Annotated in this window: 48 protein-coding genes (1 of these 48 only partly in view); 15 read left to right on the top strand and 33 right to left on the bottom strand. The window is 71.6% G+C overall.

All coding sequences use genetic code 11. The features are described from left to right. Positions 1–119: 119 nt before the first annotated feature. The 14 genes from dapF to FS825_RS04295 form a co-directional block, all read right to left on the bottom strand. Complete coding sequence (gene dapF, locus FS825_RS04360; protein ID WP_144711157.1) at positions 120–1,010, bottom strand: diaminopimelate epimerase; 891 nt, start codon at positions 1,008–1,010, stop codon at positions 120–122. Next, positions 1,007–1,972 (bottom strand): tRNA (adenosine(37)-N6)-dimethylallyltransferase MiaA, encoded by a 966-nt coding sequence (miaA, locus tag FS825_RS04355; RefSeq protein ID WP_144711155.1) that lies wholly within the window; start codon positions 1,970–1,972, stop codon positions 1,007–1,009. Before miaA ends, dapF begins: the two co-directional genes overlap by 4 nt. Then, positions 1,959–3,458 carry a tRNA (N6-isopentenyl adenosine(37)-C2)-methylthiotransferase MiaB gene (gene miaB, locus FS825_RS04350; RefSeq protein ID WP_144711153.1) on the bottom strand — a complete coding sequence of 500 codons (1,500 nt, stop codon included), beginning with the start codon at positions 3,456–3,458 and terminating at the stop codon, positions 1,959–1,961. The genes miaA and miaB overlap by 14 nt, the downstream gene beginning before the upstream one ends. 29 nt (positions 3,459–3,487) lie before the next feature. Continuing rightward, a complete protein-coding gene (locus tag FS825_RS04345) occupies positions 3,488–4,387 on the bottom strand; it encodes a regulatory protein RecX (protein ID WP_144711151.1) in 900 nt (299 codons plus the stop codon). Further along, entirely contained in the window at positions 4,384–5,451 is a 1,068-nt protein-coding gene (gene recA, locus FS825_RS04340) for a recombinase RecA (RefSeq protein ID WP_144711150.1), read from the bottom strand. The genes FS825_RS04345 and recA overlap by 4 nt, the downstream gene beginning before the upstream one ends. A 272-nt stretch (positions 5,452–5,723) precedes the next feature. Continuing rightward, positions 5,724–5,948, bottom strand: a complete 225-nt coding sequence (locus FS825_RS04335) for a DUF3046 domain-containing protein (protein ID WP_144711148.1) — start codon at positions 5,946–5,948, stop codon at positions 5,724–5,726. 85 nt (positions 5,949–6,033) lie between these two features. Further along, complete coding sequence (locus FS825_RS04330; RefSeq protein ID WP_144711146.1) at positions 6,034–6,342, bottom strand: helix-turn-helix domain-containing protein; 309 nt, start codon at positions 6,340–6,342, stop codon at positions 6,034–6,036. 154 nt (positions 6,343–6,496) lie between these two features. Further along, the gene (locus tag FS825_RS04325) at positions 6,497–7,009 is read right to left on the bottom strand and encodes a CinA family protein (protein ID WP_144711144.1); all 513 of its coding nucleotides are present in this window, start codon (positions 7,007–7,009) and stop codon (positions 6,497–6,499) included. After that, a complete protein-coding gene (gene pgsA, locus FS825_RS04320; RefSeq protein ID WP_144711142.1) occupies positions 6,982–7,635 on the bottom strand; it encodes a CDP-diacylglycerol--glycerol-3-phosphate 3-phosphatidyltransferase in 654 nt (217 codons plus the stop codon). Before pgsA ends, FS825_RS04325 begins: the two co-directional genes overlap by 28 nt. Beyond that, positions 7,632–10,595: an FtsK/SpoIIIE family DNA translocase gene (locus FS825_RS04315; RefSeq protein ID WP_144711140.1), complete on the bottom strand. Its 2,964-nt coding sequence runs from the start codon at positions 10,593–10,595 to the stop codon at positions 7,632–7,634. Before FS825_RS04315 ends, pgsA begins: the two co-directional genes overlap by 4 nt. Before the next feature lie 150 nt (positions 10,596–10,745). Beyond that, a complete protein-coding gene (locus FS825_RS04310; protein ID WP_144711138.1) occupies positions 10,746–12,422 on the bottom strand; it encodes a ribonuclease J in 1,677 nt (558 codons plus the stop codon). A gap of 47 nt (positions 12,423–12,469) precedes the next feature. Next, positions 12,470–13,447, bottom strand: a complete 978-nt coding sequence (dapA, locus tag FS825_RS04305; RefSeq protein ID WP_144711136.1) for a 4-hydroxy-tetrahydrodipicolinate synthase — start codon at positions 13,445–13,447, stop codon at positions 12,470–12,472. A 63-nt stretch (positions 13,448–13,510) separates the two neighbouring features. Continuing rightward, positions 13,511–14,020, bottom strand: coding sequence for a dihydrofolate reductase (locus FS825_RS04300; protein ID WP_144711134.1), 510 nt, complete (start codon positions 14,018–14,020; stop codon positions 13,511–13,513). After that, positions 14,020–14,850: a thymidylate synthase gene (locus FS825_RS04295; RefSeq protein ID WP_186377064.1), complete on the bottom strand. Its 831-nt coding sequence runs from the start codon at positions 14,848–14,850 to the stop codon at positions 14,020–14,022. The genes FS825_RS04300 and FS825_RS04295 overlap by 1 nt, the downstream gene beginning before the upstream one ends. A gap of 58 nt (positions 14,851–14,908) precedes the next feature. Between FS825_RS04295 and FS825_RS04290 the strand changes: the two genes are divergently transcribed. Then, a complete protein-coding gene (locus tag FS825_RS04290) occupies positions 14,909–15,829 on the top strand; it encodes a TIGR01777 family oxidoreductase (protein ID WP_144711132.1) in 921 nt (306 codons plus the stop codon). Between the two features lie 56 nt (positions 15,830–15,885). Here FS825_RS04290 and FS825_RS04285 read toward each other — a convergent pair whose 3' ends face one another. Together FS825_RS04285 and FS825_RS04280 are read right to left on the bottom strand one after the other, a co-directional pair. Then, positions 15,886–16,344: a tetratricopeptide repeat protein gene (locus FS825_RS04285; RefSeq protein WP_395885498.1), complete on the bottom strand. Its 459-nt coding sequence runs from the start codon at positions 16,342–16,344 to the stop codon at positions 15,886–15,888. A 5-nt stretch (positions 16,345–16,349) separates the two neighbouring features. Continuing rightward, positions 16,350–17,096: a 4-hydroxy-tetrahydrodipicolinate reductase gene (locus FS825_RS04280; RefSeq protein WP_260981004.1), complete on the bottom strand. Its 747-nt coding sequence runs from the start codon at positions 17,094–17,096 to the stop codon at positions 16,350–16,352. A gap of 23 nt (positions 17,097–17,119) precedes the next feature. On the opposite strand from FS825_RS04280, the gene FS825_RS04275 reads away from it, so the two are divergent. Then, positions 17,120–17,629 (top strand): GNAT family N-acetyltransferase, encoded by a 510-nt coding sequence (locus tag FS825_RS04275; protein ID WP_144711128.1) that lies wholly within the window; start codon positions 17,120–17,122, stop codon positions 17,627–17,629. Here the strand turns inward: FS825_RS04275 and FS825_RS04270 are convergent. Both FS825_RS04270 and FS825_RS04265 read right to left on the bottom strand, forming a co-directional pair. Further along, a complete protein-coding gene (locus FS825_RS04270) occupies positions 17,626–18,228 on the bottom strand; it encodes a histidine phosphatase family protein (RefSeq protein ID WP_144711278.1) in 603 nt (200 codons plus the stop codon). The two genes, FS825_RS04275 and FS825_RS04270, sit on opposite strands and share 4 nt — an antisense overlap. An 8-nt stretch (positions 18,229–18,236) precedes the next feature. Further along, positions 18,237–19,571, bottom strand: coding sequence for a M16 family metallopeptidase (locus tag FS825_RS04265; protein WP_144711126.1), 1,335 nt, complete (start codon positions 19,569–19,571; stop codon positions 18,237–18,239). A 250-nt stretch (positions 19,572–19,821) separates the two neighbouring features. Between FS825_RS04265 and FS825_RS04260 the strand changes: the two genes are divergently transcribed. Together FS825_RS04260 and FS825_RS04255 are read left to right on the top strand one after the other, a co-directional pair. Further along, entirely contained in the window at positions 19,822–20,469 is a 648-nt protein-coding gene (locus FS825_RS04260) for a TetR/AcrR family transcriptional regulator (protein ID WP_144711124.1), read from the top strand. A gap of 159 nt (positions 20,470–20,628) precedes the next feature. Continuing rightward, positions 20,629–21,156, top strand: a complete 528-nt coding sequence (locus tag FS825_RS04255) for a YbhB/YbcL family Raf kinase inhibitor-like protein (RefSeq protein ID WP_144711122.1) — start codon at positions 20,629–20,631, stop codon at positions 21,154–21,156. A gap of 167 nt (positions 21,157–21,323) precedes the next feature. On the opposite strand, the gene FS825_RS04250 is transcribed toward FS825_RS04255, so the two are convergent. Continuing rightward, on the bottom strand, positions 21,324–23,597 hold the full coding sequence (locus tag FS825_RS04250; protein ID WP_144711120.1) for a polyribonucleotide nucleotidyltransferase: 2,274 nt from the start codon (positions 23,595–23,597) through the stop codon (positions 21,324–21,326). 279 nt (positions 23,598–23,876) lie between these two features. Between FS825_RS04250 and FS825_RS04245 the strand changes: the two genes are divergently transcribed. Continuing rightward, positions 23,877–25,058 carry a coiled-coil domain-containing protein gene (locus tag FS825_RS04245; RefSeq protein WP_144711118.1) on the top strand — a complete coding sequence of 394 codons (1,182 nt, stop codon included), beginning with the start codon at positions 23,877–23,879 and terminating at the stop codon, positions 25,056–25,058. Here the strand turns inward: FS825_RS04245 and FS825_RS04240 are convergent. From FS825_RS04240 to FS825_RS04220, 5 genes are all read right to left on the bottom strand, one after another. Further along, positions 25,039–26,007: an FAD:protein FMN transferase gene (locus tag FS825_RS04240; protein WP_144711116.1), complete on the bottom strand. Its 969-nt coding sequence runs from the start codon at positions 26,005–26,007 to the stop codon at positions 25,039–25,041. The two genes, FS825_RS04245 and FS825_RS04240, sit on opposite strands and share 20 nt — an antisense overlap. Further along, positions 26,004–26,255, bottom strand: a complete 252-nt coding sequence (locus tag FS825_RS04235; RefSeq protein WP_144711114.1) for a hypothetical protein — start codon at positions 26,253–26,255, stop codon at positions 26,004–26,006. Before FS825_RS04235 ends, FS825_RS04240 begins: the two co-directional genes overlap by 4 nt. 107 nt (positions 26,256–26,362) lie before the next feature. Beyond that, positions 26,363–26,998: a CE1759 family FMN reductase gene (locus tag FS825_RS04230; RefSeq protein ID WP_144711112.1), complete on the bottom strand. Its 636-nt coding sequence runs from the start codon at positions 26,996–26,998 to the stop codon at positions 26,363–26,365. 138 nt (positions 26,999–27,136) lie between these two features. Continuing rightward, the gene (rpsO, locus tag FS825_RS04225) at positions 27,137–27,406 is read right to left on the bottom strand and encodes a 30S ribosomal protein S15 (protein WP_058742593.1); all 270 of its coding nucleotides are present in this window, start codon (positions 27,404–27,406) and stop codon (positions 27,137–27,139) included. A 101-nt stretch (positions 27,407–27,507) separates the two neighbouring features. Then, positions 27,508–27,954: a VanZ family protein gene (locus FS825_RS04220; RefSeq protein ID WP_186377063.1), complete on the bottom strand. Its 447-nt coding sequence runs from the start codon at positions 27,952–27,954 to the stop codon at positions 27,508–27,510. 144 nt (positions 27,955–28,098) lie between these two features. Here FS825_RS04220 and FS825_RS04215 point away from each other — a divergent pair, with 144 nt between their 5' ends. The 3 genes from FS825_RS04215 to FS825_RS04205 are packed head-to-tail and all read left to right on the top strand — an operon-like array spanning position 28,099 to position 30,538. Further along, on the top strand, positions 28,099–29,142 hold the full coding sequence (locus tag FS825_RS04215; RefSeq protein WP_144711109.1) for a glycoside hydrolase family 6 protein: 1,044 nt from the start codon (positions 28,099–28,101) through the stop codon (positions 29,140–29,142). Positions 29,143–29,177: 35 nt separating this feature from the next. Then, on the top strand, positions 29,178–30,227 hold the full coding sequence (locus FS825_RS04210; RefSeq protein ID WP_144711107.1) for a M4 family metallopeptidase: 1,050 nt from the start codon (positions 29,178–29,180) through the stop codon (positions 30,225–30,227). A gap of 38 nt (positions 30,228–30,265) precedes the next feature. Then, the gene (locus FS825_RS04205; RefSeq protein ID WP_144711105.1) at positions 30,266–30,538 is read left to right on the top strand and encodes a protealysin inhibitor emfourin; all 273 of its coding nucleotides are present in this window, start codon (positions 30,266–30,268) and stop codon (positions 30,536–30,538) included. 245 nt (positions 30,539–30,783) lie between these two features. Here the strand turns inward: FS825_RS04205 and FS825_RS04200 are convergent, their stop codons facing one another. The 3 genes from FS825_RS04200 to FS825_RS04190 form a co-directional block, all read right to left on the bottom strand. Beyond that, positions 30,784–33,027 carry a HelD family protein gene (locus FS825_RS04200; RefSeq protein WP_186377062.1) on the bottom strand — a complete coding sequence of 748 codons (2,244 nt, stop codon included), beginning with the start codon at positions 33,025–33,027 and terminating at the stop codon, positions 30,784–30,786. Positions 33,028–33,147: 120 nt separating this feature from the next. Beyond that, a complete protein-coding gene (locus FS825_RS04195; protein ID WP_144711101.1) occupies positions 33,148–33,984 on the bottom strand; it encodes an aldo/keto reductase in 837 nt (278 codons plus the stop codon). After that, entirely contained in the window at positions 33,984–34,355 is a 372-nt protein-coding gene (locus FS825_RS04190) for an FKBP-type peptidyl-prolyl cis-trans isomerase (RefSeq protein WP_022908613.1), read from the bottom strand. The genes FS825_RS04195 and FS825_RS04190 overlap by 1 nt, the downstream gene beginning before the upstream one ends. Positions 34,356–34,404: 49 nt before the next feature. On the opposite strand from FS825_RS04190, the gene FS825_RS04185 reads away from it, so the two are divergent. Next, positions 34,405–35,715, top strand: coding sequence for an MFS transporter (locus tag FS825_RS04185; protein WP_144711099.1), 1,311 nt, complete (start codon positions 34,405–34,407; stop codon positions 35,713–35,715). Between the two features lie 110 nt (positions 35,716–35,825). After that, entirely contained in the window at positions 35,826–36,905 is a 1,080-nt protein-coding gene (locus FS825_RS04180; RefSeq protein ID WP_144711097.1) for a YihY/virulence factor BrkB family protein, read from the top strand. 7 nt (positions 36,906–36,912) lie between these two features. On the opposite strand, the gene FS825_RS04175 is transcribed toward FS825_RS04180, so the two are convergent. From FS825_RS04175 to FS825_RS04165, 3 genes are all read right to left on the bottom strand, one after another. After that, positions 36,913–38,385, bottom strand: coding sequence for an aspartate ammonia-lyase (locus FS825_RS04175; protein WP_144711095.1), 1,473 nt, complete (start codon positions 38,383–38,385; stop codon positions 36,913–36,915). Between the two features lie 125 nt (positions 38,386–38,510). Further along, positions 38,511–38,807 carry a hypothetical protein gene (locus tag FS825_RS04170; protein WP_260981003.1) on the bottom strand — a complete coding sequence of 99 codons (297 nt, stop codon included), beginning with the start codon at positions 38,805–38,807 and terminating at the stop codon, positions 38,511–38,513. After that, positions 38,807–40,063 (bottom strand): inorganic phosphate transporter, encoded by a 1,257-nt coding sequence (locus FS825_RS04165; RefSeq protein WP_260981002.1) that lies wholly within the window; start codon positions 40,061–40,063, stop codon positions 38,807–38,809. The genes FS825_RS04170 and FS825_RS04165 overlap by 1 nt, the downstream gene beginning before the upstream one ends. Positions 40,064–40,178: 115 nt before the next feature. On the opposite strand from FS825_RS04165, the gene FS825_RS04160 reads away from it, so the two are divergent. The 3 genes from FS825_RS04160 to FS825_RS04150 all read left to right on the top strand — a co-directional run bounded on the left by FS825_RS04160 (position 40,179) and on the right by FS825_RS04150 (position 44,156). Continuing rightward, positions 40,179–41,867 carry a cation:proton antiporter gene (locus tag FS825_RS04160; RefSeq protein ID WP_144711093.1) on the top strand — a complete coding sequence of 563 codons (1,689 nt, stop codon included), beginning with the start codon at positions 40,179–40,181 and terminating at the stop codon, positions 41,865–41,867. Between the two features lie 103 nt (positions 41,868–41,970). Continuing rightward, on the top strand, positions 41,971–43,584 hold the full coding sequence (locus tag FS825_RS04155) for an ABC transporter permease (protein WP_144711091.1): 1,614 nt from the start codon (positions 41,971–41,973) through the stop codon (positions 43,582–43,584). Positions 43,585–43,871: 287 nt separating this feature from the next. After that, the gene (locus FS825_RS04150; RefSeq protein WP_144711089.1) at positions 43,872–44,156 is read left to right on the top strand and encodes a hypothetical protein; all 285 of its coding nucleotides are present in this window, start codon (positions 43,872–43,874) and stop codon (positions 44,154–44,156) included. A 71-nt stretch (positions 44,157–44,227) separates the two neighbouring features. On the opposite strand, the gene FS825_RS04145 is transcribed toward FS825_RS04150, so the two are convergent. Both FS825_RS04145 and FS825_RS04140 read right to left on the bottom strand, forming a co-directional pair. Further along, positions 44,228–44,797 (bottom strand): YbhB/YbcL family Raf kinase inhibitor-like protein, encoded by a 570-nt coding sequence (locus tag FS825_RS04145; RefSeq protein ID WP_144711087.1) that lies wholly within the window; start codon positions 44,795–44,797, stop codon positions 44,228–44,230. A gap of 16 nt (positions 44,798–44,813) precedes the next feature. Then, the gene (locus tag FS825_RS04140) at positions 44,814–45,338 is read right to left on the bottom strand and encodes an 8-oxo-dGTP diphosphatase (RefSeq protein ID WP_186377061.1); all 525 of its coding nucleotides are present in this window, start codon (positions 45,336–45,338) and stop codon (positions 44,814–44,816) included. A 64-nt stretch (positions 45,339–45,402) separates the two neighbouring features. Here FS825_RS04140 and FS825_RS04135 point away from each other — a divergent pair, with 64 nt between their 5' ends. Together FS825_RS04135 and FS825_RS04130 are read left to right on the top strand one after the other, a co-directional pair. Next, on the top strand, positions 45,403–45,753 hold the full coding sequence (locus FS825_RS04135; protein ID WP_144711083.1) for a tryptophan synthase subunit alpha: 351 nt from the start codon (positions 45,403–45,405) through the stop codon (positions 45,751–45,753). Between the two features lie 52 nt (positions 45,754–45,805). After that, positions 45,806–46,696, top strand: a complete 891-nt coding sequence (locus FS825_RS04130; protein ID WP_144711081.1) for an aminodeoxychorismate lyase — start codon at positions 45,806–45,808, stop codon at positions 46,694–46,696. A 257-nt stretch (positions 46,697–46,953) separates the two neighbouring features. Here FS825_RS04130 and FS825_RS04125 read toward each other — a convergent pair whose 3' ends face one another. Beyond that, positions 46,954–47,156, bottom strand: the 3' end of a protein-coding gene (locus FS825_RS04125) for an amidohydrolase (RefSeq protein ID WP_144711079.1). 997 nt of this gene lie beyond the right edge of the window; only the last 203 of its 1,200 coding nucleotides appear in the window; its start codon lies beyond the right edge, outside the window; it ends in the stop codon at positions 46,954–46,956.

The raw sequence follows: 47,156 nt of genomic DNA, 5'->3' as shown, positions 1-47,156 counted from the left end.
GGCACCGCCGCCGCGCCCGACGCCCCGGCGCACGCGCCCCGCGCGCGACGCACGCGCCCACCGGCCCGCCGCGCCGCCGCCCGGGCCGCACCGCGCCTCCAGGCCGGAGCCGCGCCCCGTCAGACCGTGAGGTCCCCCGAGAACACGAGCTCCGCCGGACCGGACAGCGCGACGTGCTCGCCGTCCTCCGCCGCGAAGATCCGCACCGTGACGACCCCGCCCGGCACTCGCACCCGCCAGGTGTCCGGCGCACCGTTGCCCGCCCAGTACCGGGTCGCGAGCGCAGCGGCCACCGCGCCCGTCCCGCACGACAGCGTCTCGCCGCTGCCACGCTCGTGCACGCGCATCGTGATCTGACCGACGCCGTCCTGCACCAGCGGGTCGCCGGGCAGGACGAACTCGACGTTCGCGCCGTTGGCGGGCGCGGGGTCGAGGACGGGCACGTAGGTGAGGTCGACCTCGGCGAGTTCGTCCTCGGTCGCGAGGGCGACCACGACGTGGGGGTTCCCGACGTCGATCCCGAGGCCGGGCCGTGCGTTGTCGAGGTTCTTGGCGCGCACGAGCACGTCGGACGCCCCGCCACCCTCGATGCCGAGGCCCCAACGACCGAGGTCGGCCGAGAACCCGTTCGTCGTGCGCTGGATGTCGACGAGCCCCTTGCGGCTGCCCACCGTCAGTGTCTCCCCCGGTGCGAGGTCGACCAGCCCGGACTCGGTGAGGTACCGGGCGAACACGCGGATGCCGTTGCCGCACATCTCGGCGATGGTGCCGTCGGCGTTGTGGTAGTCCATGAACCACGTCGCTGCGGGCTCGACGGCGACGAGCGGACGCCCTTCCGGCAGCGCCTCCGAGCGCACGGCGCGGATCACCCCGTCGCCGCCGACACCGAACCGCCGGTCGGCGATCGCGCGGATGCGGTCGGGGGTCAGGTCGACCGTGGCGTCGGGGTCGGCGAACAGGACGAAGTCGTTGCCGGTCCCCTGGCCCTTGGTGAAGTGCAGCTCGGTCACGGGACGATTCTACGGGCAGCCTCCGTCAGCGCTTCCCGGTCGGCCCCGGTCACGTCGACGAGTTCGGCGTCGCCGTACCGGCGGAACCAGGACACCTGACGACGCGCGTACTTGCGCGTCGCGATCGCCGTGGCCTCGACGGCCTGCTCGACGGTCGCCTCGCCACGGAGGACCTCGAGCGCCTGCGAGTAGCCGATCGCTGCGCGTGCGGTCTTCCCCTGCTCGAGTCCCTGTTCGCGGAGCGCGCGGACCTCGTCCACCAGCCCCGCGTCGAACATGCGCGCGGCCCGCTCGTGCAGGCCGGCGACGAGTGCTGCGCGTTCCCGGTGCAGGTGCAGGATCCGAGCGGGTCGCCACGCGCGGGGCGCGGACGGGAGGCTCGGGGTGACGACCTCGGATCGGCTCGCGATCTCGAGTGCCCGGATCAACCGCCGCGGGTTGCGTGCGTCGATGGTCACGGCCGCGGCCGGGTCGAGCGATCGGAGCCGCTCGAGCAGGATGCCGGGACCGAGCTCCTCGTGCTCGCGTTCGAGCCGGGCACGCAGTTCGGGATCGGTGCCGGGGAACGCCAGGTCGAACAGGACGGCGGACACGTACAACCCGCTGCCACCGACGAGCACGGCGACGCCACCACGATCGTGGATCGCCTCGATGTCGGCTCGGGCGTCCCGCTGGTACGCGGCGACGCTGGCCTCGTCGGTGACGTCGAGGACGTCGAGCTGGTGGTGCGGGACGCCACGGCGCTCGTCGACGCTGAGCTTCGCTGTGCCGATGTCCATGCCCCGGTAGAGCTGCATCGCGTCAGAGTTGACGATCTCGGCGTCATGGCCGGACCGGCGCAGCCGTTCGGCGATCGCGATCCCGAGGTCGGACTTGCCCGTGCCGGTGGCACCGACGACCGCGATCAGGTCGGTGTCGGCGTTCCCGGCGCTCGGGACGCCCGCGGGGTCAGCGACCGACACGGAGGGTCGGCAGCCCGAGCGACACCGGTCGCGGCCCCTCGGCCGGCGCAGCCGCACTCGGGGTCGGGACACCGCAGCTCTCCGCCTGCGCGCGGTCCCAGGCGTCTCCTGCGCGGGTCCGACGGATGCGGAGCGGGCCGTCGTTGTCGGCGATGAGGAAGTGCGGCGCCGAGCGGGTCACCTCGACCGTGACGACGTCGCCGGTGCGCGGCACGGCGGAGCCGTCGGGCACGGCGAAGTGCACGAGCCGGGAGTCCTCGGCACGGCCGGACAGCCGCCGGGTCGAGTCGTCCTTCCGACCTTCGCCGGTCGCGACGAGCACCTCGACGCTGCGGCCCACCTGCTTCGCGTTCTCTTCCGCGGTGATCCGCTCCTGCAGCGCGACGAGCCGCTCGTAGCGTTCCTGCACGACGTGCTTCGGGAGCTGTTCGTCCATCGTCGCCGCCGGCGTGCCGGGACGGATCGAGTACTGGAAGGTGAACGCCGACGCGAAGCGGGACTGTTCGACCACGCGCAGGGTGTCCTCGAAGTCGGCGTCGGTCTCGCCGGGGAACCCGACGATGATGTCCGTGGAGATCGCCGCGTGCGGGATCTTCGCGCGCACCCGGTCGAGGATGCCGAGGAAGCGCTCGCTCCGGTAGCTGCGGCGCATCGCCTTGAGGACCCGGTCGGACCCGGACTGCAGCGGCATGTGCAGCTGGGGCATGACGTTCGGCGTCTCGGCCATGGCGTCGATGACGTCGTCGGTGAACGCTGCGGGGTGCGGGCTCGTGAAGCGCACGCGCTCGAGACCGTCGATCTGTCCGGCGGCGCGCAGCAGCTTGCCGAAGGCCTGGCGGTCGCCGAACTCCACGCCGTAGGAGTTGACGTTCTGCCCGAGCAGCGTGACCTCGATCGCGCCGTCGTCGACGAGTGCCTGGATCTCGGCGAGGACGTCACCGGGGCGGCGGTCCTTCTCCTTGCCGCGGAGCGACGGGACGATGCAGAACGTGCAGGTGTTGTTGCACCCGACGGAGATCGACACCCAGCCGCTGTGGGTCGAGTCGCGCTTGGTCGGGAGGGTGGACGGGAAGACGTCGAGCGCTTCGAGGATCTCGATCTGCGCCTCGTCGTTGTGCCGTGCCCGTTCGAGCAGGGTGGGCAGCGACCCCATGTTGTGCGTCCCGAACACCACGTCGACCCACGGCGCCTTCTCGAGGATGACGTTCTTGTCCTTCTGCGCCAGGCACCCGCCGACGGCGATCTGCATGCCGGGGTGCTCGCGCTTGATGCCCGCGAGCTGCCCGAGGTTGCCGTACAGCCGGTTGTCCGCGTTCTCGCGCACGGCGCACGTGTTGATGACGACGACGTCGGCTTCGGTACCGTCGGCAGCGACGTAGCCGGCCGCCTGCAGCGAACCGCTGAGCCGCTCGGAGTCGTGCACGTTCATCTGGCACCCGTAGGTGCGGACTTCGTAGGTGCGGGGGCGCGCTTCGACGGTGGCCATGGTCGTCCCAGTCTAAAACGGCAGGGACGTCACTCGAAGCGCACGGAACCGCGCGAGCCGCCCGGCCCGCGCGGCGGTCGCCCGCCGTCGAGCGCACGCTCCACCGCGATCCGGACGATGCCGCCGTTGTAGCCCTTGCGCATCAGGAAGCCCGACAGCCGCCGTTCGGCCGTGGCCCGGTCGAGCCCGCGGAGCTGCCCCGCACGCTTCTGGGCGAGCTCGACGGCGCGGAGGAACTCGTCGTCATCGTCGTCGGCTGCCGCGTCGAGGGCGGCGTCGATCGCGGTCTGGTCTATCCCGCGGCGACGCAGCTCGGCCACCACGCCCTGACGACCGAGACTCTTGCGGTCGTGCAGGCGATCGACGAGGTCGGTCGCGAGCGCCACGTCGTCGAGGAGCCCGACGCGGGTGAGCCGGTCGATCTCGTGCTCGACGACGTCGGGGTCGAGGTCGTTCTTCCCGAGCATCGTCCGGAGTTCGGACTCGCTCACACCCCGGCGACCGAGGGCGCGCATGCTCAACCGTTCGGCGTCGGCGCGCTGTTCCTCGACCGGTCGCGGAGCGTCCGCGGGGTCGATCTCGTCGCCGGAGTGGATCGCGAACACCGACGCGGTGGACGCGTCGGCGGTCGAGTCGTCGTCGTAGGCGTCCTGCTCGGCGCGGATGCTCGCCCCGGTGCCGTCGCCGACCACCGGCGAGAGCCAGTCGGCCTGCGCTCGCGCACCGGCGATCGGCAGTGGGACCGGTGCGTCCGCGTCCGCGGCTGCGCCGGTGCCGGCGCCTGTGCCTGTGCCTGCGCCGATCTCCGGACCGGGACCGGCGTCCGGCTCGGGCTCACGCGCGGGCGAGGCCCCGGCGCGACGACGGGACCGCGCACCGAACAGGTCCGTGACCGGTGCGAGGCCCTCGCCGTCGTGGTCGCTCGTCACGCGCCCTTGCGCTCCGCGAGCTTCGGCGCGATCGAGTCGACCGGCGCATCCGCCGCGTCGGCCTTCGTCCCGCCGACGCCGAGCTTCGCGAGGATCTTGCCCTCGATCTCAGCCGCGATCTCGGGGTTCTGGATCAGGAACGAACGCGAGTTCTCCTTGCCCTGACCGAGCTGGTCGCCGTCGTAGGTGTACCAGGCGCCGGACTTCTTGACGATGCCGTGGTCGACACCGAAGTCGAGCAGCGATCCTTCGCGCGAGATGCCCACGCCGTAGAGGATGTCGAACTCGGCCTGCTTGAAGGGCGGGGCCATCTTGTTCTTGACGACCTTGACGCGCGTGCGGTTGCCCACGGCGTCGGTGCCGCTCTTGAGCGTCTCGATGCGGCGGATGTCGAGTCGGACGGACGCGTAGAACTTCAGCGCCTTACCACCCGAGGTCGTCTCCGGCGAACCGAAGAACACGCCGATCTTCTCGCGCAGCTGGTTGATGAAGATCATCGTGGTCTGGGTTTGGTTGAGCCCACCGGCGAGCTTCCGGAGCGCCTGCGACATGAGGCGGGCCTGGAGACCCACGTGCGAGTCACCCATCTCGCCCTCGATCTCGGCGCGGGGCACGAGCGCGGCCACCGAGTCGATCACGATGAGGTCGATCGAGCCGGACCGGACGAGCATGTCCGCGATCTCGAGCGCCTGCTCGGCGGTGTCCGGCTGGGAGACCAGGAGCGCGTCGATGTCGACACCGAGCTTCTTCGCGTACTCGGGGTCGAGCGCGTGCTCGGCGTCGATGAAGGCCGCGATGCCACCAGCGCGCTGCGCGTTGGCGATGGCGTGGATCGTGAGGGTCGTCTTGCCGGAGGACTCCGGGCCGTAGATCTCGACGATGCGGCCGCGCGGGAGTCCGCCGATCCCGAGCGCGACGTCGAGCGCGACCGAACCGGTCTGGATGACGTTGACCGGGGCTCGTTCGTCCGAACCGAGGCGCATGATCGCACCCTTGCCGAACTGCCGGTCGATCTGGGCGAGTGCGGTCTCGAGGGCCTTCTCGCGGTCTGCGGGTGATGGCATGAGGGGTGCTCCTTGGTGCTCGATGTCGGCCGCCTGTAGGCTGTCGCGTCCACTCCCGCCGATGGTGCAAGGCCGGTGTTTCTGCCACAAGGCTCCGGGCTGTTTCCCGTTGACTCCGAACCTAGAACGGGCCACCGACATCCCTGCCTGCGGCCACGCGATCTGTGGACGAACCCATCGGACAGCTCCGATGTGGAGGAAAGTACCACCGATCGAACACGCGTTCGAGCAACACGCCGAACACGTGTTCGGATCGGGGCGCGCGGTGGCGCTCAGTCCCGCGGTTCCGCCAGGCCCTTGCCGTGCCGCTTGTCGAGCGGGACGTCCTGGGAGTCGCAGAGCGCGTCCCACACCCGGCGCGCGTCGATCCCGGCGGCGAGGGCGTCGAACGCCGACCGCCCGCCGAGCTCCTCGAGCACGACGTCACGCGTGACGACCGCGCCGTACGCCTCGCCGAAGACCTGGTCGACGGCACGCCAGAACTCACTCACCCGCATCGTCCCAGCGTAACCACGACGACGGTCTCGCAACGACGAACGCCCCCGCCGGCGGACCGGCGGGGGCGTTCGTGGAGCGGCGGTGTCAGCGCACCGCGAGGTCGTTGTCGAACTCGGCGACGAGGTCGTCCGGGAGGGTGTCCGGGACAGCGGTGAGGCCTTCGACGACCGCGAGACGGTCACCGACCTCACGCATGATGGTCGAGATCGGGGTGTCGAGCGCGTCCGCGACGGACGCGAGGATCTCCGAGCTGGCTTCCTTCTGCCCACGCTCGACCTCACTGAGGTACCCGAGCGCGACGCTGGCCTTGGACGCGACCTGACGGAGGGTCCGGCCCTTCTGCAAGCGGAAGTCCCGCAGAACATCGCCGATTTCCTGACGAACGAGAACCATGAGAACTCCTCCTTCCTGTCGTCTCCGCGCCCGCTCGATCCGGTTGGACGAGTTCGGGTTGAGCAACGTTACCGTTGCCGGTTGCAGCATGCTAGCGAGGCCGGCTGCTGTACCGCTGGAGATTGCGTGAGATGTAACCCAGTGGAAACGGGAGCTATTCCCGTGCCCGGACCGTGGACGACATCCGTGCCAGGAGTTCGGAGACGGTCGCCCAGCGGATTGCATCCCGGTCGCCGTCGAGGTGCAACTCGTACGCGGTGGCCCCGTCGGCGTCGGCGATCCCGACGAACACGGTGCCGACCGGCTGCCCGTCCTGCGGGTCCGGGCCGGCGACCCCGGTGGTGCTGATCCCCCAGGTCGCGGGGTCTCCGTCGACCGCGAGGGCCCGCCGCACCCCGGATGCCATCTGTCGCGCGACCTCCGGGTCGACGGCCCCGTTCGACGCCAGCAGGTCGGCGGACACCCCGAGCAGCTCGTGCTTGATCGGCGTCGCGTACGCCACAACCCCGCCGCGGACCACGGCACTGGCTCCCGGCACCCCGACGAGCGTCGCGACCACGAGTCCGCCGGTGAGCGACTCGGCGACCGCGACGGTCTCGCCCCTGGCGGTGAGCGCGGCGACCAGCTCCGACGCGCCGGTCACGCTGCGCTGCGGTTGTGCTTCCATGCCTGCCAGAGGTAGTCGATCCCGCTGAGGATCGTCGCCAGGAACGCCGCGGTCATGAGGATCCCGTTGACCCAGTGCGCCCAGTCCCCGACGAGGTTCCACCAGGGGAACAGGGCAGCGGTGAGCGCGAGTGCCTGGAGCACCGTCTTGATCTTGCCGCCGCGACTGGCCGGGATGACCCGGTCCGAGAGCACCGCGAAGCGGAACACCGTGATGCCGATCTCACGGACCATGATGAGCACGGTCACGTACCAGGGCAGCTCGGCGAGGATCGACAGCGCCACGAGCGCGCCGCCGATGAGCACCTTGTCGGCGATGGGGTCGACGAGCTTGCCGAAGTCGGTGACGAGGTTCTGCCGTCGGGCGATGATGCCGTCCGCGCTGTCCGTCACGATCGCGACCACGAACACGATCGCCGCCCAGATCCGCAACGGGCCGTCGTGTCCCGCGTCCGCCAGCAGCAGGACGAAGAACAGCGGCGCCATGAGGATGCGCACGACCGTGATGATGTTCGCCACGTTGCCGGTCGACGCCGGCCCCGGACCCTTGCGGAGGAGGCGCCCACGCCACGGGAACCGTGCTCCGTGTGCGGTGTCCGTGCTGTCCGAGGCGGTCATCGCACTCACTCCCTGCCCGTCAGTCCCCACGCGTCCTCATCGGGCTCGTCATCGGCTTCATCGTACCCGCGCGTCATGTCCCCGACCGGGTCGGCCCCGTAGCGGTCGTCGTCGTCGGACGCCGCGGACGCCGGCACTGCGGCGGCGCCGGAGGCACCGGGGCCGCTCGGCAGGCTGGGACCGCCCGGCGCGCCCGACCCGGCGGCCGCGGGCGGCTCCTCGCCGCGCAGCTTCGCGAGCACCGCGGGCAGCTGGTCCGTCGTGACGAGCACGTCACGCGCCTTCGACCCCTCGGACGGCCCGACGATGTCGCGTGACTCCATGAGGTCCATGAGCCGGCCGGCCTTGGCGAAGCCGACGCGCAGCTTGCGCTGGAGCATCGAGGTCGATCCGAACTGCGTGGAGACCACCTGTTCGACGGCGGCGAGCAGCAGTTCGAGGTCGTCGCCGATGTCGGCGTCGATCTCCTTGCGCTCGACCACGGCCTGGACGTCCTGGCGGTACTCCGGGCGGGCCTGACGGGTGACGTGCTGGACGACCTCCGCCACCTCGCTCTCCTGCACCCAGGCACCCTGCACGCGGAGGGACTTCGACGACCCCATCGGCAGGAAGAGCGCGTCGCCCTGCCCGATGAGCTTGTCGGCACCCGGCTGGTCGAGGATGACCCGGGAGTCCGTGACGCTCGTCACCGCGAAGGCGATCCGCGACGGCACGTTCGCCTTGATGAGGCCGGTGATGACGTCCACCGACGGCCGCTGCGTGGCGAGGACAAGGTGGATGCCGGCCGCTCGGGCGAGCTGGGTGATGCGGACGATCGACTCCTCGACGTCACGCGGGGCGACGAGCATGAGGTCCGCGAGCTCGTCGACGACGACGAGCAGGTACGGGTACGGCTTGAGCTTCCGCTCGCTGCCCGCCGGCAGGATGATCTCGTTGTTCTCGATCGCCTTGTTGAAGTCGTCGACGTGCCGGAACCCGAACGACGCGAGGTCGTCGTACCGCATGTCCATCTCCTTCACGACCCACTGCAGCGCTTCGGCCGCCTTCTTCGGGTTCGTGATGATGGGCGTGATGAGGTGCGGGACGCCGGCGTAGATCGACAGCTCGACCCGCTTCGGGTCGACGAGGACCATGCGGACCTCGGACGGCTTCGCCCGCATGAGGAGCGAGGTGATCATCGAGTTGATGAACACCGACTTGCCGGACCCGGTGGAGCCGGCGACGAGCAGGTGCGGCATCTTCGCGAGGTTCGCCACGACGAAGCCGCCCTCGACGTCCTTGCCGACGCCGATCGTCATCGGGTGCTTCGACTTCCGGGCCGCGTTCGACCGGAGGACGTCGCCGAGCGACACGGTCTCGCGGTCGGTGTTCGGGATCTCGACGCCGATCGCGCTCTTGCCGGGGATCGGCGAGAGGATGCGGACCTCGTTCGAGGCGACGGCGTAGGACAGGTTCTTCGAGAGCGCCGTGACGCGCTCGACCTTCACGCCCGGGCCGAGCTCGATCTCGTACCGGGTGACCGTCGGGCCGCGGGAGAACCCGGTGACCTTCGCGTCCACCTTGAACTCGGTGAGGACACCGGTGATCGCCGCGACGATGTCGTCGTTCGCCTGGCTGCGCGCGACCGAGGGCGTGCCGGCGCTCAGCGTGGTGGCGGCGGGCAGCCGGTAGGGCGCGGACGGGTCCTCGTCGGACTCCGTCGTGGACGGCAGACCGTCGGCCGCGGCCGCCCCGTCGGTCACGTCGTCCGCAACGACCTCATCGACCGGGAGGGACGGGGAGACCACCGGGGACACGCCCGCGTCCGGACGGATCGCCTCCGGCACGGCGGAACGGTCCGGCACGTCCGTCCCGAAGTCGCGGAGCGCCTGCTCGGCGACCTCGAGGTCGTGTTCGACGGAGTCGTTGAGGTTGACCGACGCCGGCTCGGCCGGCGTGTGGTCGATGAGTCCCGCCGCGGCACCCGCGTTCGGTCCGCCGGACGGCACGGCTGCGGTCGCACCGCTGATGACGGGGGTGTCGTACGCCGGGTCCTCTTCACGACCCGACTTGTTCCGACGCCACCACGGGATCGTGCCACCGTCCGCTTCGTCGTCGCCGTCGGCGGAGGCCGCCCGGTCGTCCGCGAAGCCGAGGTCGTCGAACAGCTGGAAGTCGGTGTCGCCCTTCTTCGTGCGCTTCGAGGGCTTCGCCCGCGGCGCCGCGGGCTCGTCGACGTCGGGGTCGACCTCGGCCGCGGGGGCCGGCGCACCGAACAGGTAGGCGTACAGCTCGTGCAGCCGACGTCCGAGCTTGTTCGGCGGCGTCTTCGTGATGATGAAGAGCGAGAGCACGAGCAGGACGATCGCGACCGGCACGGCCACCCACGCGGTGGCGATCGTGACGAGCCAGCCGATGACGACCCAGCCGATCACGCCGCCCGCAGCGGCCAGCGCCGGCATGCCGTCGGCGGCGCTCGGTCGGCCGCCGAAGACGTGGCAGAGCGAGGCGATCGACACGAGCAGCAGCCCGAGGCCGATCCCGATCCGGGTGTTGTCGTGCACGGAGGCCGGGTGCCGGAACAACCATCCGGCGAAGACGACCATGATCACCGGGAGCGCGAACGCCAGCCGACCGAACAGGCCGCCGAACGTGTACGCGTCGAGCGCGACGGAGACCGCGTTCGTCGGGTTGAGCCACTCGACGACGGCACCGGCGATCGCGAGGACGAACAGCAGGAACGGGAAACCGTCGCGCCGCTGGTCCTTCTCGAGGGTCTCCTTGCCGAGCAGGCGGAACATCGCCCCGACACCGTGCGCCATCGCGAGCCAGAAGGTCACGAACGGGCTCTGCTCGCGGAACACCGGCGTCGGCGCTGCCTGCGGGAGCTTCTTCGTCGTGGCCTGGGTGCGCGACGGACCGCGCGTCCCGCTTCCACGGGACGACGAGGACGCGCGCGAGCGCGTGGTCGACTTGGTGCCTCCGGCCATGGCCAGAACCCTAATCCCCTCCCAGGACAAACCAAGGGAGCCCCGCCGCGTCCGTGACGGACGCGCCACGGGCCCGGAACGCGACTGGAGGCCCGGTGCACGTCCGTCAGGAACGTGCACCGGGCCTCCCGTCAGGCTGGGCGCGGCGCGCTACGCCTCGATGACCACCGGGACGATCATCGGCCGACGGCGGTGCTTCGTGTTCACCCACCGCCCCACGGTCCGGCGGACGACCTGCTGGAACGCGTGCGCGTCCCGCGTGCCGTTCGCAGCCGCTTCGGAGAGCGCCTTGGCGATCTGCGGACGGACGTCGTCGAAGACGGACTCGTCCTCGGCGAAGCCGCGCGACTGGATCTCCGGGCCGACGACGCACTGCCCGGTCGTGAAGTCCACGGCGCAGAAGACCGAGATGAAGCCCTCCTCGGCGAGGACCCGGCGGTCCTTGAGGTCGGCGTCGGTGATCTCCCCGACGGTCGAGCCGTCGACGTACACGTAGCCGATGTCGAGCTGCCCGGCGACCGTCGCGACGCCGTCCTTCAGGTCGACGACGATGCCGTCCTGCCCGAGGATCACGTTGCGCGGCGGGACACCCGTCTGGATCGCCAGGTCGGCGCTCGCGTACAGGTGGCGGTGCTCGCCGTGGACCGGCAGGACGTTCCGCGGCCGGAGGATGTTGTAGCAGTAGAGGAGCTCGCCGGCGGACGCGTGCCCGGAGACGTGCACCTTCGCGTTGCCCTTGTGCACGACCTTCGCGCCGAGCTTCGTCAGCCCGTCGATCACGCGGTAGACGGCGTTCTCGTTGCCGGGGATGAGCGACGACGCGAGGATGACGGTGTCGCCCTCGCCGATCTCGATCTGGTGCTCGAGGTTCGCCATGCGGGCGAGGACGGCCATCGGCTCACCCTGCGACCCGGTCGACATGTAGACGATCTGGTCGTCGGGGACGTTCTTCGCCTTCTTCGTGTCGATGAGGACGTTCTCCGGCACGCGGAGGTAGCCGAGCTCGGCGGCGATCGTCATGTTGCGGATCATCGAGCGGCCCATGAACGCGACCTTGCGGTCCGCTGCGGCGGCGGCGTCGAGGACCTGCTGCACGCGGTGCACGTGCGACGAGAAGCTCGCGACGACGACCTTCTTGCGGGCGCGCGTGATGATGTTCTCGAGCACCGGGCCGATGTCGCGCTCGGGCGCGGTGAACCCGGGCACGTCGGCGTTCGTCGAGTCCGGCAGGAACAGGTCGACGCCCTGCTCGCCGAGCCGGGCGAAGGCACGGAGGTCGGTGATGCGGTCGTCGAGCGGGAGCTGGTCCATCTTGAAGTCGCCCGTGTGCAGGACACGACCGGCGGGGGTCGTGATCGCGACGGCGAGGGCGTCCGGGATGGAGTGGTTCACGGCCACGAACTCGAGGTGGAACGGGCCGAGCTGCTCGGTCTGGTCCTCGGCCACGACGAGCGTGTAGGGCTTGATCCGGTGTTCCTTGAGCTTCGCCTCGACGAGGGCCAGCGTCAGCGTGGAGCCGATCAGCGGGATGTCCGCGCGGAGCTTGAGCAGGTACGGGACGGCACCGATGTGGTCTTCGTGGCCGTGGGTGAGCACGACCCCGAGGACGTCGTCGAGGCGGTCCCGGATCGGCGCGAAGTCGGGCAGGATCAGGTCGACGCCGGGCTGGTGCTCCTCGGGGAAGAGCACGCCGGCGTCGACGACGAGCAGCTTGCCCTCGTACTCGTAGACGGTCATGTTGCGACCGATCTCGCCGAGTCCCCCGACGGGGACGACGCGGAGGGTGCCGGCTTCGAGCGGCTGTGGTTCGGAGATCTGGGTGGGCATTCGGTCCTGACTGTCGTGCGGAGCGCTTCCCGCGCGCCGCGGTCTTCCTAACGTGTGGTGCCTGGCACCTTCGGCAGAGCGCCACCGGCCGCAGCATTGCGGTCGGGGCGGAAGTTCGAGAAGTCGGCGCCGGGGATGTCCCGGACCGCTTCGAGCGAGGTCTCGATGGCGTACGCCTCGGAGTCCTCGGGGCCGACGAGCGGCAGACGGACGCGGGGGCTGCCGATGCGGCCGAGCCCGTGCAGCACGTACTTCGCCGCGACGGTGCCGGGTACGTGGGTCATCACGGCGCGGACGAGGGGCTCGACGCGCTTGTGCTCGGCGGTCGCCGTGGCGAGGTCGCCCCGGTTCACCGCGTCGACGATGGTGCGGTACGGCGTGCTCGTGATGTTCGCGGTGACGCCGATGAGCCCGGTCGCGCCGATCGACAGGTGCGGGAGCACGTTCGTGTCGTCCCCGGAGAAGTACATGAGGTCGGTGTTGTTGAGGACCCGGGACACCTCGGCGAAGTCGCCCTTGGCGTCCTTCACGGCGAGGATGTTCGGGTGGTGCGACGCCCGCACGATCGTCTCGTACGTGATCGGGATGCCCGTGCGGCCCGGGATGTCGTACAGGATGACCGGCAGGTCGGTGGCGTCGGCGATCATCCGGAAGTGCGTGAGCACACCCGACTGGGTCGGCTTGTTGTAGTACGGCGTGACGATCATCACGCCGTCCGCGCCGGCCTTCTCGCTCTGCTTGTAGAGGTGGATCGCGTGGGCGGTCTCGTTCGAGCCGCCACCGGTGATGATCTTCGCGCGACCAGCGGCCACGGACTTGCCGACCTCGACCAGCCGGAGCTTCTCCGGGTCGGTGAGGGTCGACGTCTCGCCGGTGGTCCCGGTCACGACGATGCCGTCCGCACCGGCGGTGATGCAGTCGTCGATGTGCTGCTCGACACCGGGCCAGTCGACCTCGCCGTCGGCCGTGAACGGGGTCACGAGGGCGACGAGGACCTGACCGAAGGGATTCTCACGCGTGGACACGGGCACCAGCGTACCGGGGATGCGCGGCGGTGCGGGCGTCCGCCCGGACGGTCGGCACGCCCGTCACGACCGGCGGCGCCACTCGAGGAAGCGGAAGCGCGTGCCGTCGACGCGCGACTCCTGCCACGGCCCGTCGTCCGCGAGCTCCCAGTCGTCACCGAGCGTCGGCGCCACAGTGTCCCCCGGGACGTCCACGTCGACGACGGTCTCGGACACCCGGTCCGCGAACGGCACGGCATCGGCGTACACCGCACCGCCGCCGATCACCCACACCGGCTCGTCGGTGTCGAGCGCCGTCGCGAGGTCGTGCACCACCTCGGCACCGTCGGCGGACCAGGAGTCGTCGCGGGTGAGCACCACGTTCCGCCGCCCGGGCAGTGGCCGGAAGCGCTCCGGCAGGGACTCCCACGTCCGACGGCCCATCACCACGGTCGCAGACCCGGTGACCTGCCGGAAGTGCGCGAGGTCCTCCGGGACGTGCCACGGGATCCCGCCGTCGGCGCCGATCACGCCCGCGGTCGACCGCGCCCAGACGAGGCCGACGCCCCCCACCGGCTCGGACCAGTCCCCCATCAGACGGCGACCGCGGCCTTGATCGACGGGTGGTGGTGGTACCCGACGACGGTGAAGTCCTCGTACTCGTAGTCGTCGATCGAGTCCCGCGGCGCGAGCTCGAGCGTGGGCAGCGCGTACGCCGTGCGGGACAGCTGTTCCTCGACCTGCTCGACGTGGTTGTCGTAGATGTGGCAGTCGCCGCCGGTCCACACGAAGTCGCCGACACCGAGCCCGGTCTGCGCCGCGATCATGTGGGTGAGCAGGGCGTACGAGGCGATGTTGAACGGGACGCCGAGGAACATGTCCGCGCTCCGCTGGTAGAGCTGGCACGACAGCTTGCCGTCCCGCACGTAGAACTGGAAGAACGCGTGGCACGGCGCGAGTGCCATGTCCGGCACGTCGGCGACGTTCCACGCCGAGACGATCAGCCGGCGCGAGTCCGGGTTGGTCCGGATCTGCTCGATCACCTGGGCGATCTGGTCGATGTGCTCGCCGGTCGGGGTCGGCCACGAGCGCCACTGCACGCCGTACACGGGGCCGAGGTCGCCGTCGTCCTTCGCCCACTCGTTCCAGATCCGGACGCCGTGCTCCTGCAACCAGGTGGCGTTGCCGTCGCCGCGGAGGAACCAGAGGAGTTCGTAGGCGACGGACTTGAAGTGCACGCGCTTGGTGGTGACGAGCGGGAAGCCCTCGGACAGGTCGTACCGCAGCTGCGCGCCGAAGATGCTGCGGGTCCCGGTGCCGGTGCGGTCGCCCTTCGGAGCGCCTTCGTCGAGGACGCGCCGGAGCAGGTCTTCGTAGGGGGTCGCGACGGTCGGGTCGGGCTGCACGGTCTCGCTGTCGGTCACGACCACGAGCCTACGACGCGCCAGCGACATCCACAGGCCGATGAGTAGCGTGGGGAGCATGGCCCAACTGGCGGAACAGCCGCTCTCGATCCTGGTGGCCGGCGCGTCCGGCTTCATCGGCACGCCCCTCGTCCGCGCCCTGCGCGACGCCGGGCACCACGTCACCACCCTCGTCCGGAGCGAACCGCACACGGCGACCGAGTTCCGCTGGTCGCCGAGCAGCCGGAAGCTCGACCCCGCGATCCTCGACGGCGCCGACGTCGTGATCAACCTCGCGGGTGCGAACATCGGCAAGCTCCCGTGGACCGAGACCTACAAGCAGGAGATCCTCCGCTCCCGGGTGAGCGCCACCGAGACCCTCGTGGAGGCGATGCGACACGCCACCATCCCGCCCGCCCTGTTCCTGTCCGGCTCGGCGTCCGGCGTGTACGGCGACCGCCCGGCCGACGTCCTCCCGGACGACGCCGACGCCGGCACGGGCTTCCTCGCCGAGGTCTGCACCGCGTGGGAAGCGGCCGCGAACGCTGCCCCGGACGGCGTCCGCGTCGTCACGCTCCGCACCGGGATCGTCGTCGGCACGGGTGGCGGCGCCCTCGCCCCGCTCGTCCCGCTGACGAAGGCCGGACTCGGCGGTCGGCTGGGCACCGGTGGGCAGCACTGGCCGTGGATCGCCCTCGACGACGAGGTCGGCGCCATCGTGCACCTCGCGACGAGCCCCGACGCCGCGGGGATCAGCGGCCCGGTGAACCTCGCCGGACCGGAGCCCGCCGTGGCCGACCGGATCACGAGGCGCGTCGCCGAGGACCTGCACCGGCCCTACCTGTTCCGGATCCCGGAGTTCGCGCTCCGACTCGTCCTGCAGCAGGCGGCGGACGAGATGCTCCTGTCGAGCCAGCAGATGGTCCCGACGAAGCTCCTCGAGTCCGGCTACACGTTCCGCTACACGCGCGCCGAGGACGCGGTCGACGCCGCTTTCTGACGCGACCGGCGTCGGACTGGAGGCGCGGTGCGGGCCCGCACCGCGCCTCCCGTCCCTCAGACGCGCGATCTGGTGAGCGCTTCGCGCATCGCTGCCCGCGCGCGCTTGCGGTCACCGGCGGCGTCGTAGACGACGCCGAGGCGGTACCACCCGCGCCAGTCGGAGGGGTCGGACTCGACCGCGGCCTTGTACGTGGGGAACAGCTCGTCGGCGGCCTCGCGCGTGGGGCGGCCGGAAGGGCGCACCGGGACGACGTCCTCGGGGGCGCCGCCCTCGCGTTCGAGCCGTGCTCCGAGCCGGGTGATGCGGAGGCCGAACCGGAACTCGAGGACGAGCAGCAGCGCGCCGATCGCCGCGACGACGAACAGGGCCACCCCGATCGCGATGCCGATCGGGATCCCGGTCGCGATGAACGCCACCGCCCGCTGCCCGACCAGCACGATGTACAGCGCGAGGAGCACCGTCATGAGGGCGGCGCCCCAGAACGGCGACCGGAGCGATCGAGCGAGCCGCACGGCGGTCAGCCGATGCCGAGGACGCTGCCGAGCCCGACCGTGAGGCCGCGCATCGAACCGACCGCGCTCAGGGCGGCCCGGATCCCCGCGACGTACGCGACGTCGTCGTTCGTGTCGTGCCGGATCGTCAGGGTCTCGCCGGGGCCGCTCAGCACGACGTCCTGCACGGCCTTGACCCCGGGGAGCCGCAGCGAGTGGATCGGGACGCTCGCGACCTGCTGCCCGCGGGCGCGCTGGTCGACGTGCGGGGCGTCGACCGGGCCGACCTCGCGCCGCGCCTCGGCGATGAGCTCGGCGGTGCGGACGGCCGTGCCCGACGGCGAGTCGATCTTGCCGGCGTGGTGCGTCTCGACGATCTCGGCGGCGGGGAACCACGGTGCCGCGATCGTCGCGAGGTGCGTGCCGAGCACCGACCCGATCGAGAAGTTCGGCACCACGAACACGCCCTGGTCGGGTCGGTCCTCGAGCCCGGCGCGCAGGGTCGCCAGACGACCGCCGGACCATCCCGAGGTGCCGACGAGCACGTTCGCGCCGCTCGCGAGGGCGTTGTCGACGATCGCGGGGCTCAGCGCCGGGACCGTCACGTCCACCACGACGGCTGCGCCGCCGAAGACCGCGGGACCGGCTTCGTGCGCGCCGTCCTTCGACGACAGACTGGCGACGAGCTCGAAGTCCGGGAGTTCCTCGACCACGGCGGCCACGAGGCCCCCGAGACGACCGGTGGCGCCGACGACGGCGACGGGAGTGACCATGCTCCCCATCCTAGGATCGACGCATGACGCTCGAGGTCAGGACCGTGCCGGCAGACATCCCCGAGGTCGACGCGCTGCTCGACGCGTACCTCGACGAGCGCGAGGCGACGTTCCCGAGCGCCCAGGGCACGTACTCCCGGAAGCGCACGCCGGCGGCGGAGTTCACGCCGCCGAACGGCGTCTTCGTGGTGGCGTACGAAGCCGACGGCGACGTCCGCCACGCGGTCGGTTGCGGCGGGCTCCGGCGGATCCCGGACGGCCATGGTGAGGACGGCGCGGTCGACGTCCGGTTCGAGGTGAAGCACGTCTTCGTCACGCCCGAGGGCCGCGGGCGAGGTGTGGCGACCGCGGTGATGGACGCGCTCGAAGCGGCGGCGGCCGGGCTCGGCGCGACCGCGATCGTGCTCGACACCAACGACTCGCTCGTCGCCGCGGGAGCGATGTACCGCGGTCGCGGGTACACCCGCGTGCCGGCGTTCAACGACAACCCGAACGCGACCGCCTGGTACCGCAAGCCGGTGCGCGTCGGCTAGACGGGCTGCTCGACGGGCAGGCCGGTCCGGAGTTCGACCGGCAGGTGCGCGAGGTCGTTGAGCGCGACGACCTCGGCCGGCTTGGCGGACCGGATCCGGATGATCGTCAGCGCGGTGTGCGCGACGTTCGTCCCCATCCAGCGCCACTCGGGAGCCTGGAACGCCTCTCGCACGAACCAGCCGATCACGGCGTTGTGGGTGATGAGGAGGTCGTGCCGGTCGTCGCGTGCCGGGGTGAACCACTCGGCGACGGCGTCGCCCATCTGGGCCTGCCCGGCGACGATCTCCTCTTCCGTGATCCCGCCGTACCAGCCCTGGTAGGCGTGCGGCATGTCCGGCGTTGGTCCGGAGGGGATGCAGTCGAAGAGGAGCGTCGACGGCTCGGGCTGGATCGCCGGCAGCCGCTGGGCGAGGAACGAGGCGGTCTCGCTCGGGGCTTCGAGCGGCGAGTGGTACACGCCGTCGAACGGCACACCGCCGAGGCGGTCGGCGACCAGCATCGCCTGGCGCTTGCCGCGCTCCGAGAGCTTGCCGTCGCGCAGTCCGTGCTCGGCGTCCTGGTGTTCGCCGTGGCGGACGAGGTAGAGGTAGTGCGACACGTCCGTGCTCACCCGCCGATCCCGATCGCGGCCGCGAGCTCGTCCCGCTGGACAGCACCGACCACCGAGGTGATCGACGGGCGGGTGAGGAGGTCGCGTGCCAGGTCCAGGACGTCGTCGGTGGTGACCCGGTCCACGCGCTCGAGGGCGGTGGCGAGGTCGGTGAACTCCCCCGTGCCGAGCTCGGAGCGGCCGAGTCGGGTCATGCGGGCGTCGGAGTCCTCGAGCGAGAGCGTGAGCGCCCCCTCGATCTGGCCCTTCGCGCGCCGGAGTTCGTCCGGGGTGATGCCGTCGTCGACCATGCGGCGGAACTCGGCGTCGACGATCTCGACGACCCCGGCGACGTTGTCGGGAGCGCACCCGGCGTAGACGCCGAACGCGCCGTTGTCGAGGTACGCGGGGGCGAACGAGCTCACCGCGTAGGCGAGGCCGCGGCGCTCGCGGACCTCCTGGAAGAGTCGGGAGCTCATGCCGCCACCGAGGACGGCGTTGAGCACGCTGAGGACCGGCCGCCGCTCGTCGCGGAGGTCGAGGCCCTGCGACCCGCGCAGCATGCTCACCTGTTCGGTGGGACGGTGCACGACCGAGAGCTTCGGCACCGCCGGGTCGGCCACGCGCTGCGCCGTGCGGCGGGCCAGCGGGGCGGCCTTCGGCGCGTCCTGGAACACCGCAGCGACCAGGTCGCAGAAGCGGTCGTGGTCGACGGCGCCGGCGGCCGTGACGACGATGCCGTTGGGCGCGTAGTGCTCGCGGTAGTGGGCAAGGACCTCGTCGCGGTGCACCGCCCGGATGCTCTCCGGCGTGCCGCCGATCGGTCGACCCAGGGCGTGCCCGTCGAAGACCGCGGCGAAGAAGGCTTCCCCGGCGACGTCGGCGGGGTCGTCGGCGGCCATCGCGAGTTCTTCGAGGATGACGCCCCGCTCGACGTCGAACGCCGCTGCCTCGAGCACGGAGCCGGTGACCATGTCGCCGATCACCTCGACCGCCATCGGGACGTCAGCGTCCCGCACGCGGGAGTAGTAGCAGGTGTACTCCTTGGCGGTCGCGGCGTTGTGCTCGCCGCCCACGGAGTCGAACGAGATCGCGATGTCGAGTGCGGAACGGGTCGCGGTGCCCTTGAAGAGCAGGTGCTCGAGGAAGTGCGTGGAGCCGAACTGCCCCGCACGCTCGTCGCGGGAGCCGACCCCGACCCAGAAGCCGAGGCTCGTCGAACTCGTTCCTGGCATGGACTCGGTCAGGACCCGCACGCCCGAGGGCAGGACGGTTCGGCGGACGAAGGCGCCCCCGGACGTCAGGAACGACGTGTCCGGGGCCTCGAGCGGCAACGGCACTGGGTGGTTCATCGCAGACGAGCCTACTGATGCCGGAGGGCGCACCGCCCAGTTTCCACAGCCTCGACGAGTGTCACTCGAAGTGGGGTACACCAGAGGAGGATAGAAAGACTCGTCTGTCTGTCCTCCTTGTGGTACAGTTTCGTTACCGGATCGGAAGCCCCCCTAGATTCCGATCCGGTGGCTCGGGACATCAGTCCTGCGCGGCACACGAGTCCCCCCACTCCGCCGCGGAGCCGATGAGCCCAAGGAGAGCCACGCTGTGACGGTCGATTCCCCCCAACCGGCCGTCCAGCGTCTCCCTGGCCCGAGCACGAACCTCGCGTCGCCGGACGGGTCGAGCGTCCCCCCGGCTCCCCGCTCCGGCGGCGCGAAGGTCCGTGTCCTCGAGACCGCCACGCGGCTCTTCTACGAAGAGGGCATCCACAGCGTCGGCGTCGACCGCCTCATCTCCGAGGCGAGCGTCACGAAGGCGACGTTCTACAAGCACTACGGGTCGAAGGACAACCTGATCCTCGCCTACATCCGCGCGCAGCACGAGCACGTGCAGGCACGGATGGAACAGCTCATCACCGACGCCGGCTCCCCGGAAGCGGCCGTCCGCGCCTGGGTCGCCGCCCTCGCGGACGAGGTCAACGACCCCGACTTCCGCGGCTGCGCGTTCCTCAACGCTGCGGCCGAGTACCACGACCCGCGCGACCCCGTGCGCGAGGTCGTCGCCATGCACCGCGACTGGTACACCGAGCGGCTGGCCGACCTCCTGCAGGACTCCGGCCACGCGCTGCCCGGCGACGGCGCCGACGAACTCATGCTGGCGCGCGACGGCGCCATGTCCGGCGCCTACGCCGGTGACGCCATCGCCGCGACTGCGGCCCTCGGCCGCGTCGTCGAGCGCGTCCTCGCCGCCTGACGCCGCCCGCCCGCGGCCGGCTGCCGAGACCTGTCGCTTCGGCGCGCGCCTGCCGGACGGGAGGCGCGGATCCCGCCCGCACCGCGCCTCCAGTCCGGCACCTGCCGCCGTCCACCGCACGTCGAGCAGCAGCCGAGGGAACGGGTGTTGGCTGGCAGCATGGCCAACCACCCCAACTGGAACCTCCCCGAGGTCCCGACCTTCACGCTCACCAGCCCCGACTTCACCGACGGCGGAGCGTTGCCCGACTGGGCGCGCGGCACCGACGCCGGTGGTGAGGACCGCTCCCCCGCGCTCGAGTGGTCCGACGCTCCCGAGGGGACGCAGAGCTACGTCCTCACCGTGTACGACCCCGATGCCCCGACGGGTTCGGGGTTCTGGCACTGGAGCCTCACGGACATCCCCGGGTCGACGACCTCGCTGCCCGCCGGAGCCGGGACCGACGACGCGCTGCTGCCCGCCGAGGCGCTCCGCCGCCGCAACGAGTTCGGCACCGACACGTACCTCGGCGCCGCTCCGCCCGCGGGGCACGGGGAGCACCGCTACTTCTTCACGCTGAGCGCGCTCGACGTGCCGGTGCTCGAGGCGCCGGCGGATGCGACCCCGGCGGTCGTGGGGTTCCTGCTCCGCGAGCACCTGCTCGGCCGCGCCCAGCTCGTCGGCACGCAGGAGACCCCCGCGGCCTGACGCGCGCTCCGGCGCCGAGACTTGGTGCCAGCGACAGTTCTCGGGCCTCGGAGCCCGAGAACTGTCGCCCGGCCCGAGTCTCGGCACAGCGCCCGCCCCGCGAACGGCGAACGGCCGCCGCCCCGAGAGGGACGGCGGCCGTTCGTGCGTCAGGACGCGGGGAGGGATCAGCCCTCGGCCGGGTCCTCGGCGTGGGCGCGGACGGTCTCCACCGGAGCGGAGTCGGCCTCGTCGGCGACGACCGGCGCGAGCGAGAGCTTGCCGCGGTCGTCCACCTTGGTGACCTCGACCAGGATCTTCTGGCCGACGCCGAGGACGTCCTCGACGTTCTCCACACGCTTGCCACCGGCGAGCTTGCGCACCTCGGAGACGTGGAGCAGACCGTCGCGGCCCGGGAGCAGCGACACGAAGGCACCGAACGTCGCGATCTTGACGACGGTGCCGAGGAACTGGTCCCCGATCTCCGGGTTCGTCGGGTTCGCGATCGCGTTGACCTGGGCGCGAGCGGCCTCGGCCGACGGACCGTCGACGGCGCCGATGTAGACGGTGCCGTCGTCCTCGATGCTGATGTCAGCACCGGTCTCGTCCTGGATGCCGTTGATCGTCTTGCCCTTCGGGCCGATCAGCTCGCCGATCTTGTCGACGGGGATCTGCACCGAGATGACGCGCGGAGCGGTGTCCGCCATCTCGTCGGGGGCGTCGATCGCCTCGTTCAGCACACCGAGGATCGCGGAGCGCGCTTCCTTGGCCTGCTTGAGCGCCGCGTCGAGCACCGACGACGGGATGCCGTCGAGCTTGGTGTCGAGCTGGATCGCGGTGACGAACTCCGAGGTACCGGCGACCTTGAAGTCCATGTCGCCGAGCGCGTCTTCCGCACCGAGGATGTCGGTCAGCGCCGCGTAGCGGGTCTGGCCGTCGACGGTGTCGGAGACGAGGCCCATCGCGATGCCCGCGACCGGGGCCTTGAGCGGCACACCGGCGTTGAGGAGCGACAGGGTCGAGGCGCAGACGGAACCCATCGACGTCGAACCGTTGGAGCCGAGCGCCTCGGACACCTGACGGATCGCGTAGGGGAACTCCTCGCGCGACGGCAGCACCGGCACGAGGGCGCGCTCGGCGAGGAAGCCGTGCCCGATCTCGCGACGCTTCGGCGACCCCACACGGCCGGTCTCACCGGTCGAGTACGGCGGGAAGTTGTAGTGGTGCAGGTAGCGCTTCTTCGTGACGGGCGACAGCGAGTCGATCTGCTGTTCCATCTTCAGCATGTTCAGCGTCGTGACGCCGAGGATCTGCGTCTCGCCGCGCTGGAAGATCGCGGAACCGTGGACGCGCGGGATCACGGCGACCTCGGCGTCGAGCGGACGGATGTCGGCGAGGCCGCGACCGTCCATGCGGACCTGCTCGGTCAGGATGCGGCCGCGGACGACCTTCTTCGTGACCGACTTGTACGCGCCGCTGACCTGGCCGTTGGCGCTCTCGGGCAGCTCGCCGGCCGACACCTTGGCGGCGACGGCCTCCTTGACGCGGGCCTTGAGGGCGTCGTCCGCGTCCTGGCGCTCGAGCTTGCCGGCGATCTTGTAGACGTCACCGAGCTCGGCGAGCGCGATGGACTCGACGACGGAGTAGACCTCGGGCGAGTAGGGCGGGAAGACCGGGTAGTCCTGGATCTCCTTCGCCGACTGCGCGGCCATCTTGGCCTGGGCCTCGACGAGCTGCTTGAGGAACGGCTTCGCGGCCTCGAGCCCCTGCGCGACGACGGCCTCGTCCGGCTTGGTCGCGCCGGCCTGGATGAGGTCCCAGCTGTGCTCGGTGGCCTCGGCCTCGACCATCATGATCGCGACGTCCTCGTTGCCGGCCTCGTCCGTGACGACACGACCCGCGACGGTGAGGTCGAAGACGGCATCGGCGAGCTGCGACGCCTTCGGGAACGCGACCCACTGGTCACCGATGAGCGCGAGGCGCACACCGGCGATCGGGCCGGAGAACGGCAGACCGGAGATCTGCGTCGACGCGGACGCCGCGTTGATCGCGAGCGCGTCGTAGAACTCGTCCGGGGCGATGCTCAGGACGGTGATGACGATCTGGACCTCGTTGCGGAGGCCGTCCACGAAGGACGGGCGCAGCGGCCGGTCGATGAGGCGGCAGACGAGGATCGCCTCGGTGCTGGGACGGCCTTCACGGCGGAAGAACGAACCGGGGATCTTGCCGGCGGCGTACGAGCGCTCCTCGACGTCGACGGTCAGCGGGAAGAAGTCGAACCCTTCACGCGGGTGCTTGCCGGCGCTGGTGGCCGAGAGGAGCATCGTCTCCTCGTCGAGGTACGCGGCGACCGCGCCCTGCGCCTGCTGTGCGAGCCGGCCGGTCTCGAACCGGACGGTGCGCTTGCCGTACTTGCCGTTGTCGAGAACGGCCTCGGCGAACTTGATCTCGGGACCCTCCAAAAGGGTGCCTCCTTGAAGTGTTCGGCAGGCTGGGGCCACGGCACTCGATGGTGCGTGCGCGCCGAAGGGATCGGGACGCATGTCTGGCCAGCAGTAGAAGCACTCGGGAAACCGTCCGGCCCGCGAGCCACCACCGATGACCAGCTCCGTGCCCGGCCTGCGCAGTGTTTGTCGTAACGCCCGGGGAAACGGTCCCTGGACGTGATGGACTTTACCAGTCCGCAGGGAATCGGCGGCGAGGCTCACGGCGAACGGGCGTGTCCTCGGTAGCCTGCTGCCATGCGCCTCACCCCCTCCCGGGGCTTGTTCGTCGCGGCCGCAGTGGTCGTCGGCGCGCTCGTCGCCCCTGTCGTCACCGCAGCACCGGCGACCGCGACGGAGTACCCGAGCTGGCAGGACGTGCAGCGCGCGAAGGGCAACGAGCAGACCAAGCAGACCGAGATCGCACGGGTGCAGGCGGCACTGGAGGCGGCCCAGGCGGCCGCCGCGGCGAAGTCGCAGGCCGCCCTGGTGGCGTCCGAGCAGGCGGACCGCGCCGAGGCGGAGCTGACCGCTGCCACCCAGGCCGCCACGAGCCTCCAGGCCCAGGCCGACCAGGCGGCGAAGACCGCCGACCGGGCACAGCAGCGAGCCGGACAGCTCGCCGCGAACCTGTACCGCGACGGCAGCTCGAACGAGATGACCACCCGGATCGCGACGGCGAAGAACCCGGACCAGCTGCTCTACCAGCTCGGCGCGCTCGACCAGCTCTCGTCGACGTGGGCCGGCGTGATGGACGACGCGTCCGTGGCGGCGAAGACCGCGTCGTCGTTGCACGACCAGGCGACCCGCGCCGAGGACGAACGGGCGGACCTCGCCGACGCGGCGGAGACGAAGGCCAGCGCCGCGAAGGACGCCGAGGCGGCTGCGGACGCCGCCGTCGACGACACGCAGGCGCACAGCGACGAGCTGTACGCGCAGCTCGCGTCCCTCAAGGACACCACCGCGAAGACCGAGGAGCGCTACCAGCTCGGCCAGCGGGTCGCCGCGCAGAAGGCCGAGCAGCTGCGGAAGCGCCAGGCCGCCGCCGAAGCCGCCGCGGCAGCCAGCACGCCGACGACCAGCGGGGGGTCCGGCACGAGCTACCCGAGCACGGGCGGCGTCGTGGTCGACCCGGCCGGCGCCCAGGCGTACGCGCGGAGCGCCATCGGGGCCTACGGGTGGGGCTCGGACCAGTTCTCGTGCCTCGTCTCGCTGTGGACGCAGGAGTCCGGCTGGCGCGCGAACGCCCTGAACGCCTCGAGCGGGGCGTACGGGATCCCGCAGTCGCTCCCGGCCGAGAAGATGTCCGCAGCCGGAGCGGACTGGCGGACGAACGCCGCCACCCAGATCAACTGGGGTCTGGCGTACATCAAGAGCGCGTACGGCTCGCCGTGCGGCGCGTGGAGCCACGAGATGGGCGTCAACCCGCACTGGTACTGATCGGCTCGCGCGTCTCGCCCGCTGGCCAGCCGCCGAGCTCCGCCGGCCAGCCGCCGAGCCGTACCACCGACCCGTCGGCAGCGACGAGTCGCGCGGCCCGCCCGCTCTCGCGGAGCATCGCGACGGCACCGTGACCACGGACGACCGCAGCGGTCGTCATGGTGTTCGCGGTCGTGCAGGACGGTGCGACGACGGTCACGGACCGCCAGACCGGCTCGGCGGGCATCCCCCACCGCGGGTCGAGGATGTGGTGGCGCGCGTGGCCGTCCTGCTCCCACCGGCGCTTCTGCGTGCTCGAGGTGGCGACGGACCAGCCGGAGGCGATCCGCACGTGGTCGACCGGGTCGGCGTCCTGGTCCTGCACGCGCACCTGCCACCCGCCGGACGGGTCCGGTCCGGCGGTCGCCACGTCCCCGCCGAGGGAGACCAGCGCGCCGATGCCGAGCCGGGCCGTGATGCTCGCGGCGGCCATGTCGGCAGCGGCGGCCTTGGCGGTCGCGCCGAGGTCGAGCACGACGCCGGCGGGCACGCGCAGGAACGTCCCGGACAGCAGCACCCGCTGCCACGCCGGTCGGGTGTCGAGTGCGCGGGCGATCGCCTCCGGAGCGGGGACGGGTGGTGCGTCCGCGAAGGCCGCGTCGTACCCGAGCGACACCATGCGGGCGCCGAGCGTCGGATCGACGTCGCCGTCGGTGGCCCTGGCGGCGTCGAGGGCGTGGTGCACGAGGGCGGCGAGGATCGGGGACACCTCCGCGCCCCGGACGAGTTCGTCGGCGCGGAGCACGAGTTCGGAGTCGGCCCGGAAGCGGCTGCACGCCGCGTCGACGGCTGCGGTGACCTCGCGCACGCAGGACTCGGCGGCGGCGAGGTGGCGGCGGTCGCGGTGGTCGAGGACGACGCGGGCGGTGGTGGTCCAGAGCTCCCACTCGGCGACGGCACGCACGGTCACGACCCCGTCGTCGTCGCGTCGGACACAGCTCGCACCGAGCCCACTGAGATGCCGCGGTCGACGGTCGCGGGGCCGTCCGCGGACCAGGCGACGGTCGTCCCGCTCACCTGCTCCGTGGTGGTCGTGCGCGCCTCGTCGTGCCCGAGCCAGAGCCCGGCGCCGGTGACCGTCGCGACCGCGAGCCCTCCCGCGCCCACGAGCGCACCCGTGATCCGGACGGATCGTCTACCGTTCCCGCTGCTGCCCATCGGTCCTCCTCGTCGTCACGACGAGGTTCGCGGACGCACCGGAGAACGACCCGGGCAGCGGCTGCACCGCGCCCGGACGACCCCTGTGGGGCCGCTAAGAGCGCGGCCTAGTGGCCGAGTCCGCCGAGCATGGACGCGAAGTCCGCGGTGTGCGGGAGCGCGTCGGCTTCCTGCGGGGTCCGACGGGAGGCGCGGATCGCCCAGGCGAGATCGGCTCCGGCCCGGCGGATGCGTCCGTCGAGCGCGGCCGAGTCACCGGCGCTCCCCCAGTCGTCCGTCGCGGCGAAGACGCCCGTCGGGACGACCGCCGAGCGGAGGTAGGCGAACACCGGGCGCAACGCGTGGTCGATCGCGAGGGAGTGCCGCGCGGTGCCGCCCGTGGCGCCGAGGAGCACGGGCATGTCCGCGAGGCCGTCCTTGTCGAGCACGTCGAGGAACGACTTCGCCAGACCGCTCACGCCGGCGGTGAAGATCGGGGTGACGAAGACGACCGCGTCGGCCTCGACCACCGTGGCCATCGCCGCGGACAGCGCCGGCGCCGCGAACCCGGTGAGCATCGCGTCGGTGATCTCGTGGGCCAGCGGACGCAGGTCGACGTGCAGGACCTTCGCCGCGCCTCCGGGCAGGCCCGACGGCGAGGGCTCGGCGAGCGAGGCGACCGTGGCCTCCGCGAGCCGGTCGGCGAGCAGTCGGGTGGAGCTGGGCTCGGAGAGTCCGGCGGAGACGATGGCGATGGTGGTCATGGTGCGCCTGCCTTTCAATGCGTTTGCATGAACATCGTACCGAACCACGAGCGCCCCGCAACCATTCCCGGGAACAGACGAATGCCCGGCCCTCGCGAGGAGGACCGGGCGTTCGGTCGAGCAGTGTCTGCGAGTCGACTAGCGACGCAGGCCGAGGCGCTCGATGAGCGCACGGTAGCGGCTGATGTCGACGTCGGAGAGGTAACCGAGGAGACGGCGACGCTGACCGACCATGAGCAGCAGACCACGACGCGAGTGGTGGTCGTGCTTGTGCTCCTTGAGGTGCTCGTTCAGGTCGTTGATGCGACGAGTCAGAACGGCGACCTGGACCTCGGGGGATCCGGTGTCGCCCGGGTGGGTCGCGTACTCTTCGATGATCTCCTGCTTGACCTTCGCGTCAAGTGCCATGGATGATCCCCTCTCTGTCCGTTGCGCGGTGCCCGTGCCTGATGCACGAGCGCTCTTTGTCCGCGGCCGTTCGACGGCAACCGGAGAAGACTACCAGAGACTCAGGCGGTCCGGGCGCGCAGACGGCGACGTCGCGGTGCCGGCAGGAGGCTCCGGACGAGCCCGACCAGCGTCGCCCCGAGCAGTCCACCGAGGCCGTTCGACAGCACGTCGCGGGGATCGGCGACGCGGTACGGCAGGTAGAGGGCCTGGGCGACCTCGATCCCGACGGAGAGCGCCACCCCGACGACCGCACCGAGCATCCACCACCGACGCGGGAGCCACAGCGCGGCGAGCATGCCGACCGGGACGAACATCGCGATGTTCGCGAGGAACTCGGTCCGCTCGTAGGTGAACCACGCACCGTGGGGCAGCTGCTGCACCCAGGCGAGCGCGTGCAGCACGAGGGAGTTCTGGGCGGACGTGAACACCTGCGGTGTCAGCGTCATCCGCCAGATCACCCAGGCGTACGCCGCGGTCAGGGCGAGGAGGAGGAGCTTCCGGAACATCAGGACAGTCTGCGGCACCGTCCTGGCAGGAACCGGCGACGCGCCTGGGCGATCGCCCGGCGGGGCTGGGCGAACGCCCGGCGGGGCTGGACGAACGCCCGGCAGGGCTGGGCGTCGGGGCTCGGCACCTGCGACCATGGGCGCATGCCGAGTGTCGAGGGAACCCGTGCAGTCCGCAGTCCCGGGCGTCGCCAGTGGACGTGGATCGGGATCGCAGCGGTGGTCGTCGCCGCGTTCGTCACGACCCTCGTGCTCGTCCTCCCCCACGGCACGGACACCAGCGGCCGGCACGTCGCCGAGCGGAAGTCCGCCGCCGACGCGTTCCCCGGCGGTCTCGCCCGGCAGCCGGCGGACGAGAACCAACCGGGCAAGCGGGAGTCCGAGGCCCGTGCCGACGGCGACGACGCCACGGCCGCGAAGATCGCCGTCATCGCCGACCAGCCCATCGCCACCTGGCTGACGAACCCGTCGATCACGGCGACGCGGAAGACGGTCCGCGACGTCGTGCGGAACGCCGAACAGCAGCGGAAGACCCCCGTCTTCGTGCTGTACGCCGTGCCCGACCGCGACTGCGGCAGCTACTCGAAGGGCGGGACCGAGGCGGACGAGTACCTGCCGTGGGTCCGTGCCGCCGTCAGCGCGATGGCCGGCTCGAAGGCGGTCGTCCTCGTCGAGCCGGACGCAATCGCCCAGATCCAGGTGTGCAAGCGGCTCGAGCAGGACCGGCTGCCCCTCCTCCGCAAGGCCGTCGGCGCGCTCGCCGGACACGGGCTCACCGTGTACCTCGACGGTGGGAACGAGAACCGGGTCCCGACCGCGACGATGGCGAAGTGGCTGCGGGCGGCGGGCGTCGACCGGACGCAGGGGTTCTTCACGAACGTCTCGAACTTCTACCGGGTCGACCAGGAACGCGCGTACGCCGACGAACTCGCCGACGCGATCGGCGGGGACCCGCACTTCGTCATCGACGTCTCGCGGAACGGCCAGGGGTGGCGCGGCACCTGGTGCAACCCCGACGGCGCCGGGCTCGGTCAGGCGCCGCACGTCACCCGCGGGACGACCCGTCTGGACGCCCTGCTCTGGGTGAAGACGCCCGGCCTGAGCGACGGCACCTGCAACGGCGGACCCGCCGCCGGTCAGTGGTGGGAGTCGTACGCGCTCGGACTCGTCGAGAACCGCCGCCGCTGACCGCCGCTGTCGGTGCCCGGTGGTTGCATGACGCCATGACACCGACCGCGCGCATCCGATCCGTCGTCCCGCCGTACCTGCTCCGCGCCGTCGCCGACGCGCCGGACTTCCCCCGCGCTGCCTCGGCGGCTCGGACGGCGCTCGCCTCGCTCGACACCGTCCAGCAGCCCAAGCACGACCACCGTCCGCGACCGCAGTCGGTCAGCGGCACGGTCGACCGGTCGCCGCAGCGCACCATCTCGGACGCGCACGGGTCGACGACGCTTCCGGGCACCGCCGTCCGGCACGAGGGCGACCCGGTCTCCGGTGACGCCGCGGTGGACGAGGCGTACACGGGCCTCGGCGCCACGCACGCGTTCTGGCTCGAGGTGTTCGACCGGGTGTCGATCGACGGCGCCGGACTCCCCCTCGACGCGACCGTGCACTACGGCCAGGACTACGACAACGCCTACTGGGACGGCAGCCGGATGGTGTTCGGCGACGGTGACGGCGAGGTCTTCCGGCGCTTCACGATCGCGGTCGACGTCATCGGCCACGAGCTCACCCACGGGGTCACGCAGTACACCGCGGACCTGACGTACGAGGGGCAGTCCGGTGCCCTCAACGAGTCGATCAGCGACGTGTTCGGGTCGCTCGTCGCGCAGTACGCCGCCGGGCAGACCGCCGACCAGGCGACCTGGCTCATCGGCGAGGGGCTGTTCACCCCCGCGGTGCACGGCGTGGCGCTGCGGTCGATGCGGGCGCCGGGCACCGCCTACGACGACCCGGTGCTCGGGAAGGACCCGCAGCCGGCGACGATGGCCGGGTACGTCCAGACCACCGACGACTCGGGCGGCGTGCACACGAACTCCGGCATCCCGAACCACGCCTTCTACCTCGCCGCGACCGCGATCGGTGGCAAGGCGTGGGAGGGCGCCGGCGCGGTCTGGTGGGACGCCCTCACCTCCGACGCCGTCACCGCGTCGATCGACTTCGCCGGCTTCGCGGCGGTGACCGTCGACGCCGCCGCTGCCCGGTTCGGCGCGGACTCCACGCAGCACACGGCGGTGCAGGAGGCCTGGCGCACCGTCGGCGTCCTCGACTGACCTCGACCCCCGGCCGGTCCCGGCGTACCGTCGAGTCCATGCAGATCGACGTGCGCCGTACCGGGGGCATCGCCGGCACCACCCGGAGCTGGCGTGTGGACACCGACGCGTGCGACGACCCGGGCGCCTGGTCCGACCTCGTGGGCGCACTCCCCCGCGACGCCGTGCCCGCTCCGGACCCGTCGGTGCGCGACGACTTCACGTGGACGATCACCGTCGAGCGGACGACGGTGACGATCCCGGGCAGTCGCCTCGACGGGCCGTGGGCTGCCCTGGTGACGCGCGTCCGGACCGAGGGCACACCGGCCTGACGCGCCGCCGCCCTGCGCGGCCCGCCCGCGGCGCCCGCCCGGCGCGGCCCGCCCCGCGCGCGCCCGCCCCGGCCCCTCGCGAAAGCGACGGTGTGCCGCGAATGATCCGCGGAGATCTGTCGCTTTCGCAGGGCGAACGCGCCAGGATCGCGTGAACTGTCGCTTTCGCCGCCACGCGGAGCGCACCAGCTGCGGGACGGGAGGCGCGGTGCGGGCCCGCACCGCGCCTCCAGTCCGTCAGGGGGTCAGGTGACGTCGACGACCGTCAGTCGACGCGTCGGCCGCGTCATCGCGACGTAGACCGCCGCCGCCGCCCGCGCGGCGTCCGCGCCCACCCGCTCCGGGTCGACGAGGAGGACGCCGTCGAACTCCAGGCCCTTCGCGTCCGCTCCCGTGAGCACCGTGACCGACCCGGGCCGCGGCGAACCGAGCGAGCGGACGTCGGCCTCCGTCCGGGCGAGCCGACGGCGCACGGCGTCGGCGTCCGCCTCGGGCACGATGACGCCGATGGTCCCGCTGCCGATCCGGTCTCGCTCCTCGTCGACCACCCGCGCGACGGTGTCGAGCACCGCGGCGCGAGGCGTGCTGACCCGTTCGACGGGGTCACCGTCTCGAACGGCCTCGTTCCGCGTGACCGTCAGGCCGGCGGCGTCGGCGTACTCCCCCGCGGCGAGCACGATCGAGCGGGGCGTGCGGTAGTTGACCGTGAGCTCCTCGATGCGGTGCGCGAGCGGCACCTGCGGAGCACGACCCCGGCGGCGACGGGCGAGGGCGCCGAGCACGTCGTCCCAGGTGCGGGCGGCACCCGGCGACGAGCCCTGCGCCATGTCCCCGACGATTGTGAAGGACCGCAGCGGGTTGCGGCGGGCGAGCACGCGCCACTGCATCGGCGAGAGCTCCTGCGCCTCGTCGACGACGATGTGGCCGTAGGTCCACTCCCGGTCCTCCGCTGCGCGCTCGGCGGTGGTGCGGGCGTCCCCGCCCTCGGCGAAGGAGCCGGCGACCTGCTCGGCCGTGACGATCCCTTCGACGCCCATGTTCTCGATCGCCTGTCGGGCGTTCTCGATGTCGCGGTTCCGGCTCGCCTTCGCCGCGCGCTTCGCAGCACCGCCGGTCGGGTCGAACGGGCCGAGGAGCTCGGCGGCCTCGTCGAGGAGCGGGACGTCCTCCACCGTGAAGGCGGCACCGCGCGAGCGCAGCAGCAGCGCCCGTCGCTCCGGGGTCCAGTGCGGGGTGAGCGAGGCGAGCCAGTTCGGCCGCGCGTAGAGGTCTTCGAGGAACTTGTCCGGCGGCAGCGGCAGCCACGCGGTGTTGAGCAGCACCCGGGCGTCGTACGAGCTCCGGATGTCCTCGCGCAGGACCTTCTCGTCCGCTTCGTCGACCGCGGTCCCGCGCGCTCGGAGCTGGTCGGCGAGCAGCCGGGTCATCGCGTCGAGGGCGATCTTGTTGAAGGTCACCCGTGCGGCGTTGTGGGGCTTCCCCCGGTCCTGCGCCCGCTTCATCGCGTCGGCGACGAGCTCCGGCGGGACCGTCAGCCGCTCGCCCTCGACGTCGAGCACGGTCGACTCGGTCGGCACGACCTGGCGCGACCGCACGGCACGGCGGAGGAGCTGGGCCATCTCGGCCGAGCCCTTCACGGCGGCGACGTCGCGCTGGTCATGCTTCGTCGCGTGCACCCCCGGGTACAGCGACCCGAGGGACGCCATCACCACGCCGGTCTCGCCGAGGGACGGCAGCACCTGCTCGATGTAGGTGAGGAACGCCGGCGACGGGCCGACCATGAGGACGCCGGAGCCCCGGAGCCGCTCGCGGTAGGAGTACAGCAGGTACGCGGCACGGTGTAGCGCCACGGCGGTCTTGCCGGTTCCCGGGCCGCCCTGGACGATGAGGACGCCCTCGAGCGGGGAGCGGATGATGCGGTCCTGCTCGCCCTGGATGGTCGCGACGATGTCCGTCATCCGGCCGGTGCGCTCGGCGGTCACGGCCGCGAGCAGCGCACCCTCGCCCTGCAGGTGGGTGCGCTCGTCGTCGTAGAGGGCGGCGTCGAAGACCTCGTCCTCGACGCCGACGACACTGCGGCCGTCGAGCGTGAGGTGCCGACGGGCGCGCATCCCCATGGGGTGCGCGGCGGTCGCCTGGTAGAACGCGCTCGCACCGGGCACGCGCCAGTCGAGCAGGAGCGGACGGTGCTCGGCGTCGCGGAGACCGACGCGACCGATGTACCGGAACGTGTCGTCGTCGCCGTCTGGCTCGGACACCTCGAGCCGGCCGAACACGAGCCGGTCGCCGACGCGGTCGAGCGTGGCGATGGTGTCCTCGTAGAGCCGTGCGTAGGCGTCGCGCTCACTGCGGCTCTGGTGGTTCCCGCCGACCGCCTGCCGGCGGGTTTCGGCGAGTCGCTGCTCGGCCTCGGCGGTCAGCTCGTCGAGTCGGGCGAACAGCCCGTCCACGTAGCCACGCTCGCGGTCGATCTCGGTCGGTTCGGACACACACAACCCTTCGGGAAAGAGGGGTGTCCAGTGTAGTCCCGCGCGACCGACATCACGGACTGCGGGACGGGAGGCGCAGCGCCAGCTGGCACCGCGCCTCCCGTCCGACGCGAACGCGTCCTACATCTCTTCGTGCGTGTCCGGGTCGGCGTCCCACAGCCGCCCGCGCTCGAGCGCCGAGATCGCAGCCACCTCGTCGTCGGTCAGCTCGAAGCCGAACACGTCGAGGTTCTCGCGCTGCCGGTCCGGGTCGCCGGACTTCGGCACCGGGACCGCCCCGAGCTGGACGTGCCAGCGGAGGACGACCTGGGCCGGGGAGACGCCGTGCGCCGCTGCCGCCGCCGCGATCGGCTGCTCGGTGAGGAGCTCCGACCGGACCGCGAGCGGACTCCAGCTCTCGGTGACGATCCCGAGCTCCTGGTGCACCTTCCGCAGCTCTGCCTGCGGGAAGTACGGGTGCAGCTCGACCTGGTTCACGGCCGGGGCGACCCCGGTCGCGTCGATGATGCGGCGCAGGTGCTCCGGCGTGAAGTTCGAGACGCCGATCGAGCGGACCTTGCCGCTGTCGCGGAGGTCGACGAACGCCTTCCAGGTGTCGACGAACTTGTCCACCGACGGGTTCGGCCAATGGATGAGGTACAGGTCGACGTGGTCGAGGCCGAGGTTCGCGAGGGACTCCTCGATCGACCGGTGCGCCTCGTCGTAGCCGTGGTGGCGCCCGGGGAGCTTCGACGTGACGACGAGGTCCTCGCGCGCGACCTCGGCGTCGCGGACGGCCTTGCCGACGGCGTCCTCGTTGCCGTAGTTGAGCGCGGTGTCGAGCAGTCGGTAGCCGCTGTCGATCGCCGCGCCGACGGCTGCCGCGCCCTCGTCGCCGTTCAGCCCGTAGGTGCCGAGGCCGAGCTCCGGGAACCGGTGGCCGTCGTTCAGCTCGATCGTCGGCGCGCCGACCTGCATCAGCGGACCCCGAGCAGGTCGATGACGAAGATCAGGGTCTTGCCGGACAGGAAGTGTCCACCGCCGGCGGGGCCGTAGGCGAGCTCCGGCGGGACGACGAGCTTGCGGCGCCCGCCGACCTTCATGCCGGGGATGCCCTCCTGCCAGCCGCGCACCAGGGCCGCGAGCGGGAAGTCGATCGGCTCGCCGCGGTTCCAGGAGCTGTCGAACTCCTCGCCGGTCTCGTACTCGACGCCGGCGTAGTGCACCTTCACGGTCGAACCGGCGCTCGCGACGTCGCCGGAGCCCTCGACGATGTCGGTGACGACGAGCTCGGTGGGGGCGGGGCCCTCGGGGGCGTCGAACTCGGGCTTGCTGTTCAGGTCAGTCATGCGAACCAGTCAACCAGAGACGCCGCACAGCCCCCAGAATGGTTCCACCGTGACACGAACAACCCCGCGCCGCCGCCTGCTCGCCGACCTCACCCCCCTCCGTCGCTCCCCCGCCTTCGCCAGGCTCTGGGCCGGCACCGCCATCGCCGGCATCGGCACGCAGATGACCACCGTCGCGGTCGGCCTCGAGGTCTACGAGATCACGCACTCGACCTTCGCCGTGGCGCTCGTCGGCGTCATCGCCCTCGTGCCGATGATCGTCGCCGGGCTGTACGGCGGCATGCTCGCGGACGCCTTCGACCGGCGGCTCGTCGCGCTCGTCTCGTCGATCGTCGCCTGGGCTGCCGTGGCACTCATCGCCACCCACGCCTGGCTCGGCCTGCACAGCGTGGTGTTGCTCTACGTGCTCGCGACCGTGAACGCCGTGGCCGCGACCGTCAGCAACGCGTCCCGCTCGGCGATCGTGCCCCGGCTCGTGGGCACGGACCTGCTCCCCGCGGCGAGCGCCCTCGGCGGCATCGCGTCCGGGTTCCAGGTGACGGTCGGCCCGGCGATCGCGGGCGTGCTCATCGCGACGGTCGGGTTCGCGCCGACCTACACGATCGACGTCGTGCTGTTCACCTTCGCGTTCCTCGGGGTGTTCACCCTGCCGCGGATGGCGGCCGACCACGATGCGCTCCGCCCCGGACTGAGCTCGCTCGTCGAGGGTGCGCGGTTCCTGAGGAAGTCGAAGAACATCACCATGACGTTCGTCCTCGACATCGTCGCGATGACGTTCGGACAGCCCCGCGTGCTCTTCCCGGCGATCGGCGCGCTCGTGATCGGCGGCGGGTCCATCACGGTCGGCACCCTGACGGCCGCCTACGCGATCGGCGCACTGCTGTCGAGCGTGTTCTCCGGTCCGCTCGGGCACGTCCGGCGCCAGGGCGAGGCCGTCGGCTGGGCCATCACCGCGTACGGCGCGGCCATCGCCGCGTTCGGCGTCGTCATCGCGGTGGCGCACGCGCTCGGCGGCCGTTCCGGCGAAGCGTTCTCCGTCGGCATCCTGCCCGCCCTGGGGCTCGCGGCGCTGTTCCTCGCCGCCGCGGGTGGTGCCGACAACGTCAGCTCGGTGTTCCGGAACACGATCCTGCAGGCCGCGTCGCCGGACGGGATGCGCGGGCGACTGCAGGGCATCTTCATCGTCGTGGTGACGGGTGGCCCGCGGCTCGGTGACCTCTACGCGGGGCTCGTCGTCGCGGCGGGGATCGCGTACCCGCCGATCATCGGCGGCGTGCTCATCATCGGGCTCGTCGCGCTGCTCCTCCGCCTCGTCCCGAGCTTCCGCCGCTACGACGCGCTGCACCCGCACGCGAACTGACGCCCGAGTCTCGGCAGCGGCCGCCGGACCGGACCACCCACCGGACAGGAGGCGCGGTGCGGGCCCGCACCGCGCCTCCCGAACCGCACGTGTCGGGTAGCGTACGTCGCATGCCGGACAGCGCATCGCGCGACCTCCAGCGGACGGGAGTCCGCGCCGTCGTCCGGCGCACCTACCACTCGGTGATCCGGCACCGCGTCGTCGACGCCGCCGCCTCCCTGACGTTCTTCGCACTCCTCACCGTCTTCCCGACCGCGCTCACCGTCGTCTCCGCCCTCTCCGTCGTCGACCGGCAGGGCGACAGCCTGTCGGACATCATCGAGGTGCTCGGGTTCATCGTGCGACCCGAGACCGCCGAGCACCTCGAGGGGCCGCTCCGGCAGCTGCTCACCCTCGACAACCCGTGGCTCGGGTTCACGATCGGGCTCGTGCTGACGCTGTGGTCGCTGTCCGGGTACGCCACCGCGTTCGGCCGGGCGATGAACACCGCGTACGAGGTCGAGGAGGGCCGACGGATCTGGAAGTTCCGCAGCATGATGCTCCTCGTCACGCTGCTCGTCATGGTCGGCGGCGCGATCGCGATCGTGATCCTGCTCGGCACGCCCACGATCTCCGCCGCGGTCATCCGGCAGATGGGATGGGCGCCGTGGATCGACGACGTCTGGAACGTCGTGAAGTGGCCGGTCCTCGCGGTGGACCTCGTCGTGATGGTCGCCGTGCTGTACTACGCGACGCCGAACGTCAAGACGCCGCAGCTCCGGTGGGTGTCCGCCGGCGCGGGCTTCGCGATCGTCACCTGGGCGATCGCGACGCTCGGGTTCGCGGTCTACGTCGAGACCCTCGGCGGCGGCAACAAGGCGTACGGGTGGCTCGGGGGCGCCCTGCTGCTGCTCGTCTACCTGTACATCTCGAACTTCGTGCTCGTCGTCGGTGGCGAACTCGACTCCGAGGTCATCCGGATGCGGCAGCTCCTCGCCGGGATCGAGGCCGACGAGTCGATCCGGCTCCCGCTGCGCGACGTCACGCGGAACTTCACGCTGGCCAGGTGGCGGGACGCCGACATCGCCGCCGCCCACCACGTCCGGATGGCTGCGGCGGAGCGGGCCGGCGACGACGAGCCGACCGAGGTCGAGCAGCACCTCCGCGAGATGTCCCGCCAGGTCCGCGTCGGGGAGCCCCCGCTGCCGTAGCCGCAGGTCAGCGCTCGCGCGCCGCGCGGTCGAGCATCTCCTCGGTCACCACGGGGATCGCGCCCGTCGCCAGCTCGATCCCGGACAACCGTGCCGGGCTGAGCACCCGCTGCACCTGGTCCGCTTCCATGAGCCCCGCCGCCGTGACCAGGGTCGCGATCGGCGTGGAGGTCGTCAGCGCGGTGTGCGCGATCGACGCCGCCGCCGCGTACCCGATGTACGGCGTCAGCGCGGTGACGACGCCGACGTTCGTGTCCACCTGGGCCGCGAGCTTCGCCTCGTTCGCCTCGATCCCGCTGATGCAGTTCTCCCGGAGAGTCGCGCACCCGCTCGCCATCCACTGCAGCGACTGCAGGATCGAGTGCGCGATGATCGGCTCGAAGGCGTTGAGCTGCAGCTGACCGCCCTCGGCCGCCATCGTCACCGTGGTGTCCGCTCCGGCGACGGCGAACGCGATCTGGTTCACGACCTCCGGGATCACCGGGTTGACCTTGCCCGGCATGATCGACGACCCGGCCTGGCGTGCGGGGAGCGTGATCTCGCCGAGCCCCGCCTGCGGCCCGGACGCGAGCAGCCGCAGGTCGTTGCAGATCTTCGAGAGCTTCGCCGCACTGCGCTTCACGGTGCCGGACAGGGTCATGAACGCCCCGGCGTCGCTCGTCGCCTCGATCAGGTCCGGCGCCGTGACGATGTCGAGGCCGCTCGCCACCTGCAGCTGCCGACGGACCTCGTCCCGGTACTGCGGGTCGGCCGTGATCCCGGTGCCGATCGCCGTCGCGCCGAGGTTCGTCTCGGCGAGCAGCGGCATCACCGTGCGGAGCAGGAGGACGTCCTCCTGGATGGTGTGCGCGAACCCGGTGAACTCCTGTCCCAGGGTCATCGGGACGGCGTCCTGCAGCTGCGTCCGACCGATCTTCAGCACGTCGGCGAAGGCCCGCCCGCGCTCCGCGAACGCGTCCGAGAGCAGCCCGAGCTGGTCGGTGAGCCGCCGGACGCCGAGGATCATCGCCAGCTTGATGCTCGTCGGGTACGTGTCGTTCGTGGACTGGCTGCGGTTCACGTGGTCGATCGGGTGCAGGTACCCGTAGTCGCCCTTCTCGCGGCCGAGGAGCTCGAGCGCCCGGTTCGCCAGGACCTCGTTCGTGTTCATGTTCGTGCTCGTCCCCGCGCCGCCCTGGACGATGTCGACGACGAACTGGTCTCGGAGGGCTCCGTCGCGCACCTCCTGCGCGGCGCGGTCGATCGCGTCGGCCCGCTCGGCGTCGAGCACGCCGATGGCCTTGTTCGCCCGGGCAGCGGCCTGCTTCACGGTCGCGAGCGCCTCGATGAGGTCCGGGTACACCGCGATCGGCACCGAGGTGATCGGGAAGTTCTCCAGCGCGCGGAGGGTGTTGATCCCCCAGTACGCGTCGGCTGGGACCTCCCGGGATCCCAGGGAGTCGGTCTCGGTGCGGGTGCGTGCTGCTTCGTTGCCGGTCACGCCCACGAGGCTAGCCCGTCCGGCCGGTCGGGGGCGGGTGCGGCTCGCGACGCGACCACGGGAGGCGCGGTGCGGGCTGGCACCGCGCCTCCAGGCCGTCAGCTGGTCGCGTGACGCGACCCGCGTCAGTGGAACTGCGGGACGATGAGGTAGATGCCGTAGAGGACGGCCGCGCCGGACAGCACGAAGCACGCGACCGAGGCGGTCCGGAACCAGCGGACCCCGGGCTGCGGTGTCCCGGGGATCGGGAAGCCGGCGGTGGCGGGGCCGACCGTGCCGTCGTCCTTGACCGAGTACTTGCCGGCGCGGGTGTCGGCGGCACTCCAGAGGCGGAGGCCGACCGAGTACACCGTCACGACGAAGCACGCGCCGATGAGGGACACGAGCGCGACCGTGAGGAACGCAAGCCAGTCGATGCCCATCAGCGACGTCCTCCCTTGCGGCCGGCCATCCGGCGGAGCGTGCGCTCGCGGCTCAGCTCGGCACGGCGCGCGGCGACGGTCTCGGCGCGCTTCTTGCGCTGCAGGTCGCGCAGCTCCTTGCGGGTGAACACCGCGTTCGCGGCGACGTCGACCTCGATCGCGGACGCCTGCTCGTGCGGCTTCCGGAGCGACCAGAGGTACAGCCCGAGGATCACGGCTGCGCCGACGAGCGCGTCGATCACCAGGCCGGTGACGCCGAGCCGGGCGATCCCCGACGCCACGGCGCCGACCGCCGCCGCAGCCGGCAGGGTGATGAACCAGGCGATGACGATCTTGCCGGCCGTCGACCACTGGATCTTCGAGCCGCGACGGCCGAGCCCCGCGCCGATGATCGAGCCGGACGAGACCTGCGTGGTGGAGAGCGCGAAGCCGAGGTGGCTCGACGCGAGGATCGTCGCCGCGGTCGAGGCCTCGGCGGCGAAGCCCTGGGTCGCACGGATCTCGGTGATGCCGGAGCCGAGCGTCCGGATGATCCGCCACCCGCCGGTGTACGTGCCGAGTGCGATCGCGAGGGCGCACGCGACGATCACCCAGAACTGCACCCCCTGGGTCGACGACTGCGCTCCGGACGCGATGAGGGTCAGGGTGATGACGCCCATCGTCTTCTGCGCGTCGTTCGTGCCGTGCGCGAGCGACACCATCGAGCTGGTGAAGATCTGGCCGACCCGGAACCCGCCGCGCTCGTTCGGGAACACCGGGCGCCTCGTGATCCGGTACGCGATGCGCGTCGAGAGGAACGACACGAGCGCAGCGATCACGGGCGACAGGAACGCCGGGATGATCACGACGGTGAGGAGCGCCGCGTAGTTCACCGCGTCGAACCCGGCGCCCACGATCGCGGCGCCGATGAGCCCACCGAACAGCGCGTGCGACGACGAGGACGGGAGCCCGCGCAGCCACGTGATCATGTTCCAGACCACCGCACCGATGAGCCCCGCGAAGATCATCTCGGGACTGATGGCGACGCCACCGGGTCCCTCGTTGATGAGCCCGTGCGAGATCGACGTGGCCACCGCGGTACTGAGGAACGCACCGACGAGGTTGAGCACCGCGGCGACCGTGACGGCCACCTTCGGCTTCATGGCCCCGGTGGCGATCGGTGTCGCCATCGCGTTGGCGGTGTCGTGAAATCCGTTTGTGAAGTCGAAGAAGAGGGCCAACGCGATGACCAGGACGACTATGAGTGTGATGTCCACCGCGGGCCAGTGTCCCAGGCGGACGGCCCCGTGGCAAACCCTGCCGTTCACGGGGTGTTCACGATGCCTGCACGGTCGTTCAGGTTCCGAACCATTCCGATGGGAGAATGTCCGGATGGACACCGTCGAGCTCCTCATCCTGTTGGTCGGATCGCTCGCGGTGACCGGGTTCGCGCGTTCCTGGGGGCTCCCCGCCCCGCTGCTCGTCACGGCGGTCGCGCTGGCGGCCTCGTTCCTGCCGGGACTGCCGCCGATGGAGATCGACTCCGAGGTCATCCTCACGGTGATCCTGCCGCCGCTGCTCTACTCCGCGGCGCTCGACGTGTCGTGGCAGAGCTTCCGCGGGTCGATCAAGCAGATCCGCCGCCTCGGCATCTTCCTCGTGATCGTCACCGCGCTCGCAGTCGGGGCGGTCGCCTACTTCCTCATCCCGGACATGACCCTGCCCGCGGCGATCCTGCTCGGCGCGATCGTCGCCCCGCCGGACGCGGTGTCCGCCGCCGCGATCGGCCGGAAGCTCGGACTCCCCCGGCGCGTGATGACGGTCCTCTCCGGCGAGAGCCTCATCAACGACGCCGCGTCACTGACCCTGGTCCGGGTGTTCACGCTCATCATCGCCGGGACGTCGCTCACGATCTGGCAGGACCTCGGGATCTTCGCGCTCGCGATCGGGGTCGGGCTCGTCGTCGGCGGGGTGCTCGGCGTGCTCGTGCACTGGATCCGGATGCGCATCAACGACCCGGTCGTCGAGACGATCATGAGCATCCTGCTGCCGTTCGTCGCGTACATCCTGGCGGAGGACCTCTCCGGCTCCGGCGTCATCGCGGTCGTCACCGCCGGCCTGTACATCGGCTACAACTCGCCCAAGGAGGGCTACGCCACCCGCCTCCAAGAGCGCCCGCTGTGGACGAGCATCGACGTCATCCTCGAGGGGTTCGTCTTCGCGCTCATCGGCCTCCAGCTCAACACGGTCGTGCACGACCTCATCGAGAGCGAGCGCAGCCTCACCCAGACGCTCACGGCCGCCGGGGTCGTGCTGGTCGTCGTGATCCTCGTCCGACCGCTGTTCGTGTTCGAGTCGTACGTCCGGAACCGCTTCAACGGGCGCTGGCTCCGGCCGTTGCGCATCCGGCTCTCCCGCGGGCACCCCTCGCTCCGGTGGCTGCGCGGTACGGCCGAGCCGAAGTTGAACTGGCGCGAGCTCACCGTCATCTCGTGGACCGGCATGCGCGGCGTGGTCACCCTCGCCGCAGCCGTGTCCGTCGTCGCGAGTCCGACGAAGATCCCGGCGCAGGACACCATCTTCGTCATCGCGTTCATCGTCACCGTCGGCACGCTCCTGCTGCAGGGCCTGACCCTCCCGTTCGTCATCCGTGCGCTCAAGGTGCAGGACCCGGACGAGGACGACGAGGACGTCCGCAGCGAGATGCGGCTCAACCAGCGCACCACCGAGGCCGCGATCGAACTGCTCGAGAAGCGCCGCCCGGACTGGGCGCGGCAGTACGGCGACGACGCCGTCAACGCCGTCGTGAACCGGCTCAAGGCGCGTCTGGAGCGGCAGGCGGAGACCTTCCGGCGCGACGCGGAAGAGGAAGAGGTGGAGGACCGCAACGCCCCGGTCCGTCTCCGTGGCTCGCAGATCCAGGACATCCGGCGGGAGCTCCTGGACCGGCGCCGGGAGATCGTGCTCGAGGAGCGCGAGAAGGGCAACCTCGACGAGGAGGTCATGCGCCGGGTGCTCGTGACGCTCGACGCGGAAGAGCTCGCGATGGACTCCGCGCAGGCGTCCCGCAGTCGGTCCTGACGGTCGCTGGCGTGCCCTGACCGCGGCGCTGCCGTACCCGGCGCGCTGCCGGTACGGCGGGCGTATCGTGGATGTTCGACACAGAACAGGAGCGCATCGCCGAGTGAGCACGCCGCGGAACGACGTCCCCAGGAACAACGACCTCCCGGATCGCGACGGGGGGCCGCGGCAATTCCCCGCACCGAAGCAGCGCACCACCCGTCCCTCCACCCGCGGCGGCTCGAAGCCCCGTCGTGGCGCGGCCGTCGCCGGGACCCGTCCGAGCCGCTCCGGCAGCGGTGGCAGCAGCGGTCGCACCCGTCAGGCGCCCGTCCCGCAGCCGCAGCGGATCAGTCGGTACCGCCGCTGGTTCGGCACGCTCCACCCCTCGCTGCAGCTCATCGGACTCCAGCTCTGGATGCCGCTGTTCTTCATCGTCGGCTTCTGCCTCTGCTACGTCTTCGCGTTCCACGCCCCGCACCCGCACGACGTCCCCGTCGCCCTGGTCGGCAGCGACCCCACCTTCGTGGCGGCGGTGCAGAAGGCGCTGCCCGGCGAGTACGTCTTCCACCTGTACGACTCGCTCGCCACCGCCAAGCGCGACGTCCTCGCCGGCACCATGGCGGTCGCCTACGACCCGAGCACGAACGAGCTCTTCAAGGCCAGTGCGCACCAGTTCCAGGTCGCGTCGCTCGTCCCGGCGACGCTGAGCACCGTCCTCACCGGCATCGGGGTCGCGGCCCCCACCATCACCGAGCTCGCTCCCCTGCCCGCCTGGGACGAGTACGGCACCGTCGCGATGTACGTCATGCTCGCGTGGTGCATCGGTGGCTACATGGTCGCGATGTTCATCGGCATCATGGGCGGTCCGCTCCGGCACCGCACCCGCATGTCGGTCATCGTCGGCGGCGGCCTCGTCATCTCCCTCATCACGAACACGCTCGCCGGCCCGGTGCTCGGCGCGATCCACGGCCACTGGATCGAACTCGTGCTCATCGCCTGGGGGTGGATCGTCGCCATCGGCCTCGCCGTCAACGGGCTGAGCTACTTCGTCGGCCGGTTCATCGCCGCTCCCGCGATGATCTGCTTCGTCTTCCTCTCGATGCCCTCGTCCGGCGGTGCCTACCCGAAGTGGTTCATGCCCGAGCCGTTCGCCTGGCTCAACCACGTGGTCGTCGGCTCGAGCATGGTCGACATGATCAAGCACCAGGTCTACGGCGTCGGCCCGGGGCCCGCCCGCGGGCTCATCACGATGGCGTGCTACGCCGCCGCCGGCCTCGTGCTCATGTACTTCGGCAAGAAGTGGTGGGAGCGGCGCCGCATCCGCGCGATCGTCACCGGTCGCACGACGATGTTCCAGGACGCGCAGACCGCGAACCGCGAGTTCCTCGGCCGGGAGCGCGACGCGGAACTCGAGCGGCACGGCCTCACCTCGACCGAGACGGGCACGCTGAGCGTCCTGCACGACGACGACTGGGAGGACGCCCGCGTCGGCGGCGACGTCTTCACCGGCGGGCGCGACGGGCTCGAGAACGAGCCGACGTCGACCGGCCGCATCCCGGTGGTGCGCAACGGGGACCGGCCCGGTCCGGCCGCGCAGCGAACGGGAGGGGCGGCACCCCGTCCACGCACCCGTCCCGTCCCGCGCGTGGACGGTTCGCGGGCCCCGGTCCGGTCCGACGCGGCGGGTCGCGACGCGGACGACGCCCGTCCCCACGGTCGCCACGCGGACCGCTGAGGCGCGGGCGCGGGCGGGCGCGGGCGGGCGCGGTGCGGCGCGGAGTGGGCGCCTGCGCGGGCAGGCGCGGACGCGGTGCGGCGCGGGCGCCACGTGCTCGACGGCGCTCGTCTTCCGACACCGCATGCGTCGATCGACGAGCGTGATGTCGCACGATGCGACCGCACCGAGTACGCGCGCATGGTCCGACACCGCACGCGTCGATCGACGAGCGTGATGTCGCACAGCGCCCGGGCCGCCGACCGTCCGCGTCCGCTGGGGTCCGGGCCGCGGGTATCGTGGTCCGCATGAACCCCCGCATCGCCTGGCACCGCGTCCTCGTCACCGTCGTCGTCGTGTTCCTCGTGCTGACGATCGGGTTCTACGCCGCGAGCGTCCTGCTCGCACCCGCCGACGGCCGGAACGTCGCGGGGCTGTTCGTCGGCTGGGCGATGTTCGCGATGATCGGCGCGATCGTCGTCGGCATCATCGACTTCTTCGTGCGGCCGCTCGGCGGCCGGAGCGGCGACGCCGAGGTCATCGCGGCCGCCGAAGAGGCCCGGACCGGCAGCACCCGCACGCACACCCGCTAGCGCCGGCGCGCCACGGCGACCGGCCCGGCGCCGCCGCGCGCCGCCGGCCGCCGGCCGCCGGGCCAGCCTGCTCAGGCGTTCTCGTACGTCCCGTCGAGTCGCGCACGAGCGAGGACGTGTCCCGCCATCGCCTCCCGCGCCTCGGCGAGCGTGAACCCCGCCCGGAGGCCCGCCGGCCGATCCAGCGCGAAGAGCTGGAAGACGTAGGTGTGCGGCCCGTGCGACGGGATCGGCATCGGCCCGGACCACCCCCGACGACCGAGCGGTCCGCGCCCCTGCTGCAGCCCGGCCACCGGGCCACCGACGGCGATCGCGCCTTCCACGAGCCCGGAGGACGCCGGGTCGATGCCGGCGGTCAGTGCATGGGTAGCCGGCTTCCGGAACGGCACGTCCCGGTCCTGGACCACCAGGACGAGCTCCCGGGTGGCGGTCGGGGGCACCGTCCAGGACAGCGCCGGCGAGACGTCCCCGCCACGGAGGTGACCCCGGTACCGCGACGGGATCGCCGCCCCGTGCACGAACGACGGGCTGCTCAGCGCGAAGGCCGGACTGTCCACCGTGCACTCCGGGTCGGTCCAGAGCAGGGCGTCCTCACCGGCTCGTCGGTTCCGCAGCAGGACGCCTATGGGATTCCGGGGCATGGCTGGGTCCTCTCGTTCAGTCGACGGCCGGCGCTTCGACGCCGGTGCCGGTGTAGCCCGAGACGGTCGCGTCGTCCTCGGCGAAGGTGAACCGGGCGCGGACCGATCCGCCGGCGAGCACCCCTGGCAGCCAGTACTTGGCGTCGTCCCACATCGCACCGAACGGCACGGCGTCGACCGGGATCCACCGGGGCTCGAGTTCGTCGCTGCCCGACGGGGTGCCCTGCCAGCGGCGGCAGACGAAGACGTCCGAGACCTGGGACCAGGACGGACGGTACGGGAACCGGTAGTCCAACGTGCCCCGCGCCTCCAGGTCGTCAGCCTCGATCCGCAGGCCGACCTCTTCCCGCACTTCTCGCACGGCGGTCTCGACCGCGGACTCCCCCGGCTCGCGCTTGCCGCCGGGACCGACCAGGCGGCCGGTGCCGAGGCCGCGACGCTTCTCGCCGAGCAGGACCTCCGGGCCGGCCTGCCCGTCCCGCACGAGGTACACGACGACCACCGCGGGGTGCTGGGACTTGGTCTCGTCGCGTGGGGTCACGCGTCCAGTCTGGCCGAAGAAGTGGCGTACGCTTTTTCCATGGCAGGCGTGCTGCGGGGGCATCATGGCTGAGTCCCGCAGGACGGGGCGCAGCCTCGAAGTGCTGCGTGCCGAGGCGGCCGAGGAGATCTCGATGATCGTCGAGCACCGGAGCCGCCAGGGCGAGGACCCGTGGGAGTTCATGCCGACGCTCCCCACCGTGGACGAGCAGGTCGTGCTCATCCTCCGCGCCGATGCCGTCGACCTCGACGCGGCCATCGGCAAGCGGAGCGCGCAGTGGTCGTCGCACCCGGCCTCTGGCCAGGGCACCCGCCTCGGCGAGGAGTACCACCGCCTCCGCCGCATCGCCCTGCAGCACCCCGAGCTGACCCCGGCGGTCTGGAAGCTGCTCGGGGCCCTGCCCGAAGCCGGCTAGCTCGGCGGTCTCGGGGCGCCCGTTCCCGGCCGCGCTGCGGTTGGATGGGGCCATGACCGAAACCGTCCTCGCCGTCCTCAACCAGCCCTCCCGCGACGCCGCTCCGCACGACCCCGCGGCGGACACGTACACCTGGGCGAAGCCGCTCGAGGAGCACATCCAGGTGCAGGACCTCGGCGTCACGCGCGGCGACGGCGTTTTCGAGACCATCACCGTCGTGGACGGCCGGCCGCAGGCACTCGAAGCGCACCTGGCCCGCTTCGGCCGGTCCGCGGCGATGCTCGACCTGCCCGCACCGGACACCGACGCCTGGCGCCAGGCCATCGAGGCGGTGTGCGCGCGGCTCGACCCGGTCCGCGAGGCCTTCGTGAAGACGGTCATCACCCGCGGTGTCGAGGGTTCCGACCGCCCGACCGGGTGGGTCTACGCGGCACCGTCCGGCGACTCCACCGCCGCCCGAACCGAGGGCATCTCGGTCGTCACGCTCGACCGCGGCTACCGGCACGACGTCGAGCGGACGTCGCCGTGGCTCCTGCAGGGCGCGAAGACGCTGTCGTACGCGGTGAACATGGCGGCGCTCCGCGAAGCCGCCCGACGCGGGGCCGACGACGCCGTGTTCGTCTCCTCCGACGGGTACGTGCTCGAGGGGACGCGCGCCAACCTCATCCTGTCGGTCGGCGGCCGGCTCGTGACGCCCCGCACCGACATCGGGATCCTCGCCGGCACGACGCAGGCGGACGTCTTCCGGTTCGCCGAGGAGGCGGGCATCGAGACCGCGTACGAGCTCGTCACGCTCGACGACTTCCACCGGGCGGACGCGGCGTGGCTCGTGTCGAGCGTGCGGCAGGCGGCGCCGATCCGCGCGGTGAACGGGAACGCGCGGGAGATCGACGCGGAGCTGACGACACGCATCAACGACTTCCTGCTGGCGCGCGAGGTCTGAGCGCGGGCGGCCGGCGGCGCGTGCGGCGGCGCGTGCGGATGCGCGGCCGGCGCGTGCGCGCGTCGCACGAGGTTCGCGACACGGCACGCGGCGATCGACGCGTGCCCTGTCGCACGATGCGCCCGCACGCAATGCGTGCGCATGCGTCGACACGGCACCTGTCGAACGACGCGCGCAACGTCGCGTGAGCGCGCGACCACGGACGGACGGGAGGCGCGGCGCCAGCCGGCACCGCGCCTCCCGTCCGCATCGGGTCGCTACCAGCGCGGCGTGGTGACGCCCGTCCCGTCGGCCCACTCGAAGACCGGCTTGCCCTCGATCCAGACGCGCGTCGCGCGGCTCGTCGCGACGAGCGGGTCGCCGTCCCACAGGACGAGGTCGGCGTCGTAGCCCTCGGCGAGACGACCGACACGGTCACCGAACCCGAGGAAGTCGGCCGGGTTCGTGGTGAGTGCCTCGA

It is taken from the genome of Curtobacterium pusillum, assembly GCF_007680845.1.
Classification (GTDB): Bacteria; Actinomycetota; Actinomycetes; order Actinomycetales; family Microbacteriaceae; genus Curtobacterium; species Curtobacterium pusillum_B.
Note: the sequence above shows the minus strand (reverse complement) of the source record. Positions and strands in the feature narration are given on the sequence as shown.

Coding starts and splice junctions, on each gene's coding strand:
- FS825_RS04330 (WP_144711146.1), bottom strand. CDS start 6,342: ATGGTTCTCGTTCGTCAGGAAATCGGCGATGTTCTGCGGGACTTCCGC.
- FS825_RS04205 (WP_144711105.1), top strand. CDS start 30,266: ATGCAGATCGACGTGCGCCGTACCGGGGGCATCGCCGGCACCACCCGG.
- miaB (WP_144711153.1), bottom strand. CDS start 3,458: ATGGCCACCGTCGAAGCGCGCCCCCGCACCTACGAAGTCCGCACCTAC.
- FS825_RS04215 (WP_144711109.1), top strand. CDS start 28,099: ATGCCGAGTGTCGAGGGAACCCGTGCAGTCCGCAGTCCCGGGCGTCGC.
- FS825_RS04195 (WP_144711101.1), bottom strand. CDS start 33,984: ATGCAGGTCGGCGCGCCGACGATCGAGCTGAACGACGGCCACCGGTTC.
- FS825_RS04150 (WP_144711089.1), top strand. CDS start 43,872: ATGAACCCCCGCATCGCCTGGCACCGCGTCCTCGTCACCGTCGTCGTC.
- FS825_RS04235 (WP_144711114.1), bottom strand. CDS start 26,255: ATGGGCAGCAGCGGGAACGGTAGACGATCCGTCCGGATCACGGGTGCG.
- FS825_RS04255 (WP_144711122.1), top strand. CDS start 20,629: ATGGCCAACCACCCCAACTGGAACCTCCCCGAGGTCCCGACCTTCACG.
- rpsO (WP_058742593.1), bottom strand. CDS start 27,406: ATGGCACTTGACGCGAAGGTCAAGCAGGAGATCATCGAAGAGTACGCG.
- FS825_RS04190 (WP_022908613.1), bottom strand. CDS start 34,355: ATGACTGACCTGAACAGCAAGCCCGAGTTCGACGCCCCCGAGGGCCCC.
- recA (WP_144711150.1), bottom strand. CDS start 5,451: ATGCCATCACCCGCAGACCGCGAGAAGGCCCTCGAGACCGCACTCGCC.
- FS825_RS04315 (WP_144711140.1), bottom strand. CDS start 10,595: ATGGCCGGAGGCACCAAGTCGACCACGCGCTCGCGCGCGTCCTCGTCG.
- FS825_RS04245 (WP_144711118.1), top strand. CDS start 23,877: ATGCGCCTCACCCCCTCCCGGGGCTTGTTCGTCGCGGCCGCAGTGGTC.
- FS825_RS04130 (WP_144711081.1), top strand. CDS start 45,806: ATGACCGAAACCGTCCTCGCCGTCCTCAACCAGCCCTCCCGCGACGCC.
- FS825_RS04310 (WP_144711138.1), bottom strand. CDS start 12,422: ATGCCCACCCAGATCTCCGAACCACAGCCGCTCGAAGCCGGCACCCTC.
- FS825_RS04230 (WP_144711112.1), bottom strand. CDS start 26,998: ATGACCACCATCGCCATCGTCTCCGCCGGACTCTCCGAGCCCAGCTCC.
- FS825_RS04335 (WP_144711148.1), bottom strand. CDS start 5,948: ATGCGGGTGAGTGAGTTCTGGCGTGCCGTCGACCAGGTCTTCGGCGAG.
- FS825_RS04170 (WP_260981003.1), bottom strand. CDS start 38,807: ATGGGCATCGACTGGCTTGCGTTCCTCACGGTCGCGCTCGTGTCCCTC.
- FS825_RS04275 (WP_144711128.1), top strand. CDS start 17,120: ATGACGCTCGAGGTCAGGACCGTGCCGGCAGACATCCCCGAGGTCGAC.
- FS825_RS04145 (WP_144711087.1), bottom strand. CDS start 44,797: ATGCCCCGGAATCCCATAGGCGTCCTGCTGCGGAACCGACGAGCCGGT.
- FS825_RS04325 (WP_144711144.1), bottom strand. CDS start 7,009: ATGGAAGCACAACCGCAGCGCAGCGTGACCGGCGCGTCGGAGCTGGTC.
- FS825_RS04220 (WP_186377063.1), bottom strand. CDS start 27,954: ATGTTCCGGAAGCTCCTCCTCCTCGCCCTGACCGCGGCGTACGCCTGG.
- FS825_RS04135 (WP_144711083.1), top strand. CDS start 45,403: ATGGCTGAGTCCCGCAGGACGGGGCGCAGCCTCGAAGTGCTGCGTGCC.
- FS825_RS04280 (WP_260981004.1), bottom strand. CDS start 17,096: ATGGTCACTCCCGTCGCCGTCGTCGGCGCCACCGGTCGTCTCGGGGGC.
- FS825_RS04290 (WP_144711132.1), top strand. CDS start 14,909: ATGGCCCAACTGGCGGAACAGCCGCTCTCGATCCTGGTGGCCGGCGCG.
- FS825_RS04300 (WP_144711134.1), bottom strand. CDS start 14,020: ATGGGGGACTGGTCCGAGCCGGTGGGGGGCGTCGGCCTCGTCTGGGCG.
- FS825_RS04180 (WP_144711097.1), top strand. CDS start 35,826: ATGCCGGACAGCGCATCGCGCGACCTCCAGCGGACGGGAGTCCGCGCC.
- FS825_RS04210 (WP_144711107.1), top strand. CDS start 29,178: ATGACACCGACCGCGCGCATCCGATCCGTCGTCCCGCCGTACCTGCTC.
- FS825_RS04265 (WP_144711126.1), bottom strand. CDS start 19,571: ATGAACCACCCAGTGCCGTTGCCGCTCGAGGCCCCGGACACGTCGTTC.
- FS825_RS04160 (WP_144711093.1), top strand. CDS start 40,179: ATGGACACCGTCGAGCTCCTCATCCTGTTGGTCGGATCGCTCGCGGTG.